This is a genomic window from Austwickia chelonae (genome assembly GCF_003391095.1).
Classification (GTDB): domain Bacteria; phylum Actinomycetota; class Actinomycetes; order Actinomycetales; family Dermatophilaceae; genus Austwickia; species Austwickia chelonae_A.
In genome coordinates, this window is the sequence record NZ_CP031447.1 from 3,112,060 (window position 1) to 3,169,730 (window position 57,671).

Consider the following 57,671-nt stretch of genomic DNA (forward strand, 5'->3'; position numbering starts at 1 on the left):
ATGCGGCATCGTGCAAACGGTCGTTGGTCTCCTGCATCCGGGCCACCACCTCGCGGCGACGCCCGAAAACGGTCACCAACTCATGTCCGGTGAAGGCTTCCTCGATCGTCCCGTTCAGATGCCCCGTCTCGGCCCACTGCGCGATGAACTGCTTCTGACTGCGTTTCCCGATCACCATTGTGACCAGCACCGAGATCGGAATCGACACCACCGCGATCAAGGTCAACAGCGGAGAGACATAGAGCATCATCACCACGATGCCCAGCACGGTGACCAGCGAATTCAACAGCTGCCCGAAGGACTGTTGCAGGCTCGTCCCCAGATTGTCGATGTCATTCGTAACCCGGGACAGCAGCTCCCCACGAGGCTGGGCATCGAAATAGCTCAACGGCAGCGCGTGCAACTTGTCCTCGACATCACCGCGCAGCCGGCGCATCGTCACCATGGAGACCTGGTTGACGAGCAGCCCGGACACCCACATCAGCAGCGCCGACACGGCGTACAACGCCAGGACCACCGACAGGACACCGCCGACCGCGCCGAAGTCGATCCCCTGACCGGGCACGAGGTCCATCGCCGTCACCATGTCGGCGAACGTGCCCTGGCCGTCGGCCCGCAACCGGGCCACCACCTGCTCCTTGGTCACCCCCGACGGCATCTGACGCCCGACGACACCGGCGAAGATCAGATCGGTGGCCCGGCCCAACACCTTCGGACCCAGCACCGACAAGGCCACCCCCGCGACGGTCAACCCGACCGCGAGCAACACCTGCGCGCGCATCGGCTGCAGCAGGCCGAGCAGCCGTATTCCTGAACGACGGAAATCCAAGGACTTCTGCGCGGGGGCCCCGCCCATCACTCCATGTCCTCGCTGCGGCCGCTCCGTGGCGGCCATCCTCGCCCCGGTGGGATTCCGCTGTGTGCCTGTGGGGGGCCGGTCTGCGTTCACGCCGCATCCTCCGCGCTCAGCTGGGAGCGGACGATCTCCGCATAGGTCGGGCAGGAGTCGAGTAGGTCGTGGTGTCGTCCCAGTCCGACGATCTGTCCGGCGTCGAGCACCACGATCTGGTCGGCGCCGATGATGGTCGAGACCCGTTGCGCGACGATGATCACCGTGGATCGGCGGGTCGTCGGGGTCAGCGCTGCTCGAAGCTTGGCGTCCGTGGTCAGGTCCAGGGCGGAGAAGCTGTCGTCGAAAAGGTAGATCCGTGGTCGGGCGACGAGTGCGCGCGCGATGCACAGCCGCTGCCGCTGGCCGCCGGAGACATTGGTGCCTCCTTGGGCTACGGCGGCGTCGAGCTCGCCGTCCAGCCGTCTGACGAAATCCTCGGCCTGGGCGATCCGGAGTGCTTCCCACAGTTCGTCGTCCGTGGCGTCGGGGTTGCCGTAGCGCAGGTTGTCAGCCACTGTCCCGGAAAAGAGATACGGCCGCTGTGGAACGACCGCGACCCGGCCCCACAGGTCGTCGGGGTCGAGTGCCCGCACGTCGACGCCGTCGACCCGCACCTGTCCACCGGTGACGTCGAACAGCCTGGGAAGCAGGTTGATCAGCGTGGTCTTCCCGGCGCCGGTGGAACCGACCACGGCCGTGGTAGTGCCCGGGCGAGCGGTGAACGTGATGCGGCGCAGCACCGGGGCGTCTGCCCCGGGGTAGGTGAACTCGACATCGTCCAGTTCGACGAGTCCTGCACATTCGGCGGGCCTGATCGGTTGTGCGGGTGCGACGACGCTCGTGGACGTGTCGAGTACCTCGCTGATCCGGTCGGCGGAGACCGATGCCCGAGGAACCATCGTGGCGACCATCGTCGCCATCATCACCGACATGAGGATCTGGACGAGGTAGGCCATGTAGGCGAACAAGGATCCGACCTGCATGTCACCGGTGTCGACCCGGTGCCCGCCGAACCAGATCACCGCAGTCGTCGACAGGTTGACGATCACGAGGACGATGGGGAAGAGCAGGGCCATCAGTCGTCCCACGCCTGAGCCCGCAGCGGTGAGCTCGTCGTTGGCCTGGGCGAAGCGTTCCCGTTCGTGGTCCTCCCGGACGAAGGCCCGAACGACTCTGACCCCGGTGATCTGTTCACGCAGAACACGGTTCACAGTGTCGACGTGGTTCTGCATGGAACGGAACAGGGGGATCATCCGCCGCACCACGAGCAGGATCGCCAGGGTGAGTGCCGGCACAGCGACGGCGACCAGCCAGGACAGGCCGGCGTCCTCCTGCAGGGCCATGACGATGCCGCCGACCATCATGATCGGCGCGCCGACGAGGATGACGCATCCCATCACGACCAGCTGTTGCAGCTGTTGGACGTCATTGGTGGTTCGGGTGATCAGCGAGTGCGCGCCGAACCGTTCGACCTCCTGAGAGCTGAAGGACATCACCCGGGAGAAGATGAGGGCACGCAGGTCACGTCCCATTCCCATCGCGGCGTGCGCACCATTCCAGACCGCGCCGATCTGGCAGGCCACCTGGACGAGGCACGCGCCGAGCATGACGACGGCGACTCGCCAGATGTGGCCGGTGTCGCCTTTGGCCACGCCGTGGTCGATGATGTCGGCGTTGAGGCTGGGCAGGAAGAGCGAGGCGATGGTGCCGACGAGTTGCAGCACGACCACGGCGGCCAGGTATCCGCGGTAAGGGCGCAGAGATTTCGTGAGCACACTGGTGAGCACAGAGGTCCTTCGTGTCGGCGGGGCCCGAGGGTTCTTCCCTTGAAGGTGAGAAAGCCGCTGTATCGGGATTCGATGGCGGATCGGTCGGTATGAGCATCAGGTCCGTTTCATTCTCCGGGTAGGGGGCCTTTTCCGCCTCCGGGACGGCCGGGACGGCACACTGAGGCCGTGGCTGTCGATCTCCTCTCCGTTCACGGAGTCGTCCTGATGTGTGCTGCTGTCGTCGTCGGGATGTCGAAAACGAGCATTGGAGGGCTCATCGCGCTGGCGGTGGCACTTTTCGCGATTCCGTTGCCCGCGAAGGAGTCGACGGCAGCGCTGCCACTGCTGGTCGTCTGACCCGGTCACCGTCGGCCGTTGCGGACTCGGAAGGTCCAGGTCGGTCGCCTTCCGCGACGTATCAACTCGGACATATCGCGGCGAGCCTCAACGTAAAATCGGACAAATAATCCAAAAATGTTGCGGCACAAGTGTTTCAAATAAGCGTCGAGCGGCCGATGGGGGTGTGGCCGCCCGCATCTGCGGGTCTGTTCCGCACGGGCATGCTGCGGCGAAGCATCTCGACAGCTCCGACGAACCCACCGAGCAGATCGCCGTCATACGAAGCGCCTGGACGAGTGAGGAGTTCCAGACCATGGACCAGGACAAACAGCCGAAGCAACAGAGCGTGGACATCGACAGCGATCCCAGCGAAGAACACGTTGAGGACCAAGCCGACTACGCAGTCGACCGCTCTGGTGTCGCCGAAGCCGTACTCGAAGTGCTCCCCACCCAGGACGAAGCTTCCCGGGTCGCCGCCGAGAGCAGTGACGAGCCGGCCGCTCCGAGCATGGTCGTTTCTCCCCACGCGCTCGCCGCACACGGATATCCGGCCCCCACCGAAGAAGAAATCGCTGCGCTCTTCGACCGGTGGAATGCTTCGCTGCAGGGAGGCGACATCGTCGAGGTCCTCGCCCTGTACACCGCCGATGCCGCTGTGCTCGCCCCGTCATCCACCGAGATCTGCCGGGACACCCCTTCCAAACAGGCCTTCTTCGACGAATTTCTCACCGACCGGCCCTGGTCCTCGGTCATCGACCGGCAGATCTACCGCGGTTACGGCAGTGCTGTCGACACCGGCACCTGCACCTTCCACTTCGCCACGACCGGCCATCGGGTCACTGCCCGGTACACGATGAGCTACGTGTGGAACGGCCGGAGCTGGCTGATCACCTCGCACCATTTGTCGGCGGCCTACGAGGAGAAGGCCGACAAGGTCGAGAAAACCGAGAAGTCCGAGCAGGCCGCCGACGAACAGTGAGCGTCCGGCCCGGTCCCGATGCCCTCCACATCGCGGCCGGGCCGGACGCGGCTCATCAGGCCAGCCCCTGGCGAGCCAGCCAGTCCTGAGCGACCTTGGTCGCATCCTCCTTGTCGACATCGACCTTGGTGACCAGGGAACGCACTTCGTCCGTGGTCAATATGGCGGACACCCCGTCGAGGGCCTTCTGCACCTGGGGGGTCGCCACGGATTTCGTGACCAGCGGGACGATGTGCTGGGTACCGAAGAGTCGTTTGTCGTCCTGGAGGACGACGAATCCGTGCTGGGTGATGGACGGATCCGTGGTGAAGATATTTGCGGCCTGGATCTGACCGTTCTTCAACGCCTGCACCGCTGCCTGCCCCGCCAGAGGAGTACGTACCTGTTTGAACTGGATGCCGTAGACCTTCTCCAGGCCGGGAACCCCCTGGCTGCGTGACTTGAACTCGTCGGGCGCGCCGAGAACGAACTCACCGGCCTTGCCCGCCAGGTCGCTCATCGTCACCAGCCGGTGCTGCTCCGCGGTCTCCTTCGTGACGGTGATCGAGTCCTTGTCCTCCGCTGCCGATCGAGCCAACACGGTCAGTTCCTTCGGCAGCAGACCCTTCAAAGCCTCGTAGGCCTTGTCGGGGTCGTTCTCCGCGAAGTCCTTCTTGTAGAAGAGCGCGAGAGCGCCCGTGTACTCGGGCATCACCTGGATCGAGCCGTCCTGCAGGCCTTTCATGTAGGCCTCACGTGACCCGATGCGTGGTTTCGTCGCCGCGTTGACCCCCTTCGCCTTCAACGCCCCGGCATAGATCTCGGCGAGGAGGACGCTCTCGCTGAAGTCCGCCGAACCGACCAGGACCTGGCCTGGCGCTGCGGAGCCGCCGGCCCCGCCTGGGGTCGAGGTCGCCAAGGGGTCGTGCGATCCCCCGCCGCAGGCGGTGAGCCCCAGCACGGCGACGGTGGCCGCAGCGACCAGTCCGGAAAAACGGGTGATCTTCATCGCGTTCTCGCTCCTGTCTAAGGGTCTGCGAAGACATACCCCGAAGGTCGTATGGACATGCGGCCGATCAGCTCACGCACCGGTGGCCCTGGTACCGGCTCCCGCTGAGCTCGGCTCCGGCGTGACCTCCGAGCTCTCCGCCCGGACACGCCGAGGACGCAGCCCCGGGGAGACCACTACGCGGGTCAGCACCGCCAGGAGGACGTCCACCCCCAGGGCGAGGACGGCGACCAAGAGCGCTCCACCGGCGACCATCGGATAGTCACCGATCGCCAGACCTTCGGAGAGAAAAGCGCCCAGGCCGCCCAAGGAAACATAGGCAGCGATCGTGGCGGTACCGACGACCTGCAATGTAGAGCTGCGGACCCCGGAGAGGATCAACGGCAGCGCACAGGGAAGTTCGACCCGCAGGAGCACCTGGAGGCTGGTCATTCCCATCCCGTGGGCGGCATCCCGGGCAGCCGGGTCGACCGCTTCCACCCCGGCGTAGGTGCCGGCCAGCAATGGCGGGATCGCCAGGAGCACCAGGACGATCAGGCTCGGAAGCAGGAAGGCCCAGGAGCCCTGTAGGTAGGGCGAGAGGAAGAGCGCAGCGGCGAAGAGCAGGCCGAGACTGGGAATGGCCCGCACCGCATTGGTCGAGGACACCAGCCATCGAGCCCGCCCGGTGTGCCCGATCCACAGGCCCACGGGGATCGCGACCAGTGAGGCCAACAGCACCGACAACACCGAATAACCGAGATGTTCGATCAACCGATTGGTGATCCCCTCGGGGCCCGCCCAACTGGCCGGGTCGGTCAGCCACGCCCAGATCTGCGTGTTCATGAGGCCGCCCCCGCCCGGCGCCACGGCGTCAGCAGGATGCTGAGCCCCAGGATGAGCAGGTCGAAGAGCACCGCCAGCGCGATACAGGCCAAGATGCCCACGACCAGTTCGTCACCATGGAATCGTTGATAACCGCCGGTGAGGAGGTTGCCGAGCTGGGCCACCCCGATCAACGACGCCACCGAGACCATGCTCACATTGCTGACCGCGGCAACCCGCAGACCTGCAGCGAGGACCGGGATCGACAGGGGAAGATCGACGCGCACGAAACGGGCCAGACGTCCGTAGCCCATCGCTGTGGCGGCAGCCGAGACATGTTCGGGGACCGAGGCCAGCCCGTCGGCGACACTGCGGACGAGCAGTGCCACCGTGTAGACCGTCATCGCTGCCACGACGTTGATCGGATCAAGGATCTTGGTGCCGAGAACCATCGGGGCCAGGACGAAGAGCGCCAGGCTGGGGATCGTGTAGAGCAGGCCGGTACCGGCCAGCAGGAGGGGGCGGGCCCAGGCCGGCCCGGTGTGGGCCAACCATCCCAGGGGAAGCGCCAACACCAGCCCGAGGACCAGGGGAAGGCCGGCGAGATAAGCGTGATGAGCAGCCAGTGAGGCCACCACGTCGAGGTGTTCGATCAGCCACGTCATGGGGAGGCCTCGACGTCGGGGTCACCATGCCGTGGGGAGTCCATCGCAGCGACGAGGTCGTCCACGCGAACCGTGCCCAGGAAAGCTCCGTCGTCGTCGACGACGACCCCTCGGCGTGATGGCGAGGACAGCGCGGCATCGAGATACGCGCGAAGGGGACCACCTCGGGTGGCCACCGTGCCACCGAGTTCGAGGTCGTCATGCCGTGGCGGTGCATTGACCTCGGCGGTGCGAGCCCACCCCAGAGGACGACGGTCGGCGTCGAGGACGAGCGCCCACCCGTCTGCGCCGAGTCCGGTGAGATCGCCGCCCAGGACTGCGGTGGGCTCGGCCTTCGGGGCGATCTTCCCTGGAGCGGGGACGAACCCCAGCGCGCGATATCCGCGGTCACGGCCGACGAAGCTGGCCACGAAGTCGTCCGCCGGGGCAGCGAGCAGGGTGGCGGGGTCGGCGACCTGGGCGAGACGCCCCCCGACACGCAGAACGGCGATCTGGTCGCCCAGTCGGATGGCCTCGTCGATGTCATGGGTGACGAAGAGGATGGTCTTGTGCAGCTCGCGTTGCAGATCGATGAGGTCGGCCTGCAACTGGTCACGCACCACTGGGTCGACGGCGCTGAAGGGCTCGTCCATGAGCAGGACGGGCGGGTCGGCGGCGAGGGCGCGGGCGACACCTACTCGCTGTTGTTGCCCGCCGGAGAGCTGCGCCGGGTAACGGCCGGCCAGGTTCAGGTCGAGGCCGACCCTGGCCAGCAGTTCATGGGCACGTTTTCGGGCCTCGCTCTTGGAGACGCCCAGGAGCAGAGGCACTGTCATCACATTGCGTTCAACGGTGTGATGGGGAAAGAGCCCGCCGTGCTGGATGACGTAGCCGATGCCTCGACGCAGTCGGCTGGCGTCCAGCGTCGTGGTGTCCTCACCGTCGACGAGGATGCGTCCTGATGTGGGCTCGACCATGTGGTTGACCATCCTCAGGGAGGTCGTCTTGCCACACCCGGATGGCCCGACCAGCACGGTGATCTGCCCGGCGGGCGCGGTCAGGGTGAGCCGGTCCACGGCAGGCGATCCTTCGCCGTACCGTTTGGTGACCTCCTCGAAACGAATCATGCGCCTCACGCTAACCGGACGAACCGACAAGAGCCTGTCGGGCGGCTGAAGCTCTATTGAGTTTTCTTGATAATCAATGTAATTCCCATGTCATCAGATCATGGACATGTCACTTTCCGTGCCCCGACGAAAGATGACCCTCAACGCGGGACGACATCGATGCGATGGAAGTTCTCAAAGGCGCGGCTCGCCGTAGGACCCCGCTGCCCCTGATAGTGACTACCCGGCCGCCCCGACCCATAAGGATGTTCGGCCGGAGAACTGAGCTGGAAGAAGCACAGCTGCCCGATCTTCATGCCCGGCCAGAGCTTGATGGGCAGAGTCGCCACATTGGACAACTCCAAGGTCACGTGGCCGGTGAAACCGGGATCGACGAAACCTGCCGTGGCATGGGTGAGCAACCCCAGACGACCCAGGCTGGACTTGCCTTCGACCCGAGCTGCGATGTCATCGGGCAAGGTCACCTGCTCATAGGTCGAGCCGAGCACGAACTCCCCCGGATGCAGGACGAAGGGCTCACCCTCGGCAACCTCGACGAGCCGGGTCAGCTCCGGCTGTTCCTCGGCCGGATCGATATAGGGGTACTTGTGGTTGTCGAACAACCGGAAGAGACGGTCCAGCCGGACATCGATGCTCGACGGCTGGATCATCGCCGCATCGTAGGGAGCGAGCTGCACTCGCCCGTCGTCGATCTGGGCCCTGATGTCACGATCGGAAAGAAGCACGGCATCGAGCCTATCGGCCGGTCGAGTTCGATCCGATGCATCGGCTGAGTTAGACTGGCCGCCAGCTTCACAGGTCACCTGTCGGAGGTCAGGCCGATCCGAGCCCACCAGCCCAGATCGATAGAACATCCTTGCAGGTCAGAGGCTTTCGCGAGTGTAGTTCAATGGTAGAACATCAGCTTCCCAAGCTGAATACGCGGGTTCGATTCCCGTCACTCGCTCCAGATCGATCACGTCGGGCCCGGCTCTCTCCCGTAGAGCCGGGCCCGACGTCGTCACCGCGCCACGAGCCAGAGACGACGAACCCTCATCTCAAGGACCTCCGTCCCGGTCACCGCGCCGAAACAGCACACATCATGGATGGTCATCCATATCTGTCGAAGGAATTCCGATGTCCACCGTCAAGGACACCATCCGACGCCCGTTCTCCCGACGTAGCTTCCTGAAATGGACCGGAGTAGCAGGAGCCGCCACCTGCGTCGCCGGCAGCACGTCCTGTGGCCTCCAACCCGCCGACCCCACGTCGGCCGCCTCGAAGGCCGACGGTGAGCGCATCGTCTGGAGTGCCTGCACCGTCAACTGCGGCAGCCGCTGCCCCCTCCGGCTGGTCGTCCGCGACGGCCGTGTCGTCCGCGTCGACCCGGATGACACCGGTGACGACGAGCTGGGCACTCAGCAGATCCGGGCCTGCGTGCGTGGACGGTCCATCCGGCAGCGGATCTACAGCCCCGACCGGCTCAAGAAGCCGATGAAGCGGGTCGGCAAGCGCGGCGAGGGCAAGTGGGCCGAGATCAGCTGGGACGAGGCCTACACGCTGATCGCCGACAAGATGAAGAAGCTCATCGCCGAACACGGCAACGAGTCGATCTACATCAACTACGGCACCGGGGTCATCGGTGCCACGGTTGCGCGCAGTTGGCCTCCGAACGCCAGCCCGGTGGCCAGGTTGATGAACTGCGTGGGCGGTTCTCTCGACCAGTACAACGACTACTCCTGCGGGAACATCGAGGCTGCGGTGGATTTCCACTACGGCAAGTGGCAGGGCAGCAACAGCAATGACGACACCGTCAACTCTCGTCTGGTGCTGATGTTCGGCAACAATCCGCACGAGACCCGGATGAGTGGCGGCGGCGAGGTCTTCGTCACTCAGAAGGCGAAGGAGCTCGCTGGGCACCGGGTCATCGTCTTCGACCCGCGGCAGAGCGACACCGCGATGAATCTTGCCGATGAGTGGGTGCCGCTGCGCCCGGGCACCGATGCGGCGCTCGTCGCCGGGTTCGCGCACGTCATGATCACCGAGAAGCTCCTCGACCGGGCTTTCCTGGACACCTATTGTTCGGGTTTCGACGAGGCGCATCTGCCCCCGAATGCTCCGCCCGGTTCCTCGTACGAGTCCTATGTCCTGGGTCAGGGGCCGGACAGGACGGAGAAGACGCCTCAGTGGGCGGCGCGGATCACCGGTGTCCCGGCGACGACCATCACCCGTCTGGCCCGGGAGATCGCCGCCACCAAACCGTGTGCGGTCACCCAGGGTTGGGGTATCCAGCGGCATTCCAACGGGGAGAATCAGTCCCGGGCGCCGATGCTGCTCGCTGCGATGATCGGCCAGATCGGGGTCTCCGGGGGTGGCACCGGAGAGCGGGAGTCCTCGGCTTCGTTGAAGATGGCGGCTTTCCCCCCGTTGGAGAATCCGGTCAAACCGGTTCTGCCTTTCTACCGGTGGACCGATGCCATTGCTCGAGGCAAGGGCATGGACTACCGCGAAGGCATCCGGGTCAACGGCAGCACCAACAGCAATGCCAATGTGAAACACGAGGTGAAGCTCAACAGCAACATCAAGTTCATCTGGCTCTACGGTTCCAACTCCCTCGTGAACCAGCACAGCGACATCAACGAGACGATCCGTCTGCTCTCCGACGAGTCGGCCTGCGAAATGATCGTCTGCATCGACAACCAGATGACCGTTTCGGCGCGCTACTCCGACATCCTCCTGCCCGATGTCACCACGGCAGAACAGATCGACCTCGTCCAACAGGGCAGCGCGGGGAACCTCGGGTACACGATCTTCGCCGACAAGGCCGTCGATCCGTTGTACGACTGCCGTCCTGTCTACGAGATGATGACCGGCATCGCGGAGAAGATGGGGGTCAAGGACACCTACACCGAGAAGCGGACCCAGGAGGAGTGGGTGCGCTGGCTCGTCGAGAACAGCCGCGTCGATGTCCCCGATCTGCCTTCCTACGACGACTTCAAGAAGGCCGGCATCTTCAAGAAGAAGCTTCCCTCCGTCATCGGGATGAAGGACTTCCGGGACGACCCGAAGGGCAATCCGCTGGAGACGCCGTCGGGGAAGATCGAGATCTGGTCGAGCAATCTCCACACGATGAGTCAGGACTGGCCCACCGACGCCAGGCGGCCCATCACTCCGCTGCCCGAGTACACCGCGACCCGCGAGATGCCCGGCGACCCGTTGGAGAAGAAATACCCGTTGCAGTGCATCGGGCATCACTACAAGCAACGCACCCACTCCAGCTATGGCAACAGCCCGTGGCTGAAGGAGGCCCACCCGCAGCAGGTCTGGATCAACCCGCTGGACGCCCAGAAACGCCAGATCGCCAACGGTGACCTCATGGCGGTGTACAACGATCGCGGGCGCCTCCACCTGCCGGCCTTCGTCACCCCACGGATCTGCCCCGGAGTGATCTCCGTCCCGCAAGGAGCCTGGTACGCCCCGGAGAAACCCGGCGGCACCGATCTCGGAGGGTCGGTCAACGTACTCACCAGTCAGGAGCCGACCGCCTACGCGAAAGCCAACGGTCAGCACTCCGTCCTCGTCCAGGTCGAAAAGGTTCGGTGACGACGATGCCGCGCACGTTCAAGCAGCTCGCCTTCCACTTCGACCAGCGCAAGTGCACCGGTTGCAAGGCCTGCCAGATCGCCTGCAAGGACAAGCACGACCTGCCCACCGGGGTGACCTGGCGGCGGGTTCCCGAGTTCTGCGGCGGGACCTGGCGGGTCGACGAGTCCACCCAGACCTTCACCCAACAGGTCTTCACCTACTACACCTCGCTGTCGTGCAATCACTGCGCCGACCCGGTCTGCGTGCAGGTCTGCCCGTCGACCGCCATGCGGAAGGGGGACAACGGTGTCGTCTCCGTCGACCCGACCGTCTGCATCGGATGCCGTTACTGCGAGATGGCCTGCCCCTATCACGCGCCACAGTTCGACGCCGACAAAGGCGTGATGACCAAGTGCGACTTCTGCGCAGACCGGATCGCCGAGGGAAAGGCCCCGGCCTGCGTCGCCGCCTGCCCCAGCCGTGCCCTCGACTACGGCGAGGCCGACGAGCTGCGCCGTAAGTACGGCGGCACCGCCGATATCGCCCCATTGCCGAGCCCGGAGATCACCCGTCCCAACCTGTTCATCACCCCGCATGGCGAAGCCCGGCCCAGCGGTTCGAAAGACGGTTCCCTCGCCAACCCTTCGGAGGCCTGATATGACCCACGAGCTGCCACTCGTGGCGTTCACCCTCATCGCGCAGATGTCCGTCGGATCCTTCGTGGTCCTGGGTCTGATCCACCTGCTCAACGCCCGGGTCGACCCGCATGTCATGGACCGGGTCACCGACCCTGCTCTCTACGCCGTCGGCCCGCTCCTCGTGCTGGGGATGGGCGCCTCGACCTTGCACCTGGGGTCGCCGCTGCGCGGGATCAACGCCCTGCGTCATCTGGGGACCAGCTGGCTCTCCAACGAGATCGCCGCCGGGATCGTCTTCCTCGTCCTCGGTGCGGCCTTCGCCGCCGCCCAATGGTTCAAGGTCGGCACGTCCCGGGCGCGTCAGATGCTCGCCGGGGTCACCGCCGGGGTCGGTCTCTTCCTCGTCTACTGCATCAACCGGGTGTACAGCCTGCGCACGGTGCCGGCCTGGGACACCCCGTACACCCTGGTGGACTTCTTCACGACCACGCTGCTGCTCGGCGCGCTCGCCGTCGGCACGGCGATGGTGGTCACCGCGCGGGTGCGGGCGCGGCGGGGTGAGGAGAAGCACGCTGAGGACGACGAACTGATCCTCGTCTGCTTGCGCGGTATCGCGTTGGCGGCGATGGCCCTCCTCGCCGTGAAATTCGTGGCGCAGCCCGTCTACCTCGCCTACCTGGGTACACACCCCGATCCGGCTGCTGCCAGGTCCTTGCAGGTCCGTGGGGAGACGTATGGTGCTTTCGCCGTTCTGCAGTACACGGCGATCGTCGCCGGGGTCGCGGTCCTGGGGTATTTCCTGGCGCGGCTTTCTCGCGGTCCGGTCGCGCAGAAGGTACTCACCGGGGTGGTCGTGAGCGCATTCTCGCTGGTCTTCCTGGGTGAGGTCGTGGGCCGGATGCTGTTCTACGCCTCGATGGTGAGGACCGGGCTGTGACCGGCCCGGGAGCAGGCGTGGACGAGTCGGTCCTCGAACTGCTCGATTCACATGGCGGTGCTTGCGCCTTCCTGTCCGCGGTGTTGTTGAACAAACCTGATGCGGCTTTGGCGAGCCGGCTCCGTGCGTCGGATCTGATCGGCACGTGGCCGCTGCCTGATGTCGCCGGGTCTGATGGGCTCGATGGGCGTAGTCACCTCGCTGGGTGGGCAGAGGCGGTTTTCTCCGGTGCGGCGCAGGGTTCTCCGGAGGTCCCTGACGAGTCGTTGATCGATGAGGCGGTGGCCGAGTGGATGCGGCTCTTCCGCGGTCCAGGGCCGTTGCAAGCCTGCCCCTACGAGTCGGTCCACCGGGAGGAGGAGAAGCTCACCTTCGGGGAACAGACCGTCTCGGTGCGTCGCTGGTATGCCGTTCACGGCGTCGAAGCACCCCGGTTGAACGTGGAACCGGACGATCATCTCGGCTTGGAGCTGGCGTTCGTCTCTCATCTGTGTCTGAGCGCCTTGGATGCGGCTGAGGCCGGTGACCTGGCAGGCTTGTCCGGGAAGGTCGCGGCGCTTTCCTCCTTCTTGGGCGAGCATCTGCTGGTGTGGGCGGACGAGGTGGCAGACGCGATGATCACGCACGCCGAGACCGGTCTGTACCAGGGAGTCGGTTTGTTGTTGCGAGGCGCCTGCCGGTCGTTGCAGACGGCTTTCCGCTGAGGACGGCGGTGGAGAGCAGCCGCCCCCCTTGGGATACTCGCCCGTTGCGTCGTCACCTGCGGTCGAACAGAGCTTCAGCAGTGGTGCTGAGCTGCCCTGATTCCTGTTCGCGACCGGAGCGAGCTGGTGCGGAGACGACCGGGGTGCCGTCGGCCGCTGCGGTGGAAGGTCGGGGCGGCGGCGTGGATGCCGTTGAGGAGACACCGGATCTTCCGGAGCGGACCATCCTGGTGAAAGCGCCTGTCTGTCTGGCGGATGTCGAGCCGGCGGCGATCTTGGAGTGCCTGTCCATGACTGCGTTGACCGTGGTCGATGCCTGCGACCAGGGCGCCGCTTCCGGGCGGGGAGCAGTGCAGACCGCCCGGGCGGCGGGTGCCGAGGTCTTGGCCGCGCCGGGTGCGGTGGCTGCCGGATGGTCGGGCCCTGTGGTGCGAGGGGATGCCGTTCCGGTGCCTCGGCGGGTGCTCCTGGGCCGGGCCGAGGAGTTGGAGGAGATGGTTTCCCGGCCGCAGGAGCGGTTGACTGCGGCGGTGCGGGCGCTGTGCCCGGGCCCGCCGACCGCAGCGTTGGCCGGCATGTCTGGTGATGCCTTGCGTCTTCAGGCGCCGGGGTGTCACGGTGACGGGCTGTGTGTCCGGGCGTGCCCGCAGGAGGCTTTGGCCCGTCGGGTCGACGGTGATGGGGCCCGTCGGTTCGTTCTCGTCCTTGATCCGGGGCTTTGCGACGGATGTGGGGAGTGTGTGCAGGCGTGTCCGCACCGTGCGTTGCGCGATCTGGGGCAGTTGTCGTGGGCCGAGGTCCTGGCGGGTCCGATGGTCTTGCGTTCCGGGTTGATCGGTGACTGCGAGCGCTGTGGTGCTCCGGTGCGGGGCAGTCAGCCGCTGTGTCATGTCTGTGTGGAGCGGGATCGGGATCCTTTCGGGGTGTGTCCGCCTCCGGGATTCGTGCTTGATGAGCAGACCGGGGGGCTTCGGCGGGAGGGTGATGTTTCCGGGGTGGGTGCTGGGTGTTCTCCGGTGGGCTGGAGCGCGTAGCATCCGGCCGTATGACGAATGCCGATGATGCCCGTATCTCTTTGGCCCAGGCGCAGAGTCTCCTTGAGGAGGCTGCGTCGGACGTTGATCGCCTGGACGAGGTTCTGAGTTGGTTGGCCATGGCGATCGAGCGGGTTCGCCGTCTTGACGAGTATCACCGTGGCCCGGGTCAGGATGATGTCGATGCTGTTCTGGCTGCTGATCCTGAGGCGATAACGCCGGCGGTGGCTGGGGAGGACGCGGTGTGGGAGTGTGTCACCGAGTTCGATGAGCGGATGTTGCGGCTGTTGCGGGTGGTGACGGCTCAGGTGACTTCGCGGTTGGACGATGCGCGCTGAGGTAGGGCCGTCTGGGGTCAGCTGACCAGGGCCAGTCCTTGTGGGAGGGTGAATTCGAAGGTTGCCCCGCCCCATTCGTTGCGGTAGGCGCGGATTCTGCCGTGGTGTCTGGCCACGATGGAGTGGCACATGGCCAGGCCCAGCCCGGTGCCTTGTTGGTCGGCTGCGCCTTTGGCGGTGCGTCCGAAGCGGGTGAAGATCACTGCGGCATCCTCTTCATCAACACCGATTCCTTTGTCTTCAACTAAAATTCGTACCCATCCGGGTGATCCGGCCGGGCAGGAGCGCACCCTCACCCAGGCCGGCTCGTCCGGTCGGGCGTATTTCACCGCATTGCCCACCAGGTTTCCCATGAGTCGACGCACCAAGGTCGGGTCGGCATGCACCACGGCGTCGGTGTCCACTTCGATGTGCACCCCTTCCCGATGGTGGTACGACAAGGCGATCTCCCGGGTGACCTCCGCAAGGGACAAGTCGCTGATCTGCAGGACTCCTTCCCGGGCGACCGTGTACGCCAAGCAGTCGTCGATGATGTTCCCCATCTGCTGCCCGGCCGACAGCGCCCGGGCCAGTGCGCGTCGTCCCGCCCGGATGTCGTCGTCCGCCTCGATGTCCGCGGTGTCCATCCACAGGGCCACCGCTGCCAATGGTCCTTTCAGGTCGTGGGCCACCGTCCCGGCGAAAGCCTCCAGTTCCTGTTCTCGGGCCTGCTCGGCGGTGACATCCCGCAGCAGGATCAGCCGAAGCTGTTTCCGCCGATGTTCCAACATCCGATGGGTCGCCGCGACCCTCTGTTCAGCGCCGCCGACGTCTTTCTGCCCGGTGTCCGCGCCTACCCGGGATGATCCTGTCGTCGACACCACCAGGTGCGAGGACTCCTCCGGCCCGGTGTCCAGCCACTTGCGGAATTCGCCGACGTCGATCAGGTGACCGGCTCCGTCCCGGACGGCGAAGGCCGCCAGCCACCGCTCTTCCGCCGGGAGATCCGTGTCCACGCTCGTCGGCGGCGCCCCCAGCAGGGAGCGTGCCGACGGATTGGACAACACCACCTCGCCTTCACCGTCGATGAGGAGCACCCCGTCGTCCATCGAGGAGAGCACCGCATCGAGCAGGATGTTCTGAGCGTTCTCCTCTTTCGCGGCCTCGGCCAGGCGCTCGGCCAGACGGGCGTGGGATTCCCGGTAGCCGACGAGGAAACAGCCCAGGACAGCTCCTGCCACGTACAGCAGTTGGGTCGCCGCGGTGGGCATGATCTCCGAGGTCGGCGCATTGTCGTCGACCAGGGCGAGTTTCAGGCTGTGCGAGAACAGGGGCAGAAGCAGAAGTGTGGCTGCGGCTCGGCGAGGGGTCAGCGTCAGCCCGATGAGCAGCGCGGGGACGAAGAGGAGCCATTTGATGGGCTGTTCGAACTCGATGGTCAGCAGGACCAGGCAAGCTGTGGAGGCTATCGCGGTGACCGGCAGGAGCATCGGGTAGTAGATGGAACTTGCGATGCGCAGCGGGTGAACAGCGGCGAAGGCGAGGAGCCCCCCGTAGAGCAGCGTCAGCTGCACCAGCGTCGCCCACCACACCGCCAACTCGGTGTCATGCGGTCCGCCCAGATCGATACCGGGCAGCGCCCCGATGTAGACGGCGGCCCATGAGGAGACCGTCGTCAATGAGGTGAAGAGCATGACGTCGCGTGGCGCGAGCGGAAACCACTCGTCGCCCTGACGCCATCGTTGATAAGCGGCCAGGAGTAGTGAGTAGAGCACCAATGAACTCGTCGACGTCCACAACAGCGGAAGAAATGGCAGATGGAAGGCCAGTCCACCCCCGACAGCAGTGACCCAGAGGAAAAGGTAGGTTCCCCACCACAACCGGCGGTCGTGCGTCAACATCGTTGCCGCGCTCCGAGGTCTCGTCCGCTGTTCCGGTCGGCCCGCCGTGCTGCGACGTTGCGGCCACACCAAGGAGAGCAAGGCCAGCTGGGCCGGCGGCAGGGTCCAGGACAAGGAGACCCGTTCGGCTTCGTCGTAGACCGCGAAACTCCACACCAGGCTGAACAGGTAGACGACGACCACGCACAGGTAGGCCTGCCGGAAGGACATGCCGAAGGCCCGACGGCCTGGGGGCCTGCCCTCAGCCGGTGGCGGAGATGTCCAGGACATCACGGCTGCGTCACCGCGACCTGGGGGGCGTCCGCCGGCGCAGCAGGCAGGGTGAAGGCAATGGTCGTTCCGCCCCATTCGTTGTCGGTAGCAGCGATCCGGCCTCCGTGGCGGGTCACGATCGCCCGGCACAGCGCCAGCCCGAGTCCGACGCCTGACGTCTCGGTCCCGGCGGAGAGCAGCTCCCGTCCGGCCTGACTCAAACCGATTCCTCGGTCGGCGATGCTGATCTCGACCATGTCCGGGCCGGCCGGCCGACTCGTCACTCGGATGAACGGAGCCTGTTCGTCCCTGACGAATTTCACGCTGTTGCTGATCAGATTCGACAACAGTTGTCGGGTCAGCGCCGCGTCGGCGTGCACGGGGTGGGGTGCGTCCACCTCGAAGACCGCCCGATGTGTGTCCGAGTCGTAGATCGTCGCGATCTCCTGCACCATCTGCTCGATCGGCACCTCGGCGAGGTTCAGTTCTCCGGAGTGGCTGACGGTGTAGGCGAGGTAGTCGTCGATCAGGGCTCTCATCTGGGCAACCGCAGTGTGCGCGCGTTCCAGGGCGTGTCGCCCCGCGTCGGCGTCGGCTCCTGCCAGGTCTGCGTCAGCGGTCTGCATCCATCCTGTCAGCGCGCTCAACGGTCCTTTCAGGTCGCGGGCGACTGTTCCGGCGAAGGACTCCAACTCACGTTGGTGGTCATGCCGTGATGTGACATCGCGGAAGAGCCACAGCGTGAAGGGCACCCCCCGCATGACCAGGTCTTGGGTGGACACGGCCAGACGACGTACCGAGCCCTGTTCATCGCTGATCGTCAGCGGAATGCGACGCATCGTCCCCGGGACCGGTCTGATCAGGCGCGCATAGTCGCGAGGTGTCAGGTCCTGGTCGCGGTCGGCGAGCTGCAAACGTAGACGACGGGCCCAGTCCAAGGTGACCTTGCTGGGTGGTTCCTGACCGAGCAGTTGGGTCAAGGCGGCATTGCTGCGCACGACGACGCCCTGTTCACCGGTGATCAGCAGGCCGTCCGACATCGACTCCAGGATGGCGTCGCTGATCTCCCGTTGGGAGCGTTCCACATCAGAATATTGAGCTGTCGCCAAAGACAGCGCGGACTCCCCGATCCGGAAAACGACGATGAGCATCGAGACATTGCTCGCGAAGCCGAGGAGCAGGTCGAGGGATGCCTCCGGACGGACGACTCCGAAGAGTGGTGCCGCGTTCACCGGCGGATAGGGCAGGAGGGCGACCAGGAAGGCCACGGAGAGGGTCACCCAGATGACACACCTCGGCGTCATCAAAGCCCCTGCGACGGCCAATGGCACGAGGTACTGCCAGCTCAACGGCTGTTGCGGCCAGATGTACGGGGATGCCAGAGCAAAGGTTGTCCCGGCGATGAAGAAAGGCCACCACCGGAGCCGCAACGGTGTGAGCAGTGAGGGCATTCCTTGGAAATACAGCGGCAGGACGCAGTTCGCAGCGACGGCCAGCGAAGCAAAACCACGGGAATAGGCCCAGATGTCGACCTCGGAGATGAAGGCAGCGGGGTCTTCCTCATGCGGGAATCCACCCAGAAGGAGGGTCACTATCGGAGCCAGACTGACCGCGGTCATCAACCACAACGATTCACCGACGTCCCGGGGAAACCATGACTCGCCCAGCCCGCGGAAACGGTAGAGGGTGACGGCGGTCAGCGCTCCCAGCGCATTGGCCAGGATGACTTTCGTCAAGGTGAGCGGGCTGACGACCGGCGCCCAACCAGCCACGAAGCAAAGGGCTGCACCACCCGAGAATCCAGCGGTGACCTGCGCATATCGTGACCACAACGTGCGATTCCGCAGGCCTTTGCCATCCCAGGCGCAGGCTGCTTCGACGAAGAACACCGCGTGGAGGATCCACCACGAGGACAGCCCGGTGCTCTCTCGGACGAAGGCGAAACCACCGATTCCGGCCAGTACTGCCGCCACGATTCGTGCGGTGGTCGCGATGTGCGGGCGGGCGGTGTTCACCGCGACCGGCATGACCGTCCGAGGAGAGATGTCCGCAGCAGAGATGCGATGCTGGACGCCCCACTCCGTGATGTCACCCGGCATACGTGCACTCTTGGCACGCTGGACCACGCGCTCCACCTCCCCCTGTGTTCGCCCGTCACATCGGCTGTCCGGCGAACGCTTTGAGCTCTCGGAAGGGGCGAGCTGCTCGCCGACGCCATGAGCGGTGGAAGAGGCGTGGGACAACTGGACGTGACGGATATCGCACGAGCCGTCGAATAGCCCTTACCTTGGTCTACGTCTATCCCGGCGCCACTGTTGCCGGTCGTGTTCTTCCGGGAGGTTGCTGTGCGTGCAGAACGCATCACCGATGTCATCGCTTATCACATGGAAGGTCCCTGTTGGTGGCCTGCTTGGGGTGGGCTACGTTGCGTCGACATGTTGGACGGCGAGATCATCTCGATCAATATGTCGGGCCGCTCCAGCCGTCAGAAGGTCGACCGGGTGGCGGCTTGTGTCCGCCCGCGGGAACGCGGCGGGATGATCGTCGCCGTGGAACGTGGTTTCGCTCTCGTCGACGGTGATGGCACCCTGACCCGGCTGCCCAGCATCTGGGAGGATCCGGGGCTGCGGATGAACGAGGGGGCGTGCGCACCCGACGGGAGTATGTACGCAGGTCAGATGGCCTATGACAGAACAAAAGGCGCGGCCTCGATGTTCCGGATCACCCCGGAGCGCAAGGTCACCCAGGTGCTTGACGGCCTGACGATCAGCAATGGCCTCGACTGGTCGCCCGATGGCTCTTTGGCCTACTACGTCGACACCGACACCTGCCGGATCGACGTCTTCGACTGGACTGCCGAGGGCGGGCTGAGCGAACGACGTCCTTTCGTGAACATCCCCGATGGCGGACGTCCTGACGGACTCGTCGTCGACGCCGAGGGCGGGGTGTGGACGGCCATCGCGAATGGTGGCCGGGTCGAGCATTACACGTCGTCGGGCGAATTGGCCGAGGTGATCGAGGTCGGGGCCCGCAAGGTGACGGCGTGCACCTTCGGTGGTGATGATCTGGACCAGTTGTTCATCACGACATCGCGGGAGCGGGTCCCTGAAGGTGAGGACCCGCAGGCGGGTTCTTTGTTCATGGTGAAGCCGGGTGTGACCGGCAAGTTGCCGGGGGTCTTCGCCGGCTGAGTCGAGGGTACGCAGCAGAGGACGGGACCCGATGTCTGTCCGGGTCCCGTCCTCTTCGTCCCTCGACTGCCACCTGTCGTGGGACGGTGAACCCGCTGCGACCGGTGCCCCTGTGCGCCGGGAGCGGGTTCGTGACGTCGGCTCCCCCTCCGAGGGTCGACGTCACGCCTGGTCACAGAGAGAGGATCTCGGCTTCCAGCCGGGCAAGTCCGGCGAGCCGGGCTGCCAGTTGGGCGCTTTCCTCACGGAGTGCGTCGACGATCCGCAGGTCGTCGACGGTGATGTCGACAGGTATCGGCGTACTGGTGGTGAGCGGCGAGTCCGGTGTTTTTCCTTTCCCGGTGATGGACACCAGTGCCAGGGCTACGCGTTCGGGACGCCCTGGTCGGTGTACGGCGATCGACATGTGCTCCCCCGTGATCTGCTGACGTGAACTTTCGGTAGCAGTTGTTTCGGCTGGTCGGAGGGTCGGTTGAGGAAAATTTGGTCGTTCGTACCGGTGAGCTCCGGGGCGTCGGCGGGGGCAGGGTGTCCGCTTGTTCTCCCGGGCGGGCAGAGGCCCTGACGGTCAGGGGATCTGAGGGGGTGTGCTGCGGCGGGCGAGTGGTTCGGCGAGGGCTCTGCCGAGTTTGCTGGGCATCTCGGCCAGGCTGAGTCCGCTGTTCAGGAGTGCCTCGGTGATCAGGTCGAAGTCCTGGGGGGTCCCTGCGGGCCCGAGTTCGAGTTCGATCTCTCGCCATCGGCTGTCGCCGGGGTCGATGAGGAGGGTGTTCTCCACGGCGTCGTCGACGATCTCGGCGATGGGTCCGCCTTGAGCGTCGAGGAGTTCTCGACGGGTGCGGAGGGTCTTCAGAACGGTGACGGGGATGAGTGTTTCGCCGTTGGTCAGGTGGGCGACGTGGGCGATGAGGGCGGGGGGGATGTCGGTCGGGTCGTCTCCGAGGGGTTCGTGGATCTCTCGGCGGGTGTCGCCCTTGCGGGGGAGTTTGAGATGCCAGCCTGCGTCGAGGCCGCCGAGGCGATGTCGCAGGGTGTGGCGGGCGCGGAGCAGCGTCAGGTCCGGGGTGTCGAAGTAGGTGGCGGTCTGGGTGAAGCTGCGGGGGTCGGTGATGTGTTGGGTGGCGCCGACGCCGATGAGGTGGGGGAAGGTCCAGGTGTCGGGTACGTCGAAGGTGCGTTCGGTTTCGTCCTGTGCGGTCGCCATGGAGGTGATTCTTCCCGAGGGCTGTCGAAGATGCACAACCCAAGTAATTTATGCTTTCGTTATCTTTTATTCATCTTAAAGAAAACTATGAACGTGGCCCTGAAGGATCAGAAGCAGTGGTCCAAGAATATGCCGGTGAGGTCCATCACAGGTATGCGGCACGGGGTTGCCAGGCGCCTCAACCTGAAGCGATAGTCGCTGTTACCGACGAGTAAGCGCCGCGTGAGACACCGACCCCTCGGGGGTGCGACCGGCGACATTCAGGCGACCCTCCAGCCATAGACCGGCCATTTATCACCACCCGGCGCAGACCGCCGCAGCGACGACTAAGGGGTACACCAAAGATGGGCCACTACAAGAGCAACCTGCGCGACCTCGAATTCAATCTCTTCGAGGTTCTCGACCGCCAAGAAATTCTCGGCACCGGCCCTTACGAGGACGTCGACGCCGATACCGCCCGCGAGATCCTCCGCGAGGTCGTCCGCCTGGCCGAGAACGAACTCGCCGACAGCTTCTACGACTCGGACCGCAACCCGCCGGTCTTCGACCCGCAGACCGGCACGGTCACCATGCCGGAATCCTTCAAGAAGTCCTACAAGGCCTATGCCGATGCCGGATGGGGCATGCTCTCGGTCCCCGGTGAACTCGGCGGAACCGTCGCCCCGCCCTCACTGAACTGGGCTGTTTCCGAGCTCGTCCTCGGTTCCAATCCGGCTGTCTACATGTACACCGCCGGTTACGGTTTCGCTCGGGTGCTCCACGAGCTCGGCAATGCCGAACAGCAGAAGATCGCCCAGCACATGGTGGAACGCCAGTGGGGCGCGACCATGGTGCTCACCGAACCCGATGCCGGATCGGACTTCGGCGCGGGACGCACCAAAGCGGTACAGCAGCCCGACGGAACATGGCACATCGAAGGTGTCAAACGATTCATCACCTCCGCAGAACACGACTTGATGGAGAACATCATCCATCTCGTTCTCGCCCGCCCTGAAGGAGCTGCCCCCGGCACCAAGGGTCTTTCCCTTTTCGTCGTCCCCAAATTCCATATCGATCCCGAAACCGGTGAACCCGGCGAACGCAATGGCGCCTATGTCACCAATGTGGAACACAAGATGGGTTTGAAAGTCTCCACGACCTGTGAGCTCCGCTTCGGTGAGAAAGAACCGGCCGTCGGTACCCTGGTGGGTGATGTCCATGACGGCACGGCGCAAATGTTCCGGGTCATCGAATATGCCCGCATGATGGTCGGCACCAAAGCGATCGCCACCTTGTCCACCGGATATCTCAACGCCCTGGAGTACGCCCGGGAACGTGTCCAGGGAGCCGACCTGACCCAGATGACCGACAAGTCCGCGCCGCGGGTGACCATCATCAAGCACCCGGACGTACGCCGGTCCCTCATGTTGCAGAAGTCCTACGCCGAGGGCTTGCGGGCGCTCGTGCTCTATGCCGCTGTCCAGCAGGACATCGTCGACCAGTACCGGCTCACCCACGACGGACAGGACCCGGAGAAGGGGTCTCCCGAGCATTTGGTGGCCCGGATCAACGATCTGTTGCTCCCGTTGGTCAAGGGCTGCGGTTCAGAACGCGCCTGGGTGCTCTTGGGTACCGAGTCCCTCCAGACTTTCGGTGGGTCGGGTTTCTTGCAGGACTATCCGGTCGAGCAGTACGTCCGCGACGCCAAGATCGACACCCTTTACGAGGGGACCACCGCGATCCAGGGGCAGGACTTCTTCTTCCGGAAGATCGTGCGTGATCAAGGTCAGGCTTTGCAGGCTCTGGCCGGGGAGATGGCCAAGACGATGGCCGCCCCCGAGGGGCAGGACGAGCTGGCCCGGGAGCGGGAGCTTCTCGGCAGGAGCATCGAGGACCTGCAGGGGATCATCGCCTGGATGATCGGGGCGGCGATGGCTTCGGACCCGCGTACTGCGGGCGACCAGGCCGATCTGACCAATCTCTACAAGATCGGGCAGAACACAACCCGGCTGCTCCTGGCTGCCGGTGACGTGATCATCGCCTGGTTGTTGTTGAAGCAGGCGGATGTGGCCTCGGCGAAGCTCGCCGGTGGCGCGGCCGGGGAGGATGTCGATTTCTACACGGGGAAGGTCGCTGCGGCACGTTTCTTCGCTCAGACGGTGCTGCCGCGGATCGCTGCGGAACGGGTGATCGCCGAGGGCACCGACAACCGGCTGATGGATGTCCCGGAGAGCGCTTTCTGATCTCAGGGGCGGTTCTCAGGCAGGGCGTACGGGCTCTGGCATCGACCTCGACGGTCGTATGCCGGGGCCTGTCATTCGTCCGGCGCGGAGCCGATGGGGGTCTCGGCGCGTTCCACGTGCGGTGTTCCGATCGCGTACTGAGCCACAGCGACCACCATCGCGATGACGCCGGTGCACATGAGCACCGTGCCCGGGGTGTCATAGGCACCGAGCATGCCTTCGTAGCGTCCGAGCACGAAACGGAGGAATGCCCCGGCAGTGAGGAGCAGCAGACCCAAGCCCATGCGGTGAGCGTAACCGCGCCGCCGGCCGAGAGCCCGGTCGGCAGCGCGGCGGTGTGGGTCAGTCGCGCTGCAGGTCGCTGGTGTGGATCTTCACTCCGGCGGGCAGCGCCGGGAGGAACTGCTCGTCGATCTGTTGGAAGTTCACCGAGCGGGCAGAGATGTCCTGCGGCAGTTTGCTCACCTTGTGCGTCTTGACCTTCGCGGCCTCGGTGATCGCTTTCATCTCCACCGGAGATTTCTCACCGATGCCGAAGGAGTAGTCGGCGGAGCCGGTGAGCGCCTTGGTCAGGAAGTCTCCGACGACTTGGGCGTTCTGCCCGCGCATGTCCTTCTTCGGCAGCAGTTTGCCGTCAGCGCAGCCGGGGGTCTTCACCGGGCGGACGAGGCCGATCTTGTGCGAGTCCAATCCGCCGACCAGTCCGGCGTGCGTGGTGTGCCCTGAGGTTCCGAAGACGATCGGAGCGTTCGGGGCGTATTTTCCTGCCTCGGCGGCGTACTTGGCGACACCGGAGATCTTTGCCTGTTCGTCGCATTCTCCACCCAGGTACATGATCGGGGTGGTGGCCTTGGTCGTCCGCAAGGAGGGCTGGACGACCGGTTGCAGTGCGACGGCGGCTTTCAGCCCGGGCAGGGCACCCCGGTTCCACTGCTCAGCGGCCCAGGTGGCACCGCTGCCGTGTCCCACCAGTGCCACCCGGGACAGGTCGAGGCGGCCCTTGACCGAAGCGGGCAGCTTGATGCCGTGTTCCTTGCCCGCGTCGAGGTCTTTCAGCAACCGGAGGTGTTCATCGACCAGCAGGCTCTGTGCCTTGTCCCGGTCGATCGACCCGGTCCACAGGGCGTCCTTGGTGGAGACGTCGATCGCGACGGTGGCGATCCCCCGGTCGGCGAGATGCTTTGCCAGGTAAGCGAACCCGGCTTCATGTCGGACGTGGTCGGCTCCGGAGGAGAAGCCGTTGCGTTCGGAGGGTTTCTTGGTGCCGCAGGCTTCAGGCCAGGCGACCGTGTTGGCGTCCTGGGCGATCTGCTGACCGTGCCCGTACCAGACGCAGTTGGCGTAGGAGCCGTGCACGATGACGGCGACCGGGTGTTTCCCTGGAGCCTTGGGCACGGTGAGCACTCCGTCGAATCGGCTTAGCGCAGCATTGTCCTTCGCCGTCCGTCCGGCTTTGATCATCCCCGGTTTGAAGGAGTAGGCCACCATCTGCGAATCGCCTTCCTTGAGCGGTTCGGTGGCGGCCGAGGCCGGGACGGTGATGAGCCCTGCGCCGAGCACTGCGGCTGCGACAGCTGCACATAACCGGATCTGCATAGAGAAGCACTCCCTTTACGGTCTGCCGGAGGCGCCATCGCCTCCGTGGCATGTTCACGGGACTTACGCCCGCGTATTGCCTCTACGCGCAACGGAATCCAAGAGTTCCCTACGAAATGTCATATATCTGGTGGGGTGATGGGTCGCCGCTGGTCGCCGCACGGTCAGCCCCTGGTTCGTCGCCTGTCTGAACCCTCAGGCTCGCTTCCTCTGACGGTGCGGGGATGACCACACCGAGAACGAAGCATCCCCGGCCTCACCTGACAGAAGAACGGCTACGGCGTCGCCACCAGAAAATGCCACCACCCACCGCAGCCAAAGCCACGGCCACACCCCCTGCGACCCTCAACTTCTTCCACAACTCCGCCGACCGCGCTTTCTCAGCTTCCTCAGCCTCCCAAGCTTCGCGGTCTTCGATAAAGTTATTCGTCGGTTTATACGACGGATCCCACTCACCCATTGACTCCACGTCTGGCGGACGATTAATCGCACCATTCCCATACTTCAACTTCCCCAACGGGTTCTCCTTACCCCCCGCCGGGACATCCGCCGTCACCGCCGCATACGCATCCACCACACCCCACCCACACTTCTCATCCGGCACCGCACCATCACCATTCCGCTTCGCCGTCGCCAACACCCGACGAATCACCTGACCCGCATTCAGCTCCGGATACTTCGACCGCACCGCAGCCACCACCCCCGACACCACCGCCGTCGCCCCCGACGTACCACCACCCGTCTTCACATAACCACCACTCGGCGACGCACCAGGAATCGGCGTCTTCTGATTCACCGAATACGGCCCACAAAGAGCATTCCCCTGACCATTGACCAGACCCTCCCTCTTCTTAATCCCCCGATTCGATTCCGGATCCAACTGCAGATCCGCCATCACCCCACCCACCTGTAAAACCCCAAAAGCATCTCTCCACTCACCCCCATAAGTCAGCCCACTATTCCCCGCACCAACCACCACCACAACGTCTTTCTCCTGCGCCTCGATCAACGCCCGCGTTTTATCATTATTCAAGCCGCCAGCCTGGGAAATATTGATGACTTTCGCGCCCTGTGCCACGCAATAACTAATCGACTTCGCCATAATGTTCTGAGGCGTCGATAAACCCACCACGGAAGACACCGACATGATCGTCGCATCCGGCGCCGCTCCGATAATCCCCTGCGAACGCCCCGGACCAGAACCCCGACCCGCGATATAACCCACCATCGACGTCCCATGCTCCGTATTCGGCTTCAACCCATCCGGAGCACCCTTACCCGAAAAATCAGCACCCCCCTCAAAACGGATCCCCACCAAATCCTGATGCGTCGCATCCACCCCCGAATCAATCACACACACCTTCACCCCAGCCCCGCTCGACACCTGCACCGAACGATCCACCCCCAAACCAGGAATCCACCACGACAACTCCCGCGCCAAACCCCGCTTCGCCGCAGCAGCCTGCCGATCATCCACCGGCGAAGCCACCACCCCAGCAGCCGGAGAGGCCCCCGCAGCAGCCGCCACCGGAGCACACACCACCCCCACCGCAAGCACACCAACACACCACACACGACCACCACGGAAACCCATCACACCCACCCAACACCCACGCCCACCCCGCCAAACAGACAAAGAGGCACCCTCAAAAACAGAAAGTCACACCCAAAATCACTGAGCAGAAGAACGGCTACGACGACGCCACCAGAAAATGCCACCACCCACCACAGCCAAAACCACGGCCACACCCCCTGCAACCCTCAACTTCTTCCACAACTCCACCGACCGCGCCTTCTCAGCCTTCTCAGCCTCCGCAGCTTCGCGGTCTTCAATAGTGTTACTCGTCGGCTTATACGACCGATCCCACTCACCCATCGACTCCACATGCGACGGACGATTAATCGCACCATTCCCATACTTCAACTTCCCCAACGGGTTCTCCTTACTCCCCGCCGGGACATCCGCCGTCACCGCCGCATACGCATCCACCACACCCCACCCACACTTCTCATCCGGCACCGCACCGTCACTAGTCCGCTTCGCCGTCGCCAACACCCGACGAATCACCTGACCCGCCGAAAGCTCCGGATACTTCGACCGCACCGCAGCCACCACCCCCGACACCACCGCCGTCGCCCCCGACGTACCACCACCCGACTTCACATAACCACCACTCGGCGACACCCCCGGAATCGGCGTCTTCTGATTCACCGAAAAAGGCCCACAAAGAGCATTCCCCTGACCATAAACAAACCCCTCCCTCTTCTGTACCCCCCGATTCGATTCCGGATCCAACTGCAAATCAGCCATCACCCCACCCACCTGCAAAGCACCAAAAGCCTCTCTCCATGCACCCCCATCAGTCCTCCCGCTGTTCCCCGCACCAACCACCACCACAACGTCTTTCTCCTGCGCCTCAATCAACGCCCGCGCCTTATCAAGACTCAACCCGCCAGCCTGGGAAATATTGATGACTTTCGCGCCCTGGGCCACGCAATAACTAATCGCCTTCGCCATAATGTTCTGAGGCGTCGACAAACCCACCACAGAAGACACCGACATGATCGTCGCATCCGGAGCCGCTCCGATAATCCCCTGCGAACGCCCCGGACCAGAACCCCGACCAGCGATATAACCCACCATCGACGTCCCATGCTCGGTATTCGGTTTCAATCCATCCGGCGACCCCTTACCCGAGAAATCAGCGCCTCCCTCAAAACGGATCCCCACCAAATCCTGATGCGTCGCATCCACCCCTGAATCAATCACACACACCTTCACCCCAGCCCCGCTCGACACCTGCACCGAACGATCCACCCCCAAACCAGGAATCCACCACGACCGCTCCCGCACCAACCGCCGCTTCTCCTCCGGCGACAACGGCTCCGCCAACTTCGACTCCACCACCGGCGAAGCCACCACTCCGGCACCCGAAACCCCACCAGTCGGGTACGTCCCCGCAGCAGCCATCACCGGCGCACATGCCACCCCCACCACCAGCACACCAACACACCACACACGACCACCACGAACAAACATCACACCCACCCAACGCCCACGCCCACCCCGCCAAACAGACAAAGAGGCACCCTCAAAAACAGAAAGTCACGCCCAAAATCATTGGGCAGAAGAACGGCGGCGTCGCCACCAGAAAATGCCACCACCCACCGCAGCCAAAACCACGGCCACGCCCCCTACGACCCTCAACTGCTTACGCAACTCCACCGACCGCGCTTTCTCAGCCTTCTCAGCCTCCCAAGCGGCGCGCTCTTCAAGTCGGTTACTCGTCGGCTTATACGACCGATCCCACTCACCCATCGACTCCACATGCTCTGGACGATGAAGAGCTTTATCCCCAAAACGCAGCTTCCCCAACGGGTTCTCCTTACCCCCTGCCGGGACATCCGCCGTCACCGCCGCATACGCATCCACCACACCCCACCCACACTTCTCATCCGGCACCGGACCAGACCCATCCCGCTTCGCCGTCGCCAACACCCGACGAATCACCTGACCCGCCGAAAGCTCCGGATACTTCGACCGCACCGCAGCCACCACCCCCGACACCACCGCCGTCGCCGCTGAAGTACCACCACCCGTCTTCACATAACCCCCACTCGGCGACGCACCAGGAATCGGCACCCCCGACTTCACCGAATACGGCCCACAGAGAGCATTCCCTTGACCGTTAATAAACCCTTCCATCTTCCTAATTCCCCGATTCGATTTCGGATCCATCTGCAAATCCGCCATCACCCCACCCACCTGCAACACCCCAAAAGTATGTTCCCAAGCACCTCCGTCGATGCCCTGCTCATTACCTGCCCCCGCGACCACGACCACGTCTTTCTCCTGAGCCTCAATCAACGCGCGCGCTTTAGCATCGTTCGCAGAACCAGCTTGGGAAATATTGATGACTTTCGCACCCTGAGCAGCGCAATAACTAATCGCCTTCGCCATCACCTCAGGGGGCGTCGATAAACCCACCACGGAAGACACCGACATGATCGTCGCATCCGGCGCCGCCCCAATAATCCCCTGCGAACGCCCCGGACCAGAACCCCGACCAGCGATATAACCCACCATCGACGTCCCATGCTCCGTATTCGGTTTCAACCCATCCGGAGCACCCTTACCCGAAAAATCAGCGCCCCCCTCAAAACGGATCCCCACCAAATCCTGATGCGTCGCATCCACCCCCGAATCAATCACACACACCTTCACCCCAGCCCCGCTCGACACCTGCACCGAACGATCCACCCCCAAACCAGGAATCCACCACGACCGCTCCCGCACCAACCGCCGCTTCTCCTCCGGCGACAACGGCTCCGCCAACTTCAGCTCCACCACCGACGAAGCCACCACTCCGGCACCCGAAACCCCACCAGCCGGAGACACCCCCGCAGCAGCCGCCACCGGCGCACACACCACCCCCACCACCAGCACACCAACACACCACACACGACCACCACGAAAAACCATCACACCCACCAAGAGAACAAAAAGCAGCCAGCAACGCCGATAGAAGAACTGATCCTTAACTGACTATCCCTACTTGTCGAATTCCTCTTTCCAGTCAAAGGACTTCATCGTCTGCTGATCCACCGCGGCTTTGGACAACCCAGCCCGTCCTTGAGACTCGGCCTGCACATACGCCGTATGCGACTCCACCAAACCGTGCAATACCCGCTTCACCATCTCATCAAGCCTCTCAACGTTCTTCTCTAAAGATCCAGCCGCATAGTGCGCTTTCTGCCAGCCTTCTACCGCGCCTGCAAGTTGCCCGCCAGGCTTCGCGGCTTCCACTTTAGCTTTCGCCGCTGTTGCTTCTTCCTTCGCCGCTTTCAATTTCTCATGCAAGGCGTACAACTCGCTGTACGTTTTCTGATACGAGTCGAGTTCCACCTGAAATCCAGCGCTCCGCACCCCTTCAATATTCGGGCGCGACCACAACTCAATGCTCGGAAATTCCTCCATAGAACTTTTCTCCGCCATCACCCACACGTCCTTTCCCGACACGCTCCACCAACCAACCCGACCACACCCAACTCACTCATCACCCAACACCGGCGGAGCCACCAACTCCGTATCCCCCCACACCTCATCCGACGCCACCAAAAACTCCGGACGAGCACGCAACCCCCGATCACGCTCACCACCAGACCCACCACCCAACGGCACACCACCCTGACCAGCACCCCCACGACCACCCACCGAACCCACACCACCAGCACCACCAGTGCCACCAGGCCCAGCCCCAAAACCACCAGACCCACCCGCACCACGAGCCCAACCACCAGCACCACCGCCAGCGCTACCCGCACCCCCAGCGCTACCGCCGACACCACCAGAACCACCAACCCCACGGGCCCAACCACCACTACCAGCACTACCGCCAGCACCTACCCCCGCACCACCGGCACCACGAGCCCAACCACCCCCAGCACCAACACCACCGGCACCACCAGGCACACCCGGCCGCACCCCACCCGGACCACCCGGCACCACCCCACCAGGCGGGAAACCACCACCAGGCGGCAACACCCCCACACCACCAGGAACCCCACCAGCACCACCCGGCAACCCACCACCAGGCGGCAACACCCCCACACCACCAGGACCCCCAGGACCACCCGGCACAAAACCACCCGGACCACCCGGCACCCCACCCGGAGGCAGCGGCAACACCCCCACCGGAGCAAACACACCCCCACCACCAGAACCACCCGGCACACCCGGGCCACTCCCACCCGGACCACCAGGCACCCCAGAACCACCGCCACCCGGCAACCCCGGAACTACACCCCCACCACCAGAACCACCCGGAACCCCAGGAACAACACCCCCACCTGGAGAACCCCCACCCGGGCCACCCGGCCACACACCAACCCCCGAACCACCCGACCGAACAGGCCCAACCCCAAGCCCACTCCCCGGCATCCAATCCGACGCCGGACCCCCAGCACCCGTCAACGACTCCGGCGGCTCCTCTGACTCGTGAGTAGGTAACTCAGTCCAAGCCACGCCCCCCACACGGTCCCCCTGTTCCCGTGCGACCCGGTCCATCTCCTTCACCTTGGCGAGCAAGGCCTCCCGTGCTTCTTCTTCCTCTTGCCGCGCCCACCAATAGGACACCGAAGCCCGCACCCGAGGGATCACCCCCGTAGGCCTCTCGTAAGTCGCTTCCGGCGCCGGCAGCCCGGCGACCTCCCCCTGGTAACGCTCCATCGTCTGCCGGAAATCACCCACAGCGCCGCCGGCCGTCCCTGACGACGACGCCACCCCGCGCCCTGACGACGAGGTCTCCACCGTCCGCGACATCGCCGCCGCAGCAGCCTCCCCGCTCCACCCCGAACCAGACAGGCTCGCCAGCTTCTCCTGGAACTCCGCCGACAACCGGTCCACCTCAGCAGACGCCTTCTTGAAAGCGTCCACCGCGACAGCCATCTCCTCAGGACGCACACTCGCCGCCACGGCCTTCAACTCCGCCGAGCGCATCCCCTCGTACGCACCTTCACGAACACCACTCACCACGAACCACTCCTTCGTCCACTGCAATACACCGACATCAGACCACCCCGACCGTCATCACAGCCTCGACAGAGCCACCCCCAGCACACGCGCCAGAACAGCCGTCGACACCGGTTCCACCGTCACCCCGCTGTCATCACCCCACCGGACCACCCCGCCATCAGGCGCCGCGAAGAAATCACCCGACACCGGGCTCATCATCCGTTGCCCACCGATCTCACGACCCGCGCCCACAAAACCCCGGATCACCGAACGCGACGCCAGATCATCCATCCGCGCCTCGACGCCAGCAGGCATGCCCGCCGCAGCAGCAGCACGCGCACGGGCTCTCTCCGAAAGCCCGGCCTCCGCGGCCTGAGCCATCGCCATGACACCCTCCTGCGGCACGAACACCCGCGGCAGCGGCGCACCCAACATCGGAGGCAACGAACCAGCCACCGCCGCAGTCACCTGCGACCACGGCACCATCGACAACCGGACAGCCTCGAAAGACTCCTCCACCACCACTGCGTCATTGCCCCGCACGATGCCCGCCGTGACCCGACGCGACTCGACAGCGTCCTTCTCGCCCAGCACGGTATAGGCGAAGGCCGCCGACTCCGGGGCCCGCATCACCCACAACAAACCGTCCAACCGGCGGATCATCGCCGACGACCACAGCCTGCGCCGCAAAGCCACCTCCGGGTCGAAGGCCCGGCCCAGCCCCTCTCGTACCGGGCGGGCAGGGCCCACCTTAAACGGGAAAGGCAGATGCACCCCGTTGTCCCACAAGAAGGACGCGAACTCCTCGCGGGTCAATGACTCAGACACCGCACACCCCGATCACTCATGCGGCACCGCCGCCTGCCAAGACCTTCGACACCCCGTCAGGGCCCGCGATCACACCGCCGGCACCTGAGATGTCATAGACGTCCTTACCGATCCGTACCGCGAACTGCGCCACCTCCAAGGCCGTCGCACACGCCGACATCACCTCGGTGAGACGCACCAACAAGGCCACGACCCTGGCGACCTTCGCCGCCGCGAAGGCCGTACCGATCGCGCACTGCACAGCGCACGCAGCCTGCGCCGCCGCCACACTCGCACCCGCCGTGACCACGGCAGCACCCGCACCGATCGCCTGCGTGGCGATACACCACTTCACGACCTGCACGATGATGCCCTTGACCAGGTCCTCGGCAGCAGACATGAGGTCGGCGCTGCCGTCCAAAGCCGTCGCCGCCGTGTCACACATCTGGGACACCTGCTCGCAGGCCTGGGCCATCCGGTCCGTCGCCGCACCGCAAGCATCCGCGGCCGCACCCATCCACTCGGCAGACGCGGCTTTGAACGCATCCTTGGACTCGTCCTTCACCGCGCGGAGTTCTGTCGCCGCGGCCCGCCACTGAGCAGAACACGCCGTCAACGCCGCCGGGTTTCCCGTGACCATCTGAAGCAGCTGCTTCAAAGGTGCGACCAGCTCCAGGATCAGATCCAGACCGTAAGCGATGATCGAGCCCAGCGGGTCAGCCACAAAACCCGCGGCCTCACCGACGAAAGAACCGATGTCCCCCATCAGCGGAGACAAGATCATCGTCAGCTCAGCCGCCGTCTGAACCCCCGACCCAGGGGTGCCCAGCCCTGCCGCTGCCGCAGCCCGAGTCATAGCCTCTTCCCGATCTGGCGCAATGCCACTACGACCTTCCGGTCCTGCTCCTCATAACTCTGGGCGCTGGCCCGGCAGGACTCACTCAGCCGAGTGGCATAGTCAGCGATCTGCCCCAAAGACTTGTCCGCGCCCTGGTTCATCCGCTGGTAGTGGCTCTCCACGAAGAGACCCACGACACCCCACGCCTGGCCGGGAACCGCTGCCGAGCGCGGCTTCGACTGAGCTGACGACACCTTCGACGAGACCTGGGCGAAGCTGCTCCCCAAGGTCCGCACGGCCTCCGGCGAAACCCTGAACTCACCACTCATGACTCGTCCTCGTCGTCGAACCAGTCGACGCCGCCCCTACGCCGGTCCTTCGGCGGAACGGCCCGCCCCGAAGGAGCGCCGCCCGGAGGACGGGGAGCCGCCTGCGGCTGGGAAGGCTGCGGCGGCTCCGGGTCCGCCTTCTTCTCCTTGCGCTGGTGGTAGTCGTTCTCGAAGGCCTCCGCGAGGCCGGTCGGGAAGCCGCCGCTGGCAATCGCACCGGCATCGAACCCCGTCAGATAAGGAGACACGGCTTCTTGCATCAGCGCAGACATCGATGTGGTGGCCTCCTTGATCGCCGCCATCACCGCGCTCTCGACCGCGCTCGGAGACTTACGGAGAATCTCCTCCGAGAACCGAATGCCGACGATATTGGCTCCAGAAGCCATCTCCACCCGCACGCCGCCACACGGAGAGCTACCGGTCACCTTGGCCTGGCTCACCTGCTCACGGATGTTGTCGTACTGTTCACGCCATCCTTCGGCGACCGCAGTGATCTCGTCGATCTCCGGGGTCATCCCAAAGCGTTCTTGTTCTCGTCCGTTCATCGACGCCTGGTCTCCTCGAAGTCGTCGTCATCGTCGTCGAACACCCACCGTGACGTCGACGAAGCAGGTAGTGGTTTGTGACCGGTCATCAGGAAACGTTGGCGTTGGACTTCTCGGCCCAAGGACTCCTGCACCTCCGTCATTGCTTTCGAGCTCTCCTCCGCGAGGCGTTGCCTCTGCTCTTCCCGTTGCCGGGCTGCTTCACGTTCACGTTCACGAGCCGCCTCGTGAGCCCTCTCGTCCTCAGCGGCGATCGCTGCCAGCTCGGCTTGCAACCGGTCCAGACTCGACGCGCCCATCAGCCGACCACCGGCCCTTTCCGTTCCCAGATCTGTTCTTCATCGGGATCGACGACAGGTTCTTCCTTGGCGGCATAGCGACGTTTGATCTCCGCCTGCTGCCCTGCGCCACCGCCAAGCCCGCCCATCGGCGGCATCATCGGCATGCCCATCCCTCCCGGGCCGCGTTGCCCGCCGGCAGCTTCCCCACTTCCTGCGACAGGTGACCCGCCAGGGGTCGGCCCGCCAGCAGGCTGCGATGTCAACGACCCGAACTGGGAAGGGCCTGCCAGAGAAGGTTTCTCAGGATGTCCAGCGACGCCTGCGCCAGACCCGCCGCCAACGGCACCGCCGCCACCGGGCAGGCCGCCACCGGGCAGGCCGCCACCGGGCAGGCCGCCGCCGGGTAGGCCGCCACCGGGAACAACCGGGTCAGGAAGCTTCGGCAGGCTCCCCGCCCCCGGAGATCCGCCGAGGCCCCCACCTGCGACCGGGCTGCAGCCCGCGCCACCGCCCACCGAGGTCGGCAGCTGCCCCGGCACGCCAGGCAAGGTGCCCACCACTGGCGCCTGACCGCGAGGAAATTCATCCGTCCGTAAAGAGCCCTTCGGTGGCAACGTGGTTTTCGGTTTCTCCCCGTCACCGCCGGGGCAACCGTCCACCCCGCTGGGCACGACCGGCGACGGCATCTTCGGAATATCAGCAGGGGCACCAGCCCCGCCGGGAACCGTCGGCGAGGGCATCTTCGGCAAGGTCACCCCGGGCCTGCCATCGCCAGTACCCCCGGTTCCCGGAGTACCGGCCTCACCGGGCAGGGTCTGCACCGGTGTTCTCGACTTGTCACCGGCGTCACCGCCGGGGCAGCCGCCCACCCCGCTGGGCACGACCGGCGACGGCATCTTCGGCACACCACCAGGAGCACCGGTCCCGCCGGGAACCGTCGGCGACGGCATCGTCGGCGTCGGCATCTTCGGTACGCCGCCCGGCTTACCGCCCCCTGCACCGCCTGCACTGCCTGCGCCCCCTGCACTGCCTGCGCCCCCTGCGCCTCCGCCAGAGCCATTACCTCCGCCGGATCCTCCGGGCACCGTCGGTGAAGGGGCCTTCGGCGCTCCGCCAGGCTTCCCGGGAGCACGACCTGCCGGGGGTGTCTTCGGTGCCCCTCCCGGTTTGCGAGGCCCACCAGGAATGCCCGGGGAGGAGGGACCGCCACCGGATTTCACCGGCGGGAAAGGATTCGTGAATGATGTCAGAGCGGTCGACACCTTTGAATAAGACTCGTTAACAGACTTCTCGCATTGGCGGACCGCATTTTCGAAGCTCTCCTGCCGAGACTTGACAGTCTTCAGAAGCTGTTCGCTGGTCCAGGTCTTACTAGCCTGAATCGCCTTCTCCCGGAGCTCGGACTCCATTTTATCTTTAGCTGCACCAAATGCAGCAGGGTCCGACTTGATAGTCGCAAGTATTCTGCCACTCTCCTTGACCCAGAAGTCGAGAGCAGATTTATTTCCGCTGATACTGTGCAGCACCCACAGGTGGTCATTTGCGCCACCCTTACCCTGGGATATCTCCACAATCTTCTTAGCTTGCGCCCCATTCATCCCAGAGATGGTTCCGCCACCCCACAGGTCAGCGACAACCTCCGCCTTACGACCAACGAATGACTGCAGATTCCGCCCGGTGTCTTCGAGCCCAGATCCAGCATTCTTCATAGCGTCGGAAGTGCTGCTCGAGTAACCTTGGGTCCTGCTCGACGACGCCGAAAAGCTGTCTGCAGCACGCCCGTTCCAACTGCCAAGAATTTGTCCGGTCGCGTTTTTCGTCCCGTCGACGTAACCGGAGACGACGGCGCCGGAAGATCGGTACTTCTCACCCTCAGAGTAGACGGCACCGAAGTCCATCCCTCGCTCCCACCAGAGCTTCTTACGCATCTCTGGGACATCGAGCTTTCCGCCACCCGCAGCGGAATAGGCGTCATCGAACTCCGTGAAAAACTGCAGCGCCGGCTCCACAGAGGCCAGCATCGTGTCAGCCTTCCCTGTCACCGCCCCGGTCTTGCCCTGACGAAGAGCGTCTTGGATATCCTTCTTGCTCTTGTCAAGCTTGGATGTCAGATCTTTACGACGCTCGTCTCCATCTTTACCCATACCCGCGGGAGTGTTCTTCTCCCACCACTCCCGAGCACGAGCGGCCGCGCCTTCGCCCACACCTTTGATCTGATCGAAGGTATCTTTCGCATCTTTGAGATTTTCTATCCCATCTTTTAAGCGCTTGCCGATACCTTCCTTATCTTTTGCATCAGCAGCATCCGCATCCTTCTTATCCTTATTTGATTTCTTTTTGGCCGCCTCTGCCGCATCATTTGCCTCTTTAGCAGTTTTCTTTGCTTTTTCTGAAATCTGCTCAGCCTCTTTAGCCTTCGCTCGGGCCTCTTCTATACTTTTCGCAGATTTACCTGCATTATCTTCGGCCTTTTTTGCATACTCTTTGGCATCTTCAGCAGCTTTCACTGCAGTTTTTTCAGCTTCCTTGGCCTTATCGGCTGCAGAGCTCGCCTCATCAGCCGACTTCTTCGCCTCATCAGCTGATTTTTTCGTGTTTGCAGGCGGAGTTTTCGTGTCCGCAGGCGGGGTCTTCGTGTCCGCAGGCGGGGTCTTCGTGTCCGCAGGCGGAGTTTTCGTGTCCGCAGGCGGGGTCTTCGCCGCAGGAGGCTCCGGCTGATTCGTCTTCTTTCTGCGACCGCTGATCAGGTCCCAGATACTGCCGGCTGTGCTCCTCTTTTTCCTCCGACTTAAAGTTGAACTGCTAATAAGCTCGTCAGACACGGCTACTCCTTGAAACCCGATCCATCAGATATCAGCTCTTCGCCGCGCTCTGCAGATTCGATGCAGCAGTCTCATCCGTCGACTGGTACGCCGCAGCAGACTTCAGAATGCTCGATGACGTTGCATCCAGGGTCTTCCCCATATCGCCTACCGCAGAGCCGATTTCCAGCAGACCTGCTCGAATCTGAGCCCCGTACCGGGCGTAATGCTCCCCGATGTTTCCGCCGGTGATACCAGGTTCAGCAAGGCGCTGAGCCTCTTTAGACGTCGCTTGACCCGCGTCCTGAAAGGACCGTGCGCCCTTCCGCATAGCGTCATAAGTCGCCTTGACCGACCCGCCCGACATGCCCTTACACCTCTGCTCTCAACACGAACCATTCAAGACCCGGTGCCCCGAACACCGCGTATCTCCCGGGACATACCGAAGAGCACAGTGCTCTCCCCAACCGAAGAAAAACCACCGCTGGGTCGGTGCGACATCACGAAGTCGCACCGACCTAGCAGCACCACTCAGAAACGGCCGATGTTCGCCCGCTCGGTCGACTGGTAACCCTCGTTCGCCTGTGCCACGGCATTACCGATGGCGGCCAGCACCGCGTTGAGGTCGGCAGCAGCCTGGTCCCACTGACGCTGCTTCTCGTTGTAGTTGGTGGCAGCCTCACCCGTCCACGTGGAAACCATCGGAGCCAACATGCTCTTCAGGTCGCTCAGCTGCGCGTTCATCTGGTTTACCGTGGCGGTGACCCGCTGATGCGTGCCCGCGAGCCCACCGAAGTTCACACCGATCTCAGACATACTGAAACCTCCCATTTCTTCATGAAGTAACGTCTTGAAAGTGATCGCCGAACGGCGAATCACATGTTGAGGCCGGAACCAGCAGAACGGACGGCCTGATCGCTCGCCTCTTCCTGCGCCTGGTAGGCCCGGCCCGAAGCAGCGATCTGCTCAGAAATACCCTGGAGAGCCTGGCTCAACTTGCCCGCATCTGCATCCCAACGCTGCATCAGCTGCTGGAAAGTCGTTGCCGCCGAACCCTTCCAGTGACCGCTCACTCCGGCGATCTCGCCACGCAGCGAAGACAACTGGGCCTGAATGGCGCTGTTGACCTCATCGACCTTCGCCGAAGCCGACCGCATCTGGTCGGTCTGTGTCTGGAAACCCGACATGACACATCCTTTTGTCTCGTGTGATCGAGGCCCGAAGCCTCGCGACGCGCCCCCGTCACGGCGGCAAGTGCGATGCTATGTGACAGGTGTACAGTTCGGGGCTCGAAATCATCGATTTATTCCGTCGCGACTGACGGACGAACAGCCTCACGAAGAGGCAAAAAACCCATCTCGGACACTCGTCCCCAGCGACCGACCTGCGTTGGAAAAATCTTGCGCAAATTCTCGTTCGGCGACGGCACCCTCAACCGGCGGCTCGGGGGCGCTGCCCCAAGCAAGCGGGCCCGCAAACCGGCATCTCCGCCGATCCGGGCCCGCCACTTCGCCCCCACGCGTCAAGGACGCGCCAGATGCACCACTTCCACACCTCCGCGACGAGTCACCAAGTGACCACGCCCCGGCGGCAGACCCGGAACCGGTTTCGCCGTCCCCAGCAAAGCGCCTTCCTCACGGCTACCCCCACCGACGAAGCCCGGCGTCGCCAGATCCCGAAGACGCTGAATCATCGGATCGAACAACGCCCGGCCCGCACCACCGGTACGCCGCACCAGCACCACGTGCAACCCGATGTCCTTCGCCTGCGGCAACAACTCGACCAACACCGACAACGGATTCTCCATCGTCGCCACCAGGTCGTAGTCGTCGATCAGGATGAACACCTCCGGACCTGACCACCAGCTCCTCTCCCGGAGCTGCCGAGCCGTCACCTCAGGCCCAGGAAGACGCCCGCGCAGCAAAGCTGCCAGATCCGTCACCAAACCGCGCAACGTCTGCGCATTCGAGGCATAACCGGCCAAATACTCCGGCGGCACATGGTCGAGCATCGTCCGTCGATAATCGACCACCAACATCCGCATGTCGTCCGACGAACGCGTCGCCATCAGGCCCGAAGCCACCACCTTCAAGAAAGACGACTTGCCGCCCTCCCCGTCGGCGAACATCAAGAAGTGCGCATCCGCATCGAAGTTCAACAGGACCGGGGCCAAGGCCTCTTCGCCCACACCCACCGGGATCGCACCCGAAGCCCAAGCCTCCTCCGACACCCTGGCGTACAGCTCGTCGATCGACAGATCGTCGGGCAGCATCCGCACCGGCGGAGCCGACGGACCCGTCCAGGCCGCCGACACCCGCTCGGCCAGATTAGCGAAACCGACCTGCACATTCGCCGGATCGCCCACGCCGTCGATCCTCGGCAGAGCCGACAAGAAATACCGCTTGAACGGCGTCAAACCCTGGCCAGGTCGCTCCTGCGGGACGCCCTGAGCCACCTTCCGGTCGATCTCGGACTCCATCGGATCACCCAGACGCAACTCCAAACGCGCCCCGATGACATCCTTCAACGCCGGCCGGATCTCCGCCCACCGACCCGTCGACAGGATCACGTGCACGCCGTACGTCAAACCCTGCGTCGCGATATAGGTGACCTTCGACTCCAGATCCTCGAAGTCCTGGCGGAAAACACCCCACCCGTCGATCACCAGGAAGATGTCACCGAACGGGTCCTCGATCCCCTCAGGACGCTGCGCCCGATACTGCGCCATCGACTCCACGCCCTCGTCCCGGAAGAGCTGCTCCCGGAAGGTGATGATCGCCGCGACCTCAGCCACCGTCCGACGCACCGCATCCGGATCACGATGCGCCACCCCACCCACATGCGGCAGCACAGCCGTCGAAGCCAACGAACCACCACCGAAATCGATGACGTAGAACTGCACCTGCCGAGGCGTATGGGTCAACGACAACGTCGCGATCAACGACCGCAACACCGTGCTCTTACCGCTACGCGGACCACCCACCACAGCCATGTGACCGGCACTCCCGGAGAAGTCCACCATCAACGGATCACGCCGCTGCTCGTACGGCATGTCCACCACACCGAGCAGAGCACGCAGAGTCCCCAGACCGGCCCAGCCCCCAGGCACCAGACCCAACGCCGGATCCTCCGCCAACGGCGGCAACAACATGTCCAAGGTCGGCGGCTCGTCCAGAGGCTTCAGCCACACCTCGTGCGCCAGATCGCCCTGACCGGCCAACCTGCCCACCACCACGTCCAGCACCGACTGGGTGTCGTCCGTCACCACCTCGACGACCGGGGCCTCCTCCACCGGAACCGCCAACGGAGCCGAACCCACCGCATCGGAGACAAAGGTCATCGGAGCCAGATCGCCCATCACCGCACGGGCCTCCTCCCGCTCCCGATGCCCCGTGTACGGACCGGAGACGTACGCCGCCTTGAAGCGCACCATCGTCGTCGTGTCGAACTTCAAATACCCCGAGCCAGGCACCGGCGGAAGCTCGTAGGCGTCCGCCACTCCCAGCACCGTCCGCGACTCCGCCGCCGAGAAGGTCTTCAAACCGATCCGATACGACAAGTGACTGTCCAGACCGCGCAGCCGCCCCTCCTCCAACCGCTGACTGGACAACAGCAGATGCACGCCGAGGCTACGACCCAACCGGCCGATCGCCACGAACAACTCAGCGAAATCAGGCTTCTGCGAAAGCATCTCCGAGAACTCATCGCAGATCACCAGAAGTGAGGGCAGCGGTGGCAACGGAACCCCCCGCGAGCGCGCCTTCTCGTAATCGCGGATGTTCGCGTAATTGCCCGAGTCGCGTAGCAGCTCCTGTCGACGGTTCATCTCACCGGACAAGGCGTCGTACATACGGTCGACCATCGCCAGGTCGTCGGCCAGGTTCGTGATCACTGCCGCCGTATGGGGTAGGTCCTGCAGCCCGGCGAAAGTCGCACCACCCTTGAAGTCGATCAGGACGAAGTTCAGCGCCTCCGGCGGGTGTGTGACGGCCAGTGCGACGACGAGTGTGCGCAACAGCTCGGATTTACCCGAACCGGTTGCTCCGATGACCAGGCCGTGCGGGCCCATGCCGCCTTGTGCGGATTCCTTCAGGTCGAGCTCGACCGTCTCTCCGCCGACACCGACACCGATCGGCACCCGCAGCATGTCTCGGTTCGACCGAGTGCGCCACACCGTGGCGGCCTCGATCAGTGCGGGGTTGCCCACTCCGAGCATGTCGACCAGTTCTGTCGACCCCACCAGCGCGTCATCGCCTTCCTGCGCTCGCGAGTCGCTCAGCCGGTACGCCGCCAGGGCGCGGGCCGTCATCATGGCCTGTTCCGCCGACATGCCGTCGACCGAGCCCAGCCATTCCATGCCTTCTCGGCTGCGGGCGCCCAGTCGGCCGTCCTCCAGTGACAAGGCCAGCGCGCGCCGGGCGACGCCGCCGACCAGGGATCCTGACAGGTCGATCAGGGTGACGCCGGACAGGCCGGTGGTCACGAAAGCGCCTTCGTTCAAGGTGACGTGGCCGCCGTCGATGACGATCACGACGTGGCGGGATTCTCCGTCCGGTTCTTCTCTGCGGGAGAAGCGTGCGCGGGAGGAGAGTTCCTCGGAGAGCCATTCGTCGATCTCTCCCAAGGAGGAGGCCACCATCCGCAGTGATCCGACGCCGTCGCTCAGGGTCGGGTGTTGGTTGTGCGGTAGCCATTTCAGCCAGTCCCAGGCTGCTCGTCCGCTGCCGTCGACGGCAGCGGCCACCACCAGGGAGTCCGGGCCGTGGAAGGTCGCCAGTTGCAGGATCATGGCCCGGGCGAGGGCTCGTGCGTCTTCTTGTTCTCCTGCGATCGTGACGGCGGGGAAGGATCGGAGCCGGACGGCGATCGGCAGGTCCTGGACCAGTGAATGGCTGCGGACGAAGCGGCGTAGGGCTACTGCGCCGATGGGGTCCAGTTCTTCGACCAGCCCGGTCTGTGGGGTTCGTAGGCGCTGTGCCAGACGCTGGGTTCCGACGCCGACGCGAATTACCAAGGCGTCCTCGTCGAACAGGCGGCGTTCCCACATCCGGCGGCCGCCGACGTAGCACCACAGCAGGTCGGGGTGCGGATGTGACCACATCAGCGCCGTCCACTGCGCGTGCCTGATCCGTTCGACCCGGTCACGTTGCAGGTCCAGGTATGCCAGGTAGTCGTGTCGGTCGACGTTCAGCTGGACCTTGTCCTTGTTCTGAGCCAGACTCGAGGCGAACATGCCCAGGGTCATCATCAGCATCATCGAACCCATCATGAGTGAACCCGTGTTCACCCCGCCGACCACGATGAAGCCCACGACCATGAGGATCATCGCCACCGGCAGCAGATAGGTCATGATGTTGGCCGGCGCAGCCCGGGGGATCTCCGGTGGTGGCTCCAGATGCAGCTCACCCGACGGTGGCTCCGGCGGCATGATGCGCGCTCGACGGGAAAAGATACGCGTGCTCATTGCTTACCTTCCGGTCAACCATCAGCGCGAACAGACGTTTGCCATAATGCCAGGAGCTTCGCGTCGCGGTTCACAGGGAGATGACTATGGCGGCAGCCGCACAGGTCCAGTCACGAGTCACCGTGGTCGCGCCACGTACCCGGGTCGACATGGCATTGCCACTCGACCTGACCATCGGTGAACTCCTGCCCTTCGTCCTCGACATGGTCGGTGAACGAGACGCTGCCGGGATGGAACACGACGGCTGGTGTCTCGCCCTCGACGACGGCTCCCGGCTCGACATGGCACACACACTGCGTTCCCTCGACATCCTCGACGGGACACTGCTCCGCCTCGTCCCCCGTGGCGTCGCCGAGCCACCGCCGATCTACGACGACGTCGTCGACGTCATCGCCCGCACCGTCCGCGACCGGCACGATCGACGCACCCTCCGGTCGGTCACCGGCGCAGCGATCAGCGGCACCATGCTGCTCATCGCCGGCATCGTCCTCTTCCACAGCACCAGCCAGTTCGGCAACGAACTGATGGCTCTGGGCACCGTCGCCGCGATCATCGCCGCCGCCACCGCCATCGAACGCGTCGGCGAACACCTCCTCGCCGGCACCCTGGCCGTAGCCGGTGGCGGACATGTCATCCTGGCCGGGCTGCTCATCATCCCCGGCGAACCCGGATTCCCCGGTCTCCTGCTGGGATTCATGTTCAGCATCGTCTACGCCCTGTCGATGAGAGCGCTCGTCCCCAGCGCGACCGTTCCGCTCACCGCGATCGGCATCTCCGGGTTGATCGGCGCAGGCGGTTCACTCGTCGGCGTCCTCGTCCCCGCCACCGCAGGGCAGATCGCCAGCGGAACCGGCTGCATCGCCGTGGCCGTGCTCACCATGCTGCCGTGGATCGTGGTCCGGCTGGCCCGCCTGCCCATGCCGGTCGTCCCGCGCAGCGCCACCGAACTCGGCGAAACCGATCACGGCCTCGACGTCACCGACGCGATGCAACGAGCCGAGATGGCCTCCACCTACCACACCGGAATGGTCATCGGCTGCACCGTCACAGCGGGGGTCAGCGTCGCCACGTTGATCCACTCCGGCAACCTCGTCAGCAGCATCCTGGCCGCCGTGATCGTCGCGATCATGCTGATGCGCATCCGCCGTATGGACCACCGAGACACCAAACTCGCCATCGTCATCACCATGCTCATCGGCTCTGTGCTGGGCGTCGGCAGCATCCTGTCCGTCAACCCCGGCCTTGCCGGAGCACCCCTCTTCCTCGGCTTCTTCCTCATCGCCGCCGGCGCCGTCGCCACCACGATGCTCCCGCAGACCAACATCAACCCGTTGACCGCCAGAGCCCTCGACATCGGTGAGAGCCTGCTCATCGTCAGTCTCGTCCCCCTGGCCGTCGGGGCCGCGAACCTCTACTCCGTCGTCCGACACCTGTGAACACCACCCCATCTCCTGCTGTGAAGAAAACGCCTCACCCGCAGCCCCTGCGCCAACGGCTCCGCCGCCCCCTGCTGTGCGCGGTCACCGCCATGACCGCCCTCACCGGGCTGGCCGTCCCCCTCCTCCCCGGCACCGCCCATGCCGAAGGCGGATACCGCCAGACCCGGCGCTGCCTCTCCGAAGGGCCGTCCCCAGCCACCGTCACCCGCGGAGTCTCCTGGGCCCAGCAACAACTCCGCTACTCCGAACTCTGGACCCTGGCCACCGGCAAAGGCGTGACCGTCGCCGTCATCGACACCGGGATCAACCCCGGCCCCGCCTTCGGCAACCGCCTCGTCGGCGGCGGCGACCTGATCATCCCCGGCGAACGCGGTCTACGGGACTGCGACGGCCATGGCACCCTCGTCGCCGGCATCATCGGCGGATCCGTCGACCTGGAAACCGGTTTCGCCGGAGTAGCGCCAGAAGCCACCATCCTGTCGATCCGTCAGGCCAGCCTCTCCTACGCCCCGGTGCAACAGACCGGCCGCCAAACCGCCGGGACCACCCAGTCCCTCGGCACCGCCATCGACATGGCCGTCGCCCAAGGGGCCAAAGTGATCAACATCTCCGAAGCCGAATGCGGCATCGCCGGCACGGTCAGCGACCCCAAGCTGACGGCCTCGGTCCAGGCCGCTCTGGCCAAGGACGTGGTCATCGTCGCCGCCGCCGGCAACCTGAGCGGCGGCCCGTGCCAGACGCAGAACACTCCAGGAAAAATCCCGGTGACCTCGGCCACCCCGGCAGAGATCCCCGGAGTCATCGCCGTCGGCGCCGTCGACCCGAAAGGAATCGCCGCGCCTTTCTCACTGGCCGGACCCTGGGTCGGCATCGCCGCCCCAGGCGTCAACATCATCTCCACCAACCCCTTCCCGGGCGGTGCCCGCCAAGTCGACGCCATGCTCAGCAGCAACGGCCCGCAACAGATCCAAGGCACCAGCTTCTCCGCGCCCTATGTCGCCGGAGTAGCCGCCCTCATCCGAGAACGCCACCCTCACCTCACTGCTCGCCAAGTGGCCGATCGGATCCTGGACAGCGCAGTCGGCGGAAGCAATCACGCCGTCGGCCGGGGGATCATCGACCCGCGGGGGGCACTGACCGCAGTACGCCCCCAGGAGGGCGAGGCAGGCAAACGGATCTCCAAAGCTGCCACGACCATGCCTGCGATGCCCCCATCGAAGGCGGCACCTCCAGGCCGCGCACCAGCGCTCTGGTCCGCCGCAGCGATCGTGTCCCTGCTCACCGTGTGGGTGATCTCCATCGCGGTCCGTCGCCGACGGTCCACCGACTGAACCAGCCGATCCCGCCCTCGGATCGATCAGCGACCGTTGACCGAGCCGAGGCAGCGCCATTCGACGTCGGTCAGCCGAATTCGCACCAGCCGAGCCACCGTCCGGGTCGCCACGAGAACCTCGTCGTCGTGCAGGGCCAGGAAGACCGAGGACATCGCTTCAGGAAGTCGGAGGGTCTGCAAGATCAAGTCGACGTCACCGACACCTTCACGGCCGATCGCAATCAAGTCCATGGCGTCGAACAACGTCTGCGCAGAAGGCTCCACCTGGCTCACGACATGCACGGACGTGTGCCAAGGACTCCGGCTGATATGGCCTTCGCCACTTCCGCGGATGTGATCGAAGACCGTCAACAGCGCGCCTTGGGCCCCGGTCACAGCCGGAAGCGCCCCAGCAGGGTAAACCGTCATGAAAGGCTGTTCGCCCCCCACCTGGGCGGCAAGCATCTGCCAGGGCGCGGGACGATCCGTCGCCACCATCACCTCGGCCCCGGATGCTGCAGCGCGCAGACACAACGCCGTTGCCAGAGAAGCGGCACCGACAAAGGCGAATCTCGTCGGTGCCGGCCCGCACAGATGCACCGTCAGCGGAGATCCAGTGGTCGTCTCCCCGAAGCCACCCATCGCCGCCAAGGGGATCTGCAGATCCTTCAAAGCGCCGTCGGAAGCCCGAAAGGTCGGCATCACACGTCGCCCCACGGTTTTCATGCGCACGCCCCTGGTCCCATCGTCGCCAACAAAGCCATCCTCTGATGTCCGCTCAACGGGCGAAGAGTCACACCGGCCTCCTGCGCCACCGACACCACGGCCTCCGTCGACTCCTCCAGATCGGCCATGCTCTGGGCCGTGACCCTGACCAGGAGCACCACGTCGGCGCCTTCACCAGGACGGCCGAGCTGGACGTCCAAGGAGGTCACCACGGCGTGCGCGGACACGCCCAGCACCGGGGTGATGTCCGACCCCGGCTTCCACGAGGTAGCGGCCAGCACACGGTGGTGTGTCATGTCGGAAACCACACATCCACGTGATTCCGTCCATGCGGTCAACGCATCGGCCGTCCGTACCGGTTCCATCGCCAAATGGCCCACCGTCTGCAGCAGGTCAGCGCGCTCCAGGACATCCACCTGCACGGAAGGCGCCGCCAGAGCCGTCCTGGCCACATCGGTCATCACGGTCAGCAGCCGAGAGATCCCCGGAGCTCCACCGCCACGAACTGCCACCGCGTCCTTCGCCTGCTGCGGATCCACCGACAGGAAAACGACGGCCTCCCGGGAAGAACGCAACCCCCATCCGTCCTTGGCTCGGAGCTCATCGGCGAGCGCGGCCAACATCGGCGGCAACGCCGAGTTCCCCTGGCCCGACGTGTACTGCACCACGCGGATACCCATGGAGGGGACGTCGAGAGCAGCGAGTTGCTCGCACGTCCGGTGCAGTGACACCGTGCGCACCCCGGATTCGACCAGGACGCCGTCGAAGGAACGGACACGGATCGCGACTCCCCACCGTCCCGCATGCCGGAAGGCTCCGAACTGCCGCCCCATCCGGTCGGTGACCGAGAAGACCGCCAGATCGTGATCGAACAGGACATCGAGGTCAGCCGGGACCGTGATGTCTCCCCAGCCCGGCTCGTCGTCGTCAGGTTCCAGGTCGTCGACGTCCAGCTCCTCCTCGGGGAGTTCCTCCTCCACCACGGAGAAGCTCCTGGTCCGGGAGCGGAAGGACAGGATCCTCGCCGTGCGGGCCCAGACGGTGCCGCCTCGGCCGATGGGGAAGGACAGCAGGCCCAGCAGGATCAGGAGCCCGCCGCCCAGGGCTCGCGCCCACGGATAGGGGACGAAAACAGCGATCATCACCCCTGCAGCCAGCAGCTCCAGGCTGACGACAGCACCCACCGGGACCGGCCCGAAGGTCAGGTCTCCCCCTTGACGGCGGATGTGCGAAACGCTCTCCTGCGGACGCGCTCGGCCCGTCCGACGCCCGTCGCGTGCCGGCTTGGCCGTGGCGCGGGACGGCTTCCCGCCGGGCGTCCGACGACGTCCCGGCTTACGCCCATCACGTTGCCCGCCGCCTGCGTCGCCGCGACGGCCGTCGGCTGCGATCTCCAACATCACTGCCCTCGCATCCCGCGACCCTGTCCTTCACGGACACCAGGACGACAGCTGTCCGCCGACCCGCAATATCCTTGTCCAGGATAGGGGGCGTGCAGATGGCAGCTGACCGTGGATCGACAACGCAAGTCCAGGCGTACCGCTTCGGCGTGCAACGGCTCAAGGAGGCCGTCGCCACCGGTGAAGCCTATCGGCGTGGTCCGCACGGGCCCCGTTCTGGAATGGCCTTTCTCATTGGCGTGGTCGTCGCATCGCTCGGCCTGGCCGGGATGCTCGTCTACGGGATCATCAAGCCTGCCCCGTCGGTCGGTGATGCCACCGTGCTCGTGGACACCGATACCGGCGTGGCCTACGTCGTACGTGATCGGGTGCTGCACCCCGCGACCAACCTGACGTCCGCGATGCTCGCTGCCGCACCGCCGACGAATGGTGACGTCCCGTTGCGGCGCCAGTCGGAGATCGTTCGGCGGGTGAACACCGAAAGCATCAGCGGGCTCTCCCGGGGGTCCCTCCTGGGTATCCCGGATGCCCCCGGCTCGGTGCCCGATGACGCCCACCAGCTGGACAGCCGTTGGACGGTCTGCGACGAGACCCAGAAAGATCCCGGCGGTCCGCCTCAGCCGTTGCCCGGGCTGCAGACCACCGTGATCATCGGTGAAGGTGGCGGGGGCGTTCGACCGGGCCCGGAGGTGGCCTCCCTGGTCACCGCCGACCGCGGCAACACCACCTATCTGCTGATGGACGGTCACCGCTCGAAGGTGAATCTGCGAGACCCGAAGCTGGCTCTCGGGCTGGGCATCGACAACACGAAGTTGCGCCCGATCAGCCTGGGGTTGTTGAACGCCATCCCGGAACGCCCGGAGATCGTCTCCCCGTCCGTCCCGGACCAGGGAAAACCGATCCAGCTCGCCAGCCGACGGTTGGCCATCGGAGACGTGGTGCGAGCCGAACAGGCCACGACCGGACGCACCTATTACGTGGTCCACAACGACGGTGTGCAGAAGATCACCAGCGTGACTGCGGATCTTCTCCGCTCAGTGACCGGGCAGCACGGTGACATCCCGGCGGTACCGCCCAGCGATCTGTCGAATGCGAAGATCACCAGCCATCCGTTGGACACCAGCCCGTATCCGGCGGTCCGCCCTGCCCTGGTCGACGCTGCCAGCGCGCCGGTGCTCTGCATGGACTGGGCTGCTGCTGAAGGCGGCCCGCAACGCACCATCTACCCGACCCGTTCGATGCCGCTCCCGTCCGGGGTGAAACCGGTGGAAGCACCGGCGAAGGAGACAGAACATTCGGCGCAGCGAATCTACGTGCGCCCCGGGTGGGGCCTGGTCGTGGGCCCGTGGCCCGATGGCGCGACCGTCAACGACGGAAACCCGGTGTTGATCACCGACCGGGGCATGAGCTTCCCGGTCGCCGACGCGCGCACCCTGCGACTTCTCGGGCTCGGCCAGCGGGTTCAGGCGGTGTCACCGGAGCTGGTCAAGCTGCTGCCGCAAGGGCCGGGGCTGGACACCCAGGCCGCCCTGCGGCTGGCCGAGGCGCGCGGTTCGGTACCGGCCGCGACGAAGACGCCCGGCGAGTCGCCGTCTCCCAGCACCTCGCCGTCTCCGTCTGCGTCACCGTCGGCGTCTCCGTCTCCTTCCCCGGGAGCCGGATCTCCCTCGCCGTCCCCGAGTTCGTCCTCCGGGACCACGTCACCCAGCACGACGGCCAGGCCGTCGCCGAGCCGATGAGTCGTTCCGCGTGGCCCTCCGGACCGGAGGACGTCCGTGATCTCGACCAGCTCGACGAGTGCTTGGCCGAGGGCCTGATCGGCCTCGCCGAGTACTGGGCGTGGCGTCCCCTCGTCCCGGCCACCGCACCTGCCCGGACCGGGAACGGCCCTTCAGACGGCCCGTTCCCGGCCGCCCCGGAGCCGAACAGCGGTCCGCCGCTTCTGACACCGGCCCCCTATCTTCCCGACGACCAGACACCCGAACCTGGGGAACGCCCCTTGCTGGCGGGGCTGCCGACCTCCCCGGCCCCGCAGGACGGACCGTCTGCCCCGGAAGGTGCGCCCGACCGGGAAAGACCCGCAGCACACGGTTTCCGTCCGCCGGACGGTGGGATCGATCTCCGCACGGGTTCCTCTGCCGAAGAGGCCGCGCGCCCCGAGACCGGACGCTCTCGATCCCGGTGGTGGCGACGCAGCTGAACCTGCTGGGTGTACACCGTCAGCCGGTGCTCTCAGCAGCGGTCGAGCCGCCGGTCCGGCAATACCGGGAAATCCTCACGGACGCGGCTCACCTCGGCCAGGTCCAGATCGACGGTCATCGTGGCGTCCGGGGCGCCGTCAGAGCCCGAGCATCCCAGTGCTTCCACCAGGACGGAACCGTCCGGCCCCACCACCAGACTCTGCCCAGCCATCGCGGTACGGCCGTTGACCCCGGCCGCACCACAACCCACCACGAAGACCTGATTCTCCATCGCCCTGGCCTGCAGCAGGATCCGCCACGCTTCTGAGCGGACCGCCGGCCATGAGGCCGATACCAGCATCATCTGCGCGCCCTGCCCGGCCAGAAGCCGGAAGAGCTCCGGGAAACGAAGGTCGTAGCAGGTGGCCAGACCGACCCGCACCGTCGTCTCCGCCGAGGTCGGACACGGCACCGGGATGTCGACGACACAGACCTGCTCGCCCGGCCGGACCAGGTCACGCTCCACACCGGCTGCGCCGAAGGTGTGGATCTTGCGATATGTCGTCAGGCAACTCCCGTCCGGACCGAAGACACCAGCGGTATTCGCCATGTGGCACCCGCTACCCGGCCGCCCGTCAGCGCGCTCGCTGTCCGCTCGCACAGCCGACTCCCCCTGCGCAGACAACTCCTCCATGATCGTCCCGGCGTGCAGCACGCATCCGGCACGGGCCGCTGCCGCAGCCATCACCGAGAAGGTCGGCCCGTCCACCGGTTCGGCGCGCTCGGGCCAGGAACGCGGGGTGAAAGCACCGACCGACCACAGTTCGGGGAGCACCACCAGGTCGACATCTGCCCCTGACCGTCCGACCCGGTCGGCGACCCGGACACGGTGCTCCTCACGGGGGAGGTCGTCGGCATACGCCAGCTGCACCACCGCCACCTTCATGAACGCCCCCGCTGCGCCTCTTCGGTCCGGCGGAAAGCCTCGGCGCGGCGCTCCAGCTCGGCGTTGTACGCCGCGAGGGCGGCATCGTGGTCGCGGTCGGCCTGGCGGTCCTGACGGCGGGCTTCGCTCTCGTCCGCCCGCATCCATGCCAGTGCGGTGAGCAGCGCCAACACCAGCATCGGGAACTCGCCGATGCCCCAGGTGATGCCGCCACCGGCCTGTTGATCCTCCAGGAGATCACCGACCCACCCGGTCGTCCCGCCGGTATGCAGCACTTCGAAGAATCCCGGGGCCAGCAAGGTCGTCGCCGACATGATCGCCACTCCGAAGAAAGCGTGCACACTCATCGTCACGAAAAGAGCGACCAGACGTAGCGAAGGCGGCCATCTACGCGGCCCCGGATCAATGCCGATCAACGACCAGCAGAAAACGTAACCAGCCAACATGAAATGCACCACCATCGCGACGTGGCCGGTATGGGTGCGCAAAGCCAATTCGAACAGGCCGGTGAAATAGAAAATGTAAAGCGATCCGGCGAAATTGATCGAGGCGACCACCGGATTGGCCCAGAAGGTCAGCCATCGTGAATGCGCCGTCGCCAGCAGGATCTCCCGAGGACCCATCGTTCTGTCACGGCGGGCAGGCAGCGCCCGGGACAGCAAACTCAACGGGGCTCCCACCGCCAGGAAGACCGGGATGCCCATCGTCAACATCATGTGCATGAACATGTGCGTGGAGAACTGCACCCGCCCGTAGACACCCGGTGCGCCTGAGGTCGTCCAGACGAACAGGAGCCAGCCGAAGGTCCACATCATCGTGCGCCGCACCGGCCAGGAATCGCCCCGGTGGTGCAGACGCACCACCGCCCACACATATACCCCCACGGCCAGCAAGGACACGGCCAGCCACAGCCAGTCGGCCCGCCAGACGGTGAACCAGTCCCACCCGGAGAGGCGTTGTGTCGGTGCCGGGTAGCCAGTCAGGGCGATCGCCACATCCGGGTCGGCCTGCGCGGAACGAGGAACAGGGGTCTGGCTGCGGGCCAGCCCTGCCCCTGCACCCATCGCCAACGCCATGATCGAGATCTCCACCGCGGCCAACCGGACGAAGGCGCCCTGCACGCGCCCCTCGGCCAGGCGTTTCACGATGCTCGCCCGCATCCGCCACCCGGCGGCGGCCAGGAGCGCGAGGAGTGCCACCTTCCCGACCAGCAGCAGGCCGTATCTGCTCGTGACCTGCGACCATTCGCCCAGGCGGACAGCGCCGTTGAGGACCCCCGAGAGCGCCACCCCACCCAAAGCCCAGGCAGCTAGAACTGAATACCTTTGCACAACAACAGAAGTTGCCGTTCCCAGGATCGGCCACAGGATGAGGATCGCCGCCAGGCCACCGCACCAGACGAAGGCCGCCGCCAGGTGCACCGCCAACGAATTCACCGCCGTGTCGTGCGACAGACTCCCCCCGGAATGGCCGGCCAAGGCCAAAGGCAACAAGGCGCCCACCGACAAAGCCGCCATCCAGACCATCGTCGTCTTCGAACGCGCCGTCGCCGCGCCCACCACCACGGCCAAAGCGATCAACACACTGATCAGATACACCCGGAACAGATCGATCGACCACACGAAACTCGACACCGTCGACAAGAAAGCCGCATCACCCACCGGCACCCCGGCAACATTGCTGATCAACAACAACATCGTGACCGTGCCAGCCACGACCCACACCACGCCCGTCATCGCCCCCAACCGACACGCCGTCTCCCGGCGCCGCGTCGACGTCGTGTCCGGCAGAATCGTCCCCGCCAACAACAGCAGGCCCACCGTGACCGTCCCGAAGACGTCATGCACCGTCCGCGCCAATGGCAAGCCATAACGAGCAAAAGGACCCCCGTCGGAAAACCCGTCCAGAGCAGCGAAAGCGCCCCCGTAAGCCCCCGCCAGAAACATTCCGAGCACTCCGCACAACGCGAGAACAGCCACCACGACCCACCACAGAAAAAGAGGAGTCCGATTTCCTACGAAGCTGTTCCGCAGCGCATTCGGGGAACCGATTGAGGTGGCCATGGCTCCCAGCCTAGATATTGTGGGGCCATGCCAATGCATCCGGCAGCACCCGAAGATCTGCACGGCCTCGTAGAAGCCTTCGCGGGAACGGCGCAAGCCGTGGTCGATCTCACCTTCGCCCTGTCCGAGGAGGACGCAGCCACGCCCACCCCCTGCCCGGGATGGACCATCAAGGATCAGGTGAGTCACGTGGTCAGCCTGGAATCCGCCCTCATCGGCCGCCCGGACCCCGTCGTCGACGTCCCAGACCGGGACTACCTGCGCAACAGCTTCGGCCGGTTCATGGAGAACGGCGTCGAACTACGTCGAGGGCGCGCCATCGGCGAGATCGTCACCGAACTGCAGCAGACCCTCGCCTCCAGGCTCGGACGGCTCCGAGACAGCGGCCTCACCGAAGACACCCAGGTCGAGGGCCTTCGCGGAAAGCCGACCACCCTCGCTGAACTGCTCAAACTGCGGATCTTCGACGTGTGGTGCCACGAACAGGACATCCGTGACGCACTGGGGCGCCCGGGCAACCAGGACTCCCCCGCCGCCGCCGTCACCGTGGCCCGCATCCTGGATGCGCTGCCCGAGATCGTCGTCCAGAAGGTCGGGTTGGAGCCCGGACGGGTGCTCATGGTCGAACTGACCGGACCCGTTGTCGCCCGATCCGGTGTCCGGGTCGAGAAGACCGAGGCCGGGGAGATCTGCGGACGTCAGATGTTCGCCGGTTCACATGACGAGACCGGGCCGATTCCCGCCATCGGCCGCACCATATCGCTGCAGATGTCCACCGACGTCTTCGCCCGCCGGGCTGCGGGGCGCCGCTCGACCGAGGACAGCGTCTACACCGTGCTCGGCGACGAAGAGGTGGCTCAGCAGTTCATGGAATGCCTGACGATCACGCCCTGAGCCAGGGACCGCCTGGTGGTTTTCTTCACGTGGTGGAACCGACAGCACCGATGTGGAACATATCGCACATCACATACGGCTGATCGCTAAACTTCCCCTGCCGTTCGAGGAGAGGGAAGAGCCGTGCGTGAATCGTCGCTGCCGATACAGCCGGTCATAGCCGGAGTGATCTGTGGAATCGTCGGTTTCACCAGTTCTTTCGCTGTGGTACTCACTGGTTTGACCGCCATGGGCGCCGACGCGAGCCAAGCCGCGTCCGGGCTGGCCGTGCTCTGCCTGACGATGGGCGCGTCCTCGGTCTTCCTCTCCTGGCGCTGCCGAGCCCCGGTCACCGCAGCCTGGTCGACACCAGGCGCGGCACTCCTCGCCACCGCAGCCGCACCAGAAGGCGGATTCGCTACCGCAGTAGGCGCCTTCATCCTGGTCGGCATCTTGCTCGCCCTGTCCGGGCTGGTGCCTTCCTTCGGTGATCTCGTCCGGCAGATCCCCACCCCCGTCGCCAACGCCATGCTCGCCGGAGTCCTGCTGAGCCTGTGCCTGGCACCCTTCCGTGATGTGGCGCGCAGCCCCTCCACCATCGCCCCGATCATCATCACCTGGCTGCTGCTCCTCCGCCTCGCCCGCCGCTGGGCCGTGCCCGGCGCCTTCGCCGTCGCCCTGATCGTGATGGGGCTCAGTGGCGCCTTCACCACGGTCTCCACCGAATCGCTGCTGCCCCGAGTCACCTGGATCACCCCCTCGCTGTCCTTGCCCGCGATGGTGGCAGTCGCCATTCCGCTGTACATCGTGACGATGACCAGCCAGAACATTCCCGGCATCACCGTTCTGCAATCCTTCGACTATCACCCGCCCTTCCGCGGAGCACTGGCCTGCACCGGTGCACTGAGCGCAGTCGGCGCCTTCTTCGGCGGCCACGCCATCAACCTGTCGGCGATCGCCGCGGCCCTGGCCGCCGGGCCGGAGGCCGGCGCAGACCGCGACCGTCGCTGGATCGCCGGCGTCTCCTGCGGGATCGTCTACATCCTGCTCGGGCCGGCCTCCAGAGCCGTCACGGAGATCTCCCAAGCCGCCCCGCCCGGGCTCCTCGGAGCCGTCGCCGGGCTCGCGCTGATCGCCAGCTTCGCGGGCGCCGCCAGTAGCGCCATGGGTGATGCCGACCATCGGGAGGCCGCCGCAGTCACCTTCCTCGTCGCGGCCTCGGGCTTCTCCGTCGCCGGAATCGGAGCCGCCTTCTGGTCCTTGGTGGCCGGTCTGATCGTCTATCTGGTGACTCATGCCCTGAAACGGCCGACGGAAACCGCAACGGCGTCGCCGACGCAGGACGAACACACCCTGGTGGAGGCTCCCACCGGTCAGAGCGCCCAGGCCTGAACAACTCACGGCCTCGTCGACGAGAGGCGGTCGGGGGTCCGTCGTCCCCGACCACCTCTCATCTGTTCGGCCGGTGGCTTCCCGAAGTCACCGGCCGTCGGTCTTCACCCCCAGACTAGGCCCTTCGCCGGATCGGACAGGATCGCGGCGATATCGGCGAGGAACTTACTGCCGAGGTCTCCGTCGATCAGTCGGTGGTCGAAGCTCAGGGCGAGCTGGGTGACCCAGCGGGGCACGACCATCTCCTGGCCGCCGTGGTCGATCACCCAGGGCATTCTTCGCACCGCGCCGAAAGCGAGGATCGCGCTCTCGCCGGGGTTGATGATCGGGGTGCCGGTGTCGACGCCGAAGACGCCGACATTGGTGATCGTGATGGTGCCCCCGGCCATGTCGCCGGGTTGGGTGCGCCCGGCACGAGCCGTCTCGACCAGGCCGCCCAGTGCCTCAGCGAGTTCACGCATGGTCATCGCGTCGGCGTCCTTGATATTCGGCACCACCAGCCCTCGGGGCGTCGCGGCGGCGATGCCCAGGTTCACGTAGTGCTTGACCAGGATCTCTTGGGCCTGCTCGTCCCAGACGGCGTTGACCCCGGGGTTGCGTCGGCAGGCCAGCAGCAGCGCTTTGGCGACGACGAGCAGCGGGGTGACTTTGACGTCGCGGAACTCGCGGTCTGTTTTCAGCCGTTCCACCAGGTCCATCGTCGCGGTGACGTCGATGGTGACGAACTCGGTGACGTGCGGGGCGGTGAACTTGCTGCGGACCATCGCGTCGGCCGTCATCCTCCGGACGCCCTTGACCGGGATGCGGGTCTCCCGTTCGCCGGTGGCACGCGGCGTACCGGACGGTGATGAGACCGCAGCCGAGTCCGGTGCGCCGACGGCTACGACCGGTGCGCCACCGCCTGCCAGGAAGGCCTCGATGTCCGCGCGAGAGATGATCCCGCCCTCACCCGAACCGTGGACCGCTGACAGGTCGACGCCACGATCCTTGGCGTACTTACGGACCGGGGGTTTCGCCAGCGGACGCCCGGTGCGCGACACCGGCCCGGCCGGGCCGACCGTCCGGGCCAGTGGCGCCGGTGGTGCCGGTGGTGCCGGTGGTGCCGGTGGTGCCGGTGGTGCCGGTGGTGCCGGTGGTGCCGGTGGTGCCGGTGCCGGCTCGCTTTCCTTGCCCGGCACGCTGGCGAGGGTCGTCGCAGACGGTGCCGGTCCGACTCCGCCCTTGCGGGCGCGTCGTCTCGTCGAGCCGGCGATGGCTCCGTAACCGACCAGGTTCGGTTCGCGTTTCTGGGCCGATGAGGCACCGGTGGTCTCGTTCTCCGGTGCTCCGGCGACGAGGACGGTGATGATCGGGGTACCGACCGGCACGGTGGCCCCTTGCGGGACCAGAAGTTCCCCGACGGTGCCTTCCCAAGGAATCGGCAGCTCCACCAAGGATTTCGCCGTCTCGATCTCCACCACGACCTGGTTCACCGTCACCGGATCCCCCGCCGCGACCTTCCAGGAGACGATCTCGGCCTCGGTCAACCCCTCACCCGGGTCGGGCAGGTTGAACACTTTCACGCCCATGTCCAGCCCCTCCTCAGAAGCTCAGCGAACGGTCGACGGCGTCGAGCACGCGGTCCAGATCAGGAAGGTGGTGTTCCTCCAGTTTGCTGGCCGGGTACGGGATCGAATATCCCGCGACCCGGATCACCGGGGACTCCAGGTGGTAGAAGAGCTTTTCCTGCACCTGAGCCGCGATCTCGGCACCGAAACCCATGAAGCGTGACGCCTCGTGCACCACCACGAGGCGCCCTGTCCGCTCCACCGAGGCCTGCAATGCGGCGAAATCCAGCGGATTGAGCCCGCGCAGGTCGATGACCTCCAGCTCCTGACCTTCCTCTGCGGCAGCTTCCGCGGCCTGTAGGCAGGTCTTCACCATCGGCCCGTAACAGGCCACGGTCACGTGCTCGCCGGGACGGACCACGACCGCTTCGTACAGGCTGCGCGGCGCTGACTCCGCAGTGTCGTCGACCTCCATCCGGTCGTGATAGCGACGTTTCGGTTCGAAGAAGATCACCGGGTCGTCGGTGGCGACCGCCTGCTGGATCATCCAGTAGGAGTCCTCGGCATTGGAGCAGGACACCACGCGCAGGCCCGCGCTGTGCAAGAAGTAGGCCTCATTGGACTCGCTGTGGTGTTCGACCGCACCGATACCACCACCGCAAGGGATACGGATGACCATGGGCAGCTTCGCCTGCCCCAAGGACCGGTTGTGCATCTTGGCGACCTGGCTGGTGATGTGGTCGAACGCCGGATAGACGAAACCGTCGAACTGGATCTCCACGACCGGCCGGTAGCCGCGCAAGGCCAGGCCGACCGCGGTGCCGACGATGCCCGACTCGGCCAACGGCGTGTCGATGACCCGGTCCTCGCCGAAGTCCTTCTGCAACCCCTCGGTCACCCGGAAGACTCCGCCGAGACGACCCACGTCCTCGCCCATCACGAGAACCTTCGGGTCGGCCTCCATCGCCCGACGCAGACCTGCGGTGATGCCCCTGCCCAGGGTGAGCGTGGTCATCGGCCCTCCTCCTCACCGGTGAAGCTCGCCTGGTACTCGAGGAACTCGGCGCGTTCGGCGTCGATCCCCGGGTGAGGGTCGCGATAGACGTGGTCAA

51 protein-coding genes and 1 tRNA gene (2 of these 52 only partly in view) are annotated in these 57,671 nt (G+C 65.1%); 17 read left to right on the forward strand and 35 right to left on the reverse strand.

Translation table 11 applies throughout. The annotated features are described in order from the left end of the window. Positions 1-895, reverse strand: the beginning of a protein-coding gene (locus DX923_RS13670; RefSeq protein ID WP_116116346.1) for an ABC transporter ATP-binding protein. 1,073 nt of this gene lie to the left of the window's left edge; the window shows 895 of its 1,968 coding nt (coding positions 1-895); it begins with the start codon at positions 893-895; its stop codon lies off the left edge, out of view. Between the two features lie 50 nt (positions 896-945). Then, positions 946-2,679, reverse strand: a complete 1,734-nt coding sequence (locus DX923_RS13675; protein WP_205413050.1) for an ABC transporter ATP-binding protein — start codon at positions 2,677-2,679, stop codon at positions 946-948. Between the two features lie 168 nt (positions 2,680-2,847). Here DX923_RS13675 and DX923_RS16330 point away from each other — a divergent pair, with 168 nt between their 5' ends. Together DX923_RS16330 and DX923_RS13680 are read left to right on the forward strand one after the other, a co-directional pair. Further along, on the forward strand, positions 2,848-3,018 hold the full coding sequence (locus DX923_RS16330; protein ID WP_162872999.1) for a hypothetical protein: 171 nt from the start codon (positions 2,848-2,850) through the stop codon (positions 3,016-3,018). A 166-nt stretch (positions 3,019-3,184) separates the two neighbouring features. Further along, a complete protein-coding gene (locus DX923_RS13680; RefSeq protein WP_116115670.1) occupies positions 3,185-3,979 on the forward strand; it encodes a nuclear transport factor 2 family protein in 795 nt (264 codons plus the stop codon). 55 nt (positions 3,980-4,034) lie between these two features. Here the strand turns inward: DX923_RS13680 and DX923_RS13685 are convergent, their stop codons facing one another. From DX923_RS13685 to dcd, 5 genes are all read right to left on the reverse strand, one after another. Next, on the reverse strand, positions 4,035-4,967 hold the full coding sequence (locus DX923_RS13685; RefSeq protein ID WP_116115671.1) for an ABC transporter substrate-binding protein: 933 nt from the start codon (positions 4,965-4,967) through the stop codon (positions 4,035-4,037). Positions 4,968-5,039: 72 nt separating this feature from the next. Beyond that, the gene (locus DX923_RS13690) at positions 5,040-5,792 is read right to left on the reverse strand and encodes an ABC transporter permease (protein ID WP_116116348.1); all 753 of its coding nucleotides are present in this window, start codon (positions 5,790-5,792) and stop codon (positions 5,040-5,042) included. Next, positions 5,789-6,436: an ABC transporter permease gene (locus DX923_RS13695; protein ID WP_116115672.1), complete on the reverse strand. Its 648-nt coding sequence runs from the start codon at positions 6,434-6,436 to the stop codon at positions 5,789-5,791. The genes DX923_RS13690 and DX923_RS13695 overlap by 4 nt, the downstream gene beginning before the upstream one ends. Next, the gene (locus DX923_RS13700) at positions 6,433-7,542 is read right to left on the reverse strand and encodes an ABC transporter ATP-binding protein (protein ID WP_116115673.1); all 1,110 of its coding nucleotides are present in this window, start codon (positions 7,540-7,542) and stop codon (positions 6,433-6,435) included. Before DX923_RS13700 ends, DX923_RS13695 begins: the two co-directional genes overlap by 4 nt. A 140-nt stretch (positions 7,543-7,682) precedes the next feature. Then, on the reverse strand, positions 7,683-8,267 hold the full coding sequence (dcd, locus tag DX923_RS13705) for a dCTP deaminase (protein WP_116116349.1): 585 nt from the start codon (positions 8,265-8,267) through the stop codon (positions 7,683-7,685). 150 nt (positions 8,268-8,417) lie between these two features. Between dcd and DX923_RS13710 the strand changes: the two genes are divergently transcribed. The 7 genes from DX923_RS13710 to DX923_RS13740 all read left to right on the forward strand — a co-directional run bounded on the left by DX923_RS13710 (position 8,418) and on the right by DX923_RS13740 (position 14,757). Beyond that, a tRNA-Gly gene (locus tag DX923_RS13710) sits at positions 8,418-8,491 on the forward strand. 167 nt (positions 8,492-8,658) lie between these two features. Then, complete coding sequence (locus DX923_RS13715; RefSeq protein ID WP_116115674.1) at positions 8,659-11,124, forward strand: DMSO/selenate family reductase complex A subunit; 2,466 nt, start codon at positions 8,659-8,661, stop codon at positions 11,122-11,124. A 5-nt stretch (positions 11,125-11,129) separates the two neighbouring features. Further along, complete coding sequence (locus DX923_RS13720; protein ID WP_116116350.1) at positions 11,130-11,762, forward strand: DMSO/selenate family reductase complex B subunit; 633 nt, start codon at positions 11,130-11,132, stop codon at positions 11,760-11,762. A gap of 1 nt (position 11,763) precedes the next feature. After that, complete coding sequence (locus tag DX923_RS13725) at positions 11,764-12,681, forward strand: dimethyl sulfoxide reductase anchor subunit family protein (RefSeq protein ID WP_162873000.1); 918 nt, start codon at positions 11,764-11,766, stop codon at positions 12,679-12,681. Further along, positions 12,678-13,385 (forward strand): TorD/DmsD family molecular chaperone, encoded by a 708-nt coding sequence (locus tag DX923_RS13730; protein ID WP_116115676.1) that lies wholly within the window; start codon positions 12,678-12,680, stop codon positions 13,383-13,385. The genes DX923_RS13725 and DX923_RS13730 overlap by 4 nt, the downstream gene beginning before the upstream one ends. 8 nt (positions 13,386-13,393) lie before the next feature. Continuing rightward, on the forward strand, positions 13,394-14,419 hold the full coding sequence (locus DX923_RS13735; protein ID WP_162873001.1) for a 4Fe-4S binding protein: 1,026 nt from the start codon (positions 13,394-13,396) through the stop codon (positions 14,417-14,419). Positions 14,420-14,430: 11 nt separating this feature from the next. After that, complete coding sequence (locus DX923_RS13740) at positions 14,431-14,757, forward strand: hypothetical protein (protein ID WP_116115678.1); 327 nt, start codon at positions 14,431-14,433, stop codon at positions 14,755-14,757. 17 nt (positions 14,758-14,774) lie between these two features. Here the strand turns inward: DX923_RS13740 and DX923_RS13745 are convergent, their stop codons facing one another. Both DX923_RS13745 and DX923_RS13750 read right to left on the reverse strand, forming a co-directional pair. Continuing rightward, on the reverse strand, positions 14,775-16,907 hold the full coding sequence (locus DX923_RS13745; protein WP_162873002.1) for a sensor histidine kinase: 2,133 nt from the start codon (positions 16,905-16,907) through the stop codon (positions 14,775-14,777). Then, on the reverse strand, positions 16,907-19,015 hold the full coding sequence (locus DX923_RS13750) for a sensor histidine kinase (protein ID WP_116115680.1): 2,109 nt from the start codon (positions 19,013-19,015) through the stop codon (positions 16,907-16,909). Before DX923_RS13750 ends, DX923_RS13745 begins: the two co-directional genes overlap by 1 nt. A 219-nt stretch (positions 19,016-19,234) precedes the next feature. Here DX923_RS13750 and DX923_RS13755 point away from each other — a divergent pair, with 219 nt between their 5' ends. Next, positions 19,235-20,080 (forward strand): SMP-30/gluconolactonase/LRE family protein, encoded by an 846-nt coding sequence (locus DX923_RS13755; RefSeq protein WP_116115681.1) that lies wholly within the window; start codon positions 19,235-19,237, stop codon positions 20,078-20,080. Positions 20,081-20,252: 172 nt separating this feature from the next. On the opposite strand, the gene DX923_RS13760 is transcribed toward DX923_RS13755, so the two are convergent. Further along, entirely contained in the window at positions 20,253-20,486 is a 234-nt protein-coding gene (locus DX923_RS13760) for a hypothetical protein (protein WP_116115682.1), read from the reverse strand. Between the two features lie 162 nt (positions 20,487-20,648). Then, positions 20,649-21,284, reverse strand: coding sequence for a CYTH domain-containing protein (locus DX923_RS13765; protein WP_116115683.1), 636 nt, complete (start codon positions 21,282-21,284; stop codon positions 20,649-20,651). 344 nt (positions 21,285-21,628) lie between these two features. On the opposite strand from DX923_RS13765, the gene DX923_RS13770 reads away from it, so the two are divergent. Further along, a complete protein-coding gene (locus tag DX923_RS13770; protein WP_116115684.1) occupies positions 21,629-23,506 on the forward strand; it encodes an acyl-CoA dehydrogenase in 1,878 nt (625 codons plus the stop codon). Positions 23,507-23,577: 71 nt separating this feature from the next. On the opposite strand, the gene DX923_RS13775 is transcribed toward DX923_RS13770, so the two are convergent. From DX923_RS13775 to eccCa, 17 genes are all read right to left on the reverse strand, one after another. Beyond that, positions 23,578-23,790 carry a hypothetical protein gene (locus tag DX923_RS13775; RefSeq protein ID WP_116115685.1) on the reverse strand — a complete coding sequence of 71 codons (213 nt, stop codon included), beginning with the start codon at positions 23,788-23,790 and terminating at the stop codon, positions 23,578-23,580. A gap of 58 nt (positions 23,791-23,848) precedes the next feature. After that, positions 23,849-25,102: a dienelactone hydrolase family protein gene (locus DX923_RS13780; RefSeq protein WP_116115686.1), complete on the reverse strand. Its 1,254-nt coding sequence runs from the start codon at positions 25,100-25,102 to the stop codon at positions 23,849-23,851. A 256-nt stretch (positions 25,103-25,358) separates the two neighbouring features. Continuing rightward, entirely contained in the window at positions 25,359-26,594 is a 1,236-nt protein-coding gene (locus DX923_RS13785; protein ID WP_162873003.1) for a S8 family serine peptidase, read from the reverse strand. Between the two features lie 180 nt (positions 26,595-26,774). Then, positions 26,775-28,121, reverse strand: a complete 1,347-nt coding sequence (locus DX923_RS13790) for a S8 family serine peptidase (protein WP_162873004.1) — start codon at positions 28,119-28,121, stop codon at positions 26,775-26,777. Positions 28,122-28,220: 99 nt separating this feature from the next. Continuing rightward, the gene (locus DX923_RS13795; RefSeq protein WP_162873005.1) at positions 28,221-29,564 is read right to left on the reverse strand and encodes a S8 family serine peptidase; all 1,344 of its coding nucleotides are present in this window, start codon (positions 29,562-29,564) and stop codon (positions 28,221-28,223) included. Between the two features lie 90 nt (positions 29,565-29,654). Then, positions 29,655-30,107, reverse strand: coding sequence for a hypothetical protein (locus DX923_RS13800; protein ID WP_162873006.1), 453 nt, complete (start codon positions 30,105-30,107; stop codon positions 29,655-29,657). A gap of 45 nt (positions 30,108-30,152) precedes the next feature. Then, positions 30,153-31,634, reverse strand: a complete 1,482-nt coding sequence (locus DX923_RS16975) for a WXG100 family type VII secretion target (RefSeq protein WP_162873007.1) — start codon at positions 31,632-31,634, stop codon at positions 30,153-30,155. 57 nt (positions 31,635-31,691) lie between these two features. Then, on the reverse strand, positions 31,692-32,444 hold the full coding sequence (locus tag DX923_RS13815) for a hypothetical protein (RefSeq protein WP_116115693.1): 753 nt from the start codon (positions 32,442-32,444) through the stop codon (positions 31,692-31,694). A 16-nt stretch (positions 32,445-32,460) separates the two neighbouring features. After that, on the reverse strand, positions 32,461-33,279 hold the full coding sequence (locus DX923_RS13820; RefSeq protein ID WP_116115694.1) for a WXG100 family type VII secretion target: 819 nt from the start codon (positions 33,277-33,279) through the stop codon (positions 32,461-32,463). Continuing rightward, positions 33,276-33,590: a type VII secretion target gene (locus tag DX923_RS13825; protein WP_116115695.1), complete on the reverse strand. Its 315-nt coding sequence runs from the start codon at positions 33,588-33,590 to the stop codon at positions 33,276-33,278. Before DX923_RS13825 ends, DX923_RS13820 begins: the two co-directional genes overlap by 4 nt. Continuing rightward, positions 33,587-34,135, reverse strand: coding sequence for a YbaB/EbfC family nucleoid-associated protein (locus tag DX923_RS13830; RefSeq protein ID WP_116115696.1), 549 nt, complete (start codon positions 34,133-34,135; stop codon positions 33,587-33,589). The genes DX923_RS13825 and DX923_RS13830 overlap by 4 nt, the downstream gene beginning before the upstream one ends. Further along, entirely contained in the window at positions 34,132-34,434 is a 303-nt protein-coding gene (locus tag DX923_RS13835) for a hypothetical protein (RefSeq protein ID WP_116115697.1), read from the reverse strand. The genes DX923_RS13830 and DX923_RS13835 overlap by 4 nt, the downstream gene beginning before the upstream one ends. Beyond that, positions 34,434-37,238, reverse strand: a complete 2,805-nt coding sequence (locus DX923_RS16980) for a cell envelope integrity protein TolA (RefSeq protein WP_162873008.1) — start codon at positions 37,236-37,238, stop codon at positions 34,434-34,436. The genes DX923_RS13835 and DX923_RS16980 overlap by 1 nt, the downstream gene beginning before the upstream one ends. A gap of 31 nt (positions 37,239-37,269) precedes the next feature. Next, on the reverse strand, positions 37,270-37,584 hold the full coding sequence (locus DX923_RS13850; protein ID WP_116115700.1) for a hypothetical protein: 315 nt from the start codon (positions 37,582-37,584) through the stop codon (positions 37,270-37,272). Positions 37,585-37,748: 164 nt separating this feature from the next. After that, positions 37,749-38,033: a WXG100 family type VII secretion target gene (locus DX923_RS13855; RefSeq protein WP_116116351.1), complete on the reverse strand. Its 285-nt coding sequence runs from the start codon at positions 38,031-38,033 to the stop codon at positions 37,749-37,751. A gap of 59 nt (positions 38,034-38,092) precedes the next feature. After that, complete coding sequence (locus tag DX923_RS13860) at positions 38,093-38,404, reverse strand: WXG100 family type VII secretion target (RefSeq protein ID WP_116115701.1); 312 nt, start codon at positions 38,402-38,404, stop codon at positions 38,093-38,095. Positions 38,405-38,739: 335 nt separating this feature from the next. Then, positions 38,740-42,681, reverse strand: a complete 3,942-nt coding sequence (gene eccCa, locus DX923_RS13865; protein ID WP_116115702.1) for a type VII secretion protein EccCa — start codon at positions 42,679-42,681, stop codon at positions 38,740-38,742. An 86-nt stretch (positions 42,682-42,767) separates the two neighbouring features. Here eccCa and eccD point away from each other — a divergent pair, with 86 nt between their 5' ends. Together eccD and mycP are read left to right on the forward strand one after the other, a co-directional pair. Further along, the gene (eccD, locus tag DX923_RS13870; protein WP_162873009.1) at positions 42,768-44,117 is read left to right on the forward strand and encodes a type VII secretion integral membrane protein EccD; all 1,350 of its coding nucleotides are present in this window, start codon (positions 42,768-42,770) and stop codon (positions 44,115-44,117) included. Between the two features lie 20 nt (positions 44,118-44,137). Then, complete coding sequence (mycP, locus tag DX923_RS13875) at positions 44,138-45,451, forward strand: type VII secretion-associated serine protease mycosin (protein ID WP_162873010.1); 1,314 nt, start codon at positions 44,138-44,140, stop codon at positions 45,449-45,451. 26 nt (positions 45,452-45,477) lie between these two features. Here the strand turns inward: mycP and DX923_RS13880 are convergent, their stop codons facing one another. Beyond that, positions 45,478-46,158: a hypothetical protein gene (locus DX923_RS13880; RefSeq protein ID WP_162873011.1), complete on the reverse strand. Its 681-nt coding sequence runs from the start codon at positions 46,156-46,158 to the stop codon at positions 45,478-45,480. Next, positions 46,155-47,558, reverse strand: coding sequence for a type VII secretion protein EccE (locus DX923_RS13885; RefSeq protein WP_116115706.1), 1,404 nt, complete (start codon positions 47,556-47,558; stop codon positions 46,155-46,157). Before DX923_RS13885 ends, DX923_RS13880 begins: the two co-directional genes overlap by 4 nt. Before the next feature lie 98 nt (positions 47,559-47,656). Here DX923_RS13885 and eccB point away from each other — a divergent pair, with 98 nt between their 5' ends. After that, the gene (eccB, locus tag DX923_RS13890) at positions 47,657-49,297 is read left to right on the forward strand and encodes a type VII secretion protein EccB (protein ID WP_240322846.1); all 1,641 of its coding nucleotides are present in this window, start codon (positions 47,657-47,659) and stop codon (positions 49,295-49,297) included. Beyond that, entirely contained in the window at positions 49,294-49,758 is a 465-nt protein-coding gene (locus DX923_RS13895) for a hypothetical protein (protein WP_116115708.1), read from the forward strand. The genes eccB and DX923_RS13895 overlap by 4 nt, the downstream gene beginning before the upstream one ends. 32 nt (positions 49,759-49,790) lie before the next feature. On the opposite strand, the gene DX923_RS13900 is transcribed toward DX923_RS13895, so the two are convergent. Beyond that, the gene (locus tag DX923_RS13900) at positions 49,791-50,684 is read right to left on the reverse strand and encodes a nitrilase-related carbon-nitrogen hydrolase (RefSeq protein ID WP_116115709.1); all 894 of its coding nucleotides are present in this window, start codon (positions 50,682-50,684) and stop codon (positions 49,791-49,793) included. Further along, entirely contained in the window at positions 50,681-52,747 is a 2,067-nt protein-coding gene (locus tag DX923_RS13905) for a cytochrome c oxidase assembly protein (RefSeq protein ID WP_240322646.1), read from the reverse strand. Before DX923_RS13905 ends, DX923_RS13900 begins: the two co-directional genes overlap by 4 nt. A gap of 27 nt (positions 52,748-52,774) precedes the next feature. Here DX923_RS13905 and DX923_RS13910 point away from each other — a divergent pair, with 27 nt between their 5' ends. Together DX923_RS13910 and DX923_RS13915 are read left to right on the forward strand one after the other, a co-directional pair. Next, the gene (locus DX923_RS13910) at positions 52,775-53,641 is read left to right on the forward strand and encodes a maleylpyruvate isomerase family mycothiol-dependent enzyme (protein WP_240322647.1); all 867 of its coding nucleotides are present in this window, start codon (positions 52,775-52,777) and stop codon (positions 53,639-53,641) included. Between the two features lie 123 nt (positions 53,642-53,764). After that, on the forward strand, positions 53,765-55,012 hold the full coding sequence (locus DX923_RS13915) for a benzoate/H(+) symporter BenE family transporter (RefSeq protein WP_116115711.1): 1,248 nt from the start codon (positions 53,765-53,767) through the stop codon (positions 55,010-55,012). 104 nt (positions 55,013-55,116) lie between these two features. Here the strand turns inward: DX923_RS13915 and DX923_RS13920 are convergent, their stop codons facing one another. The 3 genes in view from DX923_RS13920 to pdhA are tightly spaced (at most 13 nt apart) and all read right to left on the reverse strand, a layout consistent with a single transcriptional unit that may run on beyond the window. After that, positions 55,117-56,580, reverse strand: a complete 1,464-nt coding sequence (locus tag DX923_RS13920; protein WP_116115712.1) for a dihydrolipoamide acetyltransferase family protein — start codon at positions 56,578-56,580, stop codon at positions 55,117-55,119. Positions 56,581-56,593: 13 nt separating this feature from the next. Continuing rightward, positions 56,594-57,574: an alpha-ketoacid dehydrogenase subunit beta gene (locus tag DX923_RS13925; protein WP_116115713.1), complete on the reverse strand. Its 981-nt coding sequence runs from the start codon at positions 57,572-57,574 to the stop codon at positions 56,594-56,596. Next, positions 57,571-57,671, reverse strand: the 3' portion of a protein-coding gene (gene pdhA / locus DX923_RS13930) for a pyruvate dehydrogenase (acetyl-transferring) E1 component subunit alpha (protein WP_205413051.1). Its footprint extends 1,114 nt past the window's final position; 101 of the gene's 1,215 nt are visible here — the last part of the coding sequence; its start codon lies beyond the right edge, outside the window — the gene reads right to left on this strand; it ends in the stop codon at positions 57,571-57,573. The genes DX923_RS13925 and pdhA overlap by 4 nt, the downstream gene beginning before the upstream one ends.

Bases quoted from the DNA above. Each gene is read 5' to 3' on its own strand.
- DX923_RS13685 (WP_116115671.1), bottom strand. From the start codon at position 4,967: ATGAAGATCACCCGTTTTTCCGGACTGGTCGCTGCGGCCACCGTCGCC.
- DX923_RS13690 (WP_116116348.1), bottom strand. From the start codon at position 5,792: ATGAACACGCAGATCTGGGCGTGGCTGACCGACCCGGCCAGTTGGGCG.
- DX923_RS13695 (WP_116115672.1), bottom strand. From the start codon at position 6,436: ATGACGTGGCTGATCGAACACCTCGACGTGGTGGCCTCACTGGCTGCT.
- DX923_RS13700 (WP_116115673.1), bottom strand. From the start codon at position 7,542: ATGATTCGTTTCGAGGAGGTCACCAAACGGTACGGCGAAGGATCGCCT.
- DX923_RS13715 (WP_116115674.1), top strand. From the start codon at position 8,659: ATGTCCACCGTCAAGGACACCATCCGACGCCCGTTCTCCCGACGTAGC.
- DX923_RS13720 (WP_116116350.1), top strand. From the start codon at position 11,130: ATGCCGCGCACGTTCAAGCAGCTCGCCTTCCACTTCGACCAGCGCAAG.
- DX923_RS13725 (WP_162873000.1), top strand. From the start codon at position 11,764: ATGACCCACGAGCTGCCACTCGTGGCGTTCACCCTCATCGCGCAGATG.
- DX923_RS13740 (WP_116115678.1), top strand. From the start codon at position 14,431: ATGACGAATGCCGATGATGCCCGTATCTCTTTGGCCCAGGCGCAGAGT.
- DX923_RS13745 (WP_162873002.1), bottom strand. From the start codon at position 16,907: ATGTCCTGGACATCTCCGCCACCGGCTGAGGGCAGGCCCCCAGGCCGT.
- DX923_RS13760 (WP_116115682.1), bottom strand. From the start codon at position 20,486: ATGTCGATCGCCGTACACCGACCAGGGCGTCCCGAACGCGTAGCCCTG.
- DX923_RS13765 (WP_116115683.1), bottom strand. From the start codon at position 21,284: ATGGCGACCGCACAGGACGAAACCGAACGCACCTTCGACGTACCCGAC.
- DX923_RS13770 (WP_116115684.1), top strand. From the start codon at position 21,629: ATGGGCCACTACAAGAGCAACCTGCGCGACCTCGAATTCAATCTCTTC.
- DX923_RS13775 (WP_116115685.1), bottom strand. From the start codon at position 23,790: ATGGGCTTGGGTCTGCTGCTCCTCACTGCCGGGGCATTCCTCCGTTTC.
- DX923_RS13780 (WP_116115686.1), bottom strand. From the start codon at position 25,102: ATGCAGATCCGGTTATGTGCAGCTGTCGCAGCCGCAGTGCTCGGCGCA.
- DX923_RS13820 (WP_116115694.1), bottom strand. From the start codon at position 33,279: ATGACTCGGGCTGCGGCAGCGGCAGGGCTGGGCACCCCTGGGTCGGGG.
- DX923_RS13825 (WP_116115695.1), bottom strand. From the start codon at position 33,590: ATGAGTGGTGAGTTCAGGGTTTCGCCGGAGGCCGTGCGGACCTTGGGG.
- DX923_RS13830 (WP_116115696.1), bottom strand. From the start codon at position 34,135: ATGAACGGACGAGAACAAGAACGCTTTGGGATGACCCCGGAGATCGAC.
- DX923_RS13835 (WP_116115697.1), bottom strand. From the start codon at position 34,434: ATGGGCGCGTCGAGTCTGGACCGGTTGCAAGCCGAGCTGGCAGCGATC.
- DX923_RS13850 (WP_116115700.1), bottom strand. From the start codon at position 37,584: ATGTCGGGCGGGTCGGTCAAGGCGACTTATGACGCTATGCGGAAGGGC.
- DX923_RS13855 (WP_116116351.1), bottom strand. From the start codon at position 38,033: ATGTCTGAGATCGGTGTGAACTTCGGTGGGCTCGCGGGCACGCATCAG.
- DX923_RS13860 (WP_116115701.1), bottom strand. From the start codon at position 38,404: ATGTCGGGTTTCCAGACACAGACCGACCAGATGCGGTCGGCTTCGGCG.
- eccCa (WP_116115702.1), bottom strand. From the start codon at position 42,681: ATGAGCACGCGTATCTTTTCCCGTCGAGCGCGCATCATGCCGCCGGAG.
- eccD (WP_162873009.1), top strand. From the start codon at position 42,768: ATGGCGGCAGCCGCACAGGTCCAGTCACGAGTCACCGTGGTCGCGCCA.
- DX923_RS13880 (WP_162873011.1), bottom strand. From the start codon at position 46,158: ATGAAAACCGTGGGGCGACGTGTGATGCCGACCTTTCGGGCTTCCGAC.
- DX923_RS13885 (WP_116115706.1), bottom strand. From the start codon at position 47,558: ATGTTGGAGATCGCAGCCGACGGCCGTCGCGGCGACGCAGGCGGCGGG.
- eccB (WP_240322846.1), top strand. From the start codon at position 47,657: ATGGCAGCTGACCGTGGATCGACAACGCAAGTCCAGGCGTACCGCTTC.
- DX923_RS13895 (WP_116115708.1), top strand. From the start codon at position 49,294: ATGAGTCGTTCCGCGTGGCCCTCCGGACCGGAGGACGTCCGTGATCTC.
- DX923_RS13900 (WP_116115709.1), bottom strand. From the start codon at position 50,684: ATGAAGGTGGCGGTGGTGCAGCTGGCGTATGCCGACGACCTCCCCCGT.
- DX923_RS13905 (WP_240322646.1), bottom strand. From the start codon at position 52,747: ATGGCCACCTCAATCGGTTCCCCGAATGCGCTGCGGAACAGCTTCGTA.
- DX923_RS13910 (WP_240322647.1), top strand. From the start codon at position 52,775: ATGCCAATGCATCCGGCAGCACCCGAAGATCTGCACGGCCTCGTAGAA.
- DX923_RS13920 (WP_116115712.1), bottom strand. From the start codon at position 56,580: ATGGGCGTGAAAGTGTTCAACCTGCCCGACCCGGGTGAGGGGTTGACC.
- DX923_RS13925 (WP_116115713.1), bottom strand. From the start codon at position 57,574: ATGACCACGCTCACCCTGGGCAGGGGCATCACCGCAGGTCTGCGTCGG.